At 66.5% G+C, this 53,943-nt stretch carries 60 protein-coding genes and 1 pseudogene (2 of these 61 running past the window's edge); 34 read left to right on the top strand and 27 right to left on the bottom strand.

All coding sequences use genetic code 11. The annotated features are described in order from the left end of the window. The 7 genes from IEW24_RS12815 to IEW24_RS12785 form a co-directional block, all read left to right on the top strand. On the top strand, window positions 1–659 hold the final stretch of the coding sequence (locus tag IEW24_RS12815; protein WP_188579133.1) for a response regulator. Its footprint begins 1,948 nt before the window's first position; 659 of the gene's 2,607 nt are visible here — the last part of the coding sequence; its start codon lies off the left edge, out of view; the stop codon is at window positions 657–659. 1 nt (window position 660) lies between these two features. After that, window positions 661–1,038 carry a response regulator gene (locus IEW24_RS12810; protein WP_188579131.1) on the top strand — a complete coding sequence of 126 codons (378 nt, stop codon included), beginning with the start codon at window positions 661–663 and terminating at the stop codon, window positions 1,036–1,038. Window positions 1,039–1,265: 227 nt separating this feature from the next. Next, the gene (locus tag IEW24_RS12805; protein WP_188579130.1) at window positions 1,266–2,198 is read left to right on the top strand and encodes a sugar phosphate isomerase/epimerase family protein; all 933 of its coding nucleotides are present in this window, start codon (window positions 1,266–1,268) and stop codon (window positions 2,196–2,198) included. Window positions 2,199–2,428: 230 nt separating this feature from the next. Continuing rightward, window positions 2,429–4,078, top strand: coding sequence for an FMN-binding glutamate synthase family protein (locus tag IEW24_RS12800; protein WP_188579128.1), 1,650 nt, complete (start codon window positions 2,429–2,431; stop codon window positions 4,076–4,078). 213 nt (window positions 4,079–4,291) lie between these two features. Further along, window positions 4,292–4,720, top strand: coding sequence for an Hsp20 family protein (locus IEW24_RS12795; protein ID WP_188579124.1), 429 nt, complete (start codon window positions 4,292–4,294; stop codon window positions 4,718–4,720). Window positions 4,721–4,760: 40 nt separating this feature from the next. After that, the gene (locus IEW24_RS12790) at window positions 4,761–5,027 is read left to right on the top strand and encodes a BQ00720 family protein (protein ID WP_188579122.1); all 267 of its coding nucleotides are present in this window, start codon (window positions 4,761–4,763) and stop codon (window positions 5,025–5,027) included. Between the two features lie 256 nt (window positions 5,028–5,283). Then, entirely contained in the window at window positions 5,284–5,694 is a 411-nt protein-coding gene (locus IEW24_RS12785; protein ID WP_188579121.1) for a cupin domain-containing protein, read from the top strand. Window positions 5,695–5,748: 54 nt separating this feature from the next. Here IEW24_RS12785 and ptsN read toward each other — a convergent pair whose 3' ends face one another. Next, window positions 5,749–6,213 carry a PTS IIA-like nitrogen regulatory protein PtsN gene (gene ptsN, locus IEW24_RS12780; RefSeq protein WP_188579119.1) on the bottom strand — a complete coding sequence of 155 codons (465 nt, stop codon included), beginning with the start codon at window positions 6,211–6,213 and terminating at the stop codon, window positions 5,749–5,751. A gap of 75 nt (window positions 6,214–6,288) precedes the next feature. After that, window positions 6,289–6,888, bottom strand: coding sequence for a ribosome hibernation-promoting factor, HPF/YfiA family (hpf, locus tag IEW24_RS12775; protein WP_188579117.1), 600 nt, complete (start codon window positions 6,886–6,888; stop codon window positions 6,289–6,291). Window positions 6,889–7,302: 414 nt separating this feature from the next. Between hpf and IEW24_RS12770 the strand changes: the two genes are divergently transcribed. Next, window positions 7,303–7,638, top strand: a complete 336-nt coding sequence (locus IEW24_RS12770) for a TM2 domain-containing protein (protein ID WP_244644357.1) — start codon at window positions 7,303–7,305, stop codon at window positions 7,636–7,638. An 87-nt stretch (window positions 7,639–7,725) separates the two neighbouring features. Here IEW24_RS12770 and typA read toward each other — a convergent pair whose 3' ends face one another. Together typA and IEW24_RS12760 are read right to left on the bottom strand one after the other, a co-directional pair. Then, complete coding sequence (gene typA, locus IEW24_RS12765; RefSeq protein WP_188579115.1) at window positions 7,726–9,546, bottom strand: translational GTPase TypA; 1,821 nt, start codon at window positions 9,544–9,546, stop codon at window positions 7,726–7,728. A 183-nt stretch (window positions 9,547–9,729) separates the two neighbouring features. Then, window positions 9,730–9,969: a hypothetical protein gene (locus IEW24_RS12760; protein WP_188579113.1), complete on the bottom strand. Its 240-nt coding sequence runs from the start codon at window positions 9,967–9,969 to the stop codon at window positions 9,730–9,732. A gap of 219 nt (window positions 9,970–10,188) precedes the next feature. Here IEW24_RS12760 and IEW24_RS12755 point away from each other — a divergent pair, with 219 nt between their 5' ends. After that, entirely contained in the window at window positions 10,189–10,674 is a 486-nt protein-coding gene (locus IEW24_RS12755) for a potassium channel family protein (RefSeq protein ID WP_188579111.1), read from the top strand. On the opposite strand, the gene IEW24_RS12750 is transcribed toward IEW24_RS12755, so the two are convergent. After that, on the bottom strand, window positions 10,657–11,481 hold the full coding sequence (locus IEW24_RS12750; protein WP_188579109.1) for a DUF72 domain-containing protein: 825 nt from the start codon (window positions 11,479–11,481) through the stop codon (window positions 10,657–10,659). The genes IEW24_RS12755 and IEW24_RS12750 overlap by 18 nt on opposite strands. A 163-nt stretch (window positions 11,482–11,644) precedes the next feature. On the opposite strand from IEW24_RS12750, the gene IEW24_RS12745 reads away from it, so the two are divergent. Beyond that, window positions 11,645–11,974 (top strand): SMR family transporter, encoded by a 330-nt coding sequence (locus tag IEW24_RS12745; RefSeq protein WP_188579107.1) that lies wholly within the window; start codon window positions 11,645–11,647, stop codon window positions 11,972–11,974. 71 nt (window positions 11,975–12,045) lie between these two features. On the opposite strand, the gene IEW24_RS12740 is transcribed toward IEW24_RS12745, so the two are convergent. The 3 genes from IEW24_RS12740 to IEW24_RS12730 all read right to left on the bottom strand — a co-directional run bounded on the left by IEW24_RS12740 (window position 12,046) and on the right by IEW24_RS12730 (window position 15,128). Then, window positions 12,046–12,642: a GNAT family N-acetyltransferase gene (locus tag IEW24_RS12740; protein ID WP_188579106.1), complete on the bottom strand. Its 597-nt coding sequence runs from the start codon at window positions 12,640–12,642 to the stop codon at window positions 12,046–12,048. Window positions 12,643–12,878: 236 nt separating this feature from the next. Then, entirely contained in the window at window positions 12,879–14,123 is a 1,245-nt protein-coding gene (locus IEW24_RS12735; RefSeq protein ID WP_188579104.1) for a glycerate kinase type-2 family protein, read from the bottom strand. A 75-nt stretch (window positions 14,124–14,198) separates the two neighbouring features. Continuing rightward, window positions 14,199–15,128, bottom strand: coding sequence for a LysR family transcriptional regulator (locus IEW24_RS12730; protein WP_188579102.1), 930 nt, complete (start codon window positions 15,126–15,128; stop codon window positions 14,199–14,201). Between the two features lie 165 nt (window positions 15,129–15,293). On the opposite strand from IEW24_RS12730, the gene IEW24_RS12725 reads away from it, so the two are divergent. Genes IEW24_RS12725 through IEW24_RS12715 form a run of 3 tightly spaced genes read left to right on the top strand, consistent with a single transcriptional unit; the run spans window position 15,294 to window position 18,031 of the window. Beyond that, on the top strand, window positions 15,294–16,664 hold the full coding sequence (locus tag IEW24_RS12725) for an acyclic terpene utilization AtuA family protein (RefSeq protein WP_188579100.1): 1,371 nt from the start codon (window positions 15,294–15,296) through the stop codon (window positions 16,662–16,664). Next, the gene (locus tag IEW24_RS12720; RefSeq protein WP_188579098.1) at window positions 16,661–17,020 is read left to right on the top strand and encodes an AtuA-related protein; all 360 of its coding nucleotides are present in this window, start codon (window positions 16,661–16,663) and stop codon (window positions 17,018–17,020) included. The genes IEW24_RS12725 and IEW24_RS12720 overlap by 4 nt, the downstream gene beginning before the upstream one ends. A gap of 39 nt (window positions 17,021–17,059) precedes the next feature. Beyond that, window positions 17,060–18,031, top strand: a complete 972-nt coding sequence (locus IEW24_RS12715) for a Bug family tripartite tricarboxylate transporter substrate binding protein (RefSeq protein ID WP_188579095.1) — start codon at window positions 17,060–17,062, stop codon at window positions 18,029–18,031. 93 nt (window positions 18,032–18,124) lie between these two features. On the opposite strand, the gene IEW24_RS12710 is transcribed toward IEW24_RS12715, so the two are convergent. Beyond that, window positions 18,125–19,516 carry an NAD-dependent succinate-semialdehyde dehydrogenase gene (locus IEW24_RS12710; RefSeq protein WP_188579093.1) on the bottom strand — a complete coding sequence of 464 codons (1,392 nt, stop codon included), beginning with the start codon at window positions 19,514–19,516 and terminating at the stop codon, window positions 18,125–18,127. A 334-nt stretch (window positions 19,517–19,850) separates the two neighbouring features. On the opposite strand from IEW24_RS12710, the gene IEW24_RS12705 reads away from it, so the two are divergent. From IEW24_RS12705 to IEW24_RS12695, 3 genes are all read left to right on the top strand, one after another. Further along, window positions 19,851–20,873, top strand: a complete 1,023-nt coding sequence (locus tag IEW24_RS12705) for a zinc-dependent alcohol dehydrogenase (protein WP_188579091.1) — start codon at window positions 19,851–19,853, stop codon at window positions 20,871–20,873. Between the two features lie 110 nt (window positions 20,874–20,983). Further along, window positions 20,984–21,889: a class I SAM-dependent methyltransferase gene (locus IEW24_RS12700; protein WP_188579089.1), complete on the top strand. Its 906-nt coding sequence runs from the start codon at window positions 20,984–20,986 to the stop codon at window positions 21,887–21,889. A gap of 228 nt (window positions 21,890–22,117) precedes the next feature. After that, the gene (locus IEW24_RS12695; protein WP_188579087.1) at window positions 22,118–22,828 is read left to right on the top strand and encodes an SH3 domain-containing protein; all 711 of its coding nucleotides are present in this window, start codon (window positions 22,118–22,120) and stop codon (window positions 22,826–22,828) included. A gap of 24 nt (window positions 22,829–22,852) precedes the next feature. On the opposite strand, the gene IEW24_RS12690 is transcribed toward IEW24_RS12695, so the two are convergent. Continuing rightward, complete coding sequence (locus tag IEW24_RS12690; protein WP_244644356.1) at window positions 22,853–23,383, bottom strand: PaaI family thioesterase; 531 nt, start codon at window positions 23,381–23,383, stop codon at window positions 22,853–22,855. Between the two features lie 178 nt (window positions 23,384–23,561). Between IEW24_RS12690 and IEW24_RS12685 the strand changes: the two genes are divergently transcribed. Together IEW24_RS12685 and IEW24_RS12680 are read left to right on the top strand one after the other, a co-directional pair. Then, window positions 23,562–24,722, top strand: a complete 1,161-nt coding sequence (locus IEW24_RS12685; protein WP_188579083.1) for an iron-containing alcohol dehydrogenase — start codon at window positions 23,562–23,564, stop codon at window positions 24,720–24,722. 77 nt (window positions 24,723–24,799) lie between these two features. Next, window positions 24,800–25,192 carry an acyl-CoA thioesterase gene (locus IEW24_RS12680; protein ID WP_244644410.1) on the top strand — a complete coding sequence of 131 codons (393 nt, stop codon included), beginning with the start codon at window positions 24,800–24,802 and terminating at the stop codon, window positions 25,190–25,192. Window positions 25,193–25,198: 6 nt separating this feature from the next. On the opposite strand, the gene IEW24_RS12675 is transcribed toward IEW24_RS12680, so the two are convergent. From IEW24_RS12675 to IEW24_RS12655, 5 genes are all read right to left on the bottom strand, one after another. Continuing rightward, window positions 25,199–25,399, bottom strand: a complete 201-nt coding sequence (locus IEW24_RS12675) for a hypothetical protein (RefSeq protein ID WP_188579078.1) — start codon at window positions 25,397–25,399, stop codon at window positions 25,199–25,201. A 154-nt stretch (window positions 25,400–25,553) separates the two neighbouring features. Then, complete coding sequence (locus IEW24_RS12670) at window positions 25,554–25,829, bottom strand: hypothetical protein (RefSeq protein ID WP_188579075.1); 276 nt, start codon at window positions 25,827–25,829, stop codon at window positions 25,554–25,556. A gap of 289 nt (window positions 25,830–26,118) precedes the next feature. Further along, a complete protein-coding gene (locus IEW24_RS12665) occupies window positions 26,119–26,523 on the bottom strand; it encodes a (deoxy)nucleoside triphosphate pyrophosphohydrolase (RefSeq protein WP_188579074.1) in 405 nt (134 codons plus the stop codon). Continuing rightward, window positions 26,520–27,761, bottom strand: coding sequence for a bifunctional glutamate N-acetyltransferase/amino-acid acetyltransferase ArgJ (argJ, locus tag IEW24_RS12660; RefSeq protein WP_188579072.1), 1,242 nt, complete (start codon window positions 27,759–27,761; stop codon window positions 26,520–26,522). Before argJ ends, IEW24_RS12665 begins: the two co-directional genes overlap by 4 nt. A gap of 123 nt (window positions 27,762–27,884) precedes the next feature. Beyond that, complete coding sequence (locus tag IEW24_RS12655) at window positions 27,885–28,136, bottom strand: putative antibiotic biosynthesis monooxygenase (RefSeq protein WP_188579070.1); 252 nt, start codon at window positions 28,134–28,136, stop codon at window positions 27,885–27,887. Window positions 28,137–28,254: 118 nt separating this feature from the next. On the opposite strand from IEW24_RS12655, the gene IEW24_RS12650 reads away from it, so the two are divergent. Continuing rightward, complete coding sequence (locus IEW24_RS12650) at window positions 28,255–28,896, top strand: TetR/AcrR family transcriptional regulator (RefSeq protein WP_188579068.1); 642 nt, start codon at window positions 28,255–28,257, stop codon at window positions 28,894–28,896. A gap of 82 nt (window positions 28,897–28,978) precedes the next feature. Here IEW24_RS12650 and IEW24_RS12645 read toward each other — a convergent pair whose 3' ends face one another. After that, entirely contained in the window at window positions 28,979–29,884 is a 906-nt protein-coding gene (locus IEW24_RS12645; protein ID WP_244644355.1) for a peptidylprolyl isomerase, read from the bottom strand. 369 nt (window positions 29,885–30,253) lie between these two features. Between IEW24_RS12645 and rpmF the strand changes: the two genes are divergently transcribed. The 3 genes from rpmF to IEW24_RS12630 all read left to right on the top strand — a co-directional run bounded on the left by rpmF (window position 30,254) and on the right by IEW24_RS12630 (window position 33,184). Next, entirely contained in the window at window positions 30,254–30,439 is a 186-nt protein-coding gene (gene rpmF / locus IEW24_RS12640) for a 50S ribosomal protein L32 (RefSeq protein WP_188579066.1), read from the top strand. A gap of 408 nt (window positions 30,440–30,847) precedes the next feature. After that, entirely contained in the window at window positions 30,848–31,252 is a 405-nt protein-coding gene (locus IEW24_RS12635; protein ID WP_188579064.1) for a hypothetical protein, read from the top strand. Between the two features lie 162 nt (window positions 31,253–31,414). Further along, entirely contained in the window at window positions 31,415–33,184 is a 1,770-nt protein-coding gene (locus IEW24_RS12630) for a GGDEF and EAL domain-containing protein (protein ID WP_188579062.1), read from the top strand. A 244-nt stretch (window positions 33,185–33,428) separates the two neighbouring features. Here the strand turns inward: IEW24_RS12630 and phaR are convergent. Next, window positions 33,429–34,018 (bottom strand): annotated as a pseudogene (phaR, locus tag IEW24_RS12625) (polyhydroxyalkanoate synthesis repressor PhaR). Window positions 34,019–34,229: 211 nt separating this feature from the next. Here phaR and IEW24_RS12620 point away from each other — a divergent pair. The 4 genes from IEW24_RS12620 (at window position 34,230) to leuB (ending at window position 38,721) form a co-directional block, all read left to right on the top strand. Beyond that, window positions 34,230–35,408 (top strand): acetyl-CoA C-acetyltransferase, encoded by a 1,179-nt coding sequence (locus IEW24_RS12620; protein ID WP_188579060.1) that lies wholly within the window; start codon window positions 34,230–34,232, stop codon window positions 35,406–35,408. Window positions 35,409–35,659: 251 nt separating this feature from the next. Beyond that, window positions 35,660–36,382 (top strand): acetoacetyl-CoA reductase, encoded by a 723-nt coding sequence (gene phbB / locus IEW24_RS12615; RefSeq protein WP_188579058.1) that lies wholly within the window; start codon window positions 35,660–35,662, stop codon window positions 36,380–36,382. A gap of 228 nt (window positions 36,383–36,610) precedes the next feature. Then, window positions 36,611–37,513, top strand: coding sequence for an aromatic amino acid exporter YddG (gene yddG / locus IEW24_RS12610; RefSeq protein WP_188579056.1), 903 nt, complete (start codon window positions 36,611–36,613; stop codon window positions 37,511–37,513). A gap of 95 nt (window positions 37,514–37,608) precedes the next feature. Beyond that, window positions 37,609–38,721 carry a 3-isopropylmalate dehydrogenase gene (leuB, locus tag IEW24_RS12605; protein ID WP_188579054.1) on the top strand — a complete coding sequence of 371 codons (1,113 nt, stop codon included), beginning with the start codon at window positions 37,609–37,611 and terminating at the stop codon, window positions 38,719–38,721. Between the two features lie 70 nt (window positions 38,722–38,791). On the opposite strand, the gene IEW24_RS12600 is transcribed toward leuB, so the two are convergent. The 3 genes from IEW24_RS12600 to acs all read right to left on the bottom strand — a co-directional run bounded on the left by IEW24_RS12600 (window position 38,792) and on the right by acs (window position 42,571). After that, window positions 38,792–39,145: a (2Fe-2S) ferredoxin domain-containing protein gene (locus tag IEW24_RS12600; RefSeq protein ID WP_188579053.1), complete on the bottom strand. Its 354-nt coding sequence runs from the start codon at window positions 39,143–39,145 to the stop codon at window positions 38,792–38,794. Window positions 39,146–39,361: 216 nt separating this feature from the next. Then, a complete protein-coding gene (locus IEW24_RS12595) occupies window positions 39,362–40,399 on the bottom strand; it encodes a sulfate ABC transporter substrate-binding protein (protein ID WP_373870068.1) in 1,038 nt (345 codons plus the stop codon). Between the two features lie 213 nt (window positions 40,400–40,612). Then, window positions 40,613–42,571 carry an acetate--CoA ligase gene (acs, locus tag IEW24_RS12590; protein WP_188579049.1) on the bottom strand — a complete coding sequence of 653 codons (1,959 nt, stop codon included), beginning with the start codon at window positions 42,569–42,571 and terminating at the stop codon, window positions 40,613–40,615. A gap of 306 nt (window positions 42,572–42,877) precedes the next feature. Between acs and IEW24_RS12585 the strand changes: the two genes are divergently transcribed. Then, a complete protein-coding gene (locus tag IEW24_RS12585; protein ID WP_188579047.1) occupies window positions 42,878–43,273 on the top strand; it encodes a DUF423 domain-containing protein in 396 nt (131 codons plus the stop codon). A gap of 58 nt (window positions 43,274–43,331) precedes the next feature. Here IEW24_RS12585 and IEW24_RS12580 read toward each other — a convergent pair whose 3' ends face one another. Next, a complete protein-coding gene (locus IEW24_RS12580; protein WP_188579045.1) occupies window positions 43,332–43,817 on the bottom strand; it encodes a pyridoxamine 5'-phosphate oxidase family protein in 486 nt (161 codons plus the stop codon). A 67-nt stretch (window positions 43,818–43,884) separates the two neighbouring features. Beyond that, window positions 43,885–44,583, bottom strand: coding sequence for a class I SAM-dependent methyltransferase (locus IEW24_RS12575; RefSeq protein WP_188579043.1), 699 nt, complete (start codon window positions 44,581–44,583; stop codon window positions 43,885–43,887). A gap of 170 nt (window positions 44,584–44,753) precedes the next feature. Between IEW24_RS12575 and IEW24_RS12570 the strand changes: the two genes are divergently transcribed. From IEW24_RS12570 to IEW24_RS12555, 4 genes are all read left to right on the top strand, one after another. Next, window positions 44,754–45,827: a DNA topoisomerase IB gene (locus IEW24_RS12570; RefSeq protein WP_188579041.1), complete on the top strand. Its 1,074-nt coding sequence runs from the start codon at window positions 44,754–44,756 to the stop codon at window positions 45,825–45,827. Between the two features lie 340 nt (window positions 45,828–46,167). After that, window positions 46,168–46,437 (top strand): hypothetical protein, encoded by a 270-nt coding sequence (locus IEW24_RS12565; RefSeq protein WP_188579039.1) that lies wholly within the window; start codon window positions 46,168–46,170, stop codon window positions 46,435–46,437. A 382-nt stretch (window positions 46,438–46,819) separates the two neighbouring features. After that, window positions 46,820–47,116, top strand: coding sequence for a hypothetical protein (locus IEW24_RS12560; protein WP_188579038.1), 297 nt, complete (start codon window positions 46,820–46,822; stop codon window positions 47,114–47,116). A gap of 350 nt (window positions 47,117–47,466) precedes the next feature. Next, entirely contained in the window at window positions 47,467–47,805 is a 339-nt protein-coding gene (locus IEW24_RS12555) for a hypothetical protein (protein WP_188579036.1), read from the top strand. Between the two features lie 443 nt (window positions 47,806–48,248). Here the strand turns inward: IEW24_RS12555 and IEW24_RS12550 are convergent, their stop codons facing one another. Beyond that, the gene (locus IEW24_RS12550; RefSeq protein WP_188579035.1) at window positions 48,249–49,265 is read right to left on the bottom strand and encodes a 1-aminocyclopropane-1-carboxylate deaminase; all 1,017 of its coding nucleotides are present in this window, start codon (window positions 49,263–49,265) and stop codon (window positions 48,249–48,251) included. Next, the gene (locus IEW24_RS12545) at window positions 49,262–49,429 is read right to left on the bottom strand and encodes a hypothetical protein (RefSeq protein ID WP_188579032.1); all 168 of its coding nucleotides are present in this window, start codon (window positions 49,427–49,429) and stop codon (window positions 49,262–49,264) included. The genes IEW24_RS12550 and IEW24_RS12545 overlap by 4 nt, the downstream gene beginning before the upstream one ends. Here IEW24_RS12545 and IEW24_RS12540 point away from each other — a divergent pair. Next, complete coding sequence (locus IEW24_RS12540) at window positions 49,428–49,892, top strand: Lrp/AsnC family transcriptional regulator (RefSeq protein ID WP_188579031.1); 465 nt, start codon at window positions 49,428–49,430, stop codon at window positions 49,890–49,892. The genes IEW24_RS12545 and IEW24_RS12540 overlap by 2 nt on opposite strands. 15 nt (window positions 49,893–49,907) lie before the next feature. On the opposite strand, the gene IEW24_RS12535 is transcribed toward IEW24_RS12540, so the two are convergent. Continuing rightward, window positions 49,908–50,321 (bottom strand): EVE domain-containing protein, encoded by a 414-nt coding sequence (locus IEW24_RS12535; RefSeq protein WP_188579029.1) that lies wholly within the window; start codon window positions 50,319–50,321, stop codon window positions 49,908–49,910. 235 nt (window positions 50,322–50,556) lie between these two features. Here IEW24_RS12535 and IEW24_RS12530 point away from each other — a divergent pair, with 235 nt between their 5' ends. After that, the gene (locus tag IEW24_RS12530) at window positions 50,557–50,856 is read left to right on the top strand and encodes an antibiotic biosynthesis monooxygenase family protein (protein ID WP_188579027.1); all 300 of its coding nucleotides are present in this window, start codon (window positions 50,557–50,559) and stop codon (window positions 50,854–50,856) included. Window positions 50,857–50,895: 39 nt separating this feature from the next. On the opposite strand, the gene IEW24_RS12525 is transcribed toward IEW24_RS12530, so the two are convergent. Together IEW24_RS12525 and tsaD are read right to left on the bottom strand one after the other, a co-directional pair. Continuing rightward, window positions 50,896–51,882 (bottom strand): NAD(P)H-dependent glycerol-3-phosphate dehydrogenase, encoded by a 987-nt coding sequence (locus IEW24_RS12525; RefSeq protein WP_188579025.1) that lies wholly within the window; start codon window positions 51,880–51,882, stop codon window positions 50,896–50,898. Window positions 51,883–51,910: 28 nt separating this feature from the next. Further along, window positions 51,911–52,972: a tRNA (adenosine(37)-N6)-threonylcarbamoyltransferase complex transferase subunit TsaD gene (gene tsaD / locus IEW24_RS12520; RefSeq protein WP_188579023.1), complete on the bottom strand. Its 1,062-nt coding sequence runs from the start codon at window positions 52,970–52,972 to the stop codon at window positions 51,911–51,913. Window positions 52,973–53,182: 210 nt separating this feature from the next. On the opposite strand from tsaD, the gene hemC reads away from it, so the two are divergent. Then, window positions 53,183–53,943: the 5' portion of a hydroxymethylbilane synthase gene (gene hemC, locus IEW24_RS12515; protein ID WP_188579022.1), read on the top strand. 181 nt of this gene lie beyond the right edge of the window; only the first 761 of its 942 coding nucleotides appear in the window; the start codon lies at window positions 53,183–53,185; its stop codon lies off the right edge, out of view.

Genomic DNA, 53,943 nt, shown 5'->3' with positions numbered 1-53,943 from the left:
CCGCTGCCGAGGCCGAGCAGAAAGCCCATGAGGCGCGTTACAAGGCCATTCTCGTGGACCTCGGCCTGCCCGACCGCGACGGCATTAGCCTCATCCGCTCGCTGCGCAAGGCGCATGGCACGCGGGCGGTGCCCATCCTCATCGTCTCGGCCCGCCGGGCGGAAGGCACGCTGACGCCCGGCGAGGCGGAAACCCTGCAGATCCTCGACTGGATCGAGAAGCCGGTGGACCCGGACCTCCTGTCCGCCGCCATCAAGCGGGCCGTGCCCACCGATGCGCCCGCCGCCATCCTGCATCTCGACGACGACCCGGGCGTGCGCGCCATCGTGCGCACCGCGCTGGCGCCGGAATTCGAGGTGGTGTCGGTTCCCAGCCTCGAGGAGGCGCGCGCGGCGCTGGAGAAGCGAGATTTCGCCGCCGCCATCGTCGATCTCGGCCTGCCGTCCGGCTCCGGCGGCGAACTGCTGCCGCTGCTGCGCCGGCGGGACGGGCAGAAGATGCCGGTGGTGATATTCTCGGCCCGCGATCAGGATCCCCAGTTCGCCCGTCAGGTGGACGCCATGCTCACCAAATCGCAGGTTTCGCTGGACCTGCTGGCGGAAACCGTGGGCCGGCTGGTGCAGCCGAAAGCGGGCGCGAACGCCCGGAAGGAGGGATGAGGTGCCCCTGCGCGTGCTCTATGTGGACGACGAGCCGGACATCCGCGAGATCGTCTCCCTGTCGCTCTCCCTCGATCCCGACATCGAAGCCGAAACCGCCCCCTCGGGCGCTGCCGCGCTGGAACGGGCGAAGACGGGCAATCTCGATCTCATTCTGCTCGATGTGATGATGCCGGAGATGGACGGGCCCACCACGCTCGGCCATCTGCGGGCGGAGCCGGGCACGGCGTCCATCCCCGTGGCCTTCGTCACCGCGCGCACGCAGCATCACGAAGTCGAGCACTTCCGTGGCCTCGGCGCCGTGGGCGTGGTGGCGAAACCCTTTGATCCCATGACTTTGGCCCAGACGGTGCGGAACCTTCACGCAACGGCAGGCTGATTCACTTTTGTGCAGCGCAAAATATTGGGGCAGGTCATTTCTGCCGCACCGTGCTAGAGGGTGCGTGCCGTCAGGCCCTGAATTCCCCAGCCATATGGCTTCCCCGGCGACGGAGCAGGCACGACAGACGCTGTCATGCTCCCGTCTCCAGAACAGTGCGAGACCCCTTCCACCGCCCGGCCAAGCTGCCGGTTCGGGGACCGGGCTCCAGCGTGAAGGAACATCAGATGGACGCGCTCACAAACCCGCCCGCCGTGCTCGGCGTCGGTTACTCCATCCGCGCCACCTCGCCCGATTTCGATGATCTCGGCGCCAAGCTCGACGAGGCCGAGCGCCTCGGCGTCGATTTCGTCGAACTGCCCACCTTCGCCTGGACGCTGGTGGTCGCCGGCCGCATCCTTCCCGAGCGCCTGAAGAAGCTGGTGGAAGTCACCCGCGACCGGCCCTTCGGCTATACGGTGCATGGCCCGCTGGCCATCAACCTCATGGAAGTGCCCGGCAAGCTGCCCCGCCATGAGGCTCTGCTCGCCGCCTCCATCGAGGTCGCCGGTGCGCTGGGCGCCGAGAATTACGTGATGCATGCCGGCGTAGTGCGTGAGCAGGAAGACGACATCGAGGTCGCCTATTCTCGTCAGCGCGAAGCCCTGCTGCGGGCCGGCGATCTTGCCGCCAAGCACAAGCTCACGGTCTGCGTGGAGAACGTGTTCCGCTTCGAGAAGATGCGCGAGACGCCCCTGCCCTCGCGCCTTGCCGCCGAGCTGGACGCCATCGACCACGACCACATCCGGGCCACCATGGACGTGAGCCACGCCTACCAGCACTGCTCGCCGCTGCGCATTCCGCTGCTGCCGGAGCTGGTGGCGCTGGCCCCGTTCGCCAAGCATGTGCATGTGCATGACAGCTTCGGCCTGCCTCTGGAGAGCTGGTCCATCGACGAAGGCGAGCGCGTCGGCCTCGGCGAGGGCGACCTGCATCTGCCGCTCGGCTGGGGCGATCTGCCCTGGAGCGAGATCGCCGCCGCCTGCACGCTGGCGCCGCGCGCCGTGGTCAATCTGGAGCTGCACCGCCGCTACTGGAGCGAGCTGCCGGGCCAGATCGAGGTGCTGCGTCGCCTCGGCGCCGACTTCGCCGCGCCTGCCGCGACCGCCGTCGCGGCCTGATCCTACGCCCCGTTTGAATATGAGCCGGCCGGGCACTGCCCGGCCGGCTTTCTTTTTGCCGGCACCACCGCACCGCCCCGAAATGCTTGTGCGGATGCAAGCCCCCGCCTAGCTTCTGTAGCCAAGAACGTCTCTAAACGTCACGGCCACGCTCAAGGCAGCGCATGGTCGCGTGCCGATGGGGCGCGGAAACGAAGGCCTCCACCGGCCGCGATGAGGGGGAAGCAACAATGTCCGGACTTCAACCCGGCACGAAGCTCTGGCTCGGCCGCTACAGCACCTTCTTCGTGATCGTCGCGCTGGCGCTGCTGGGGCTGCTGCTCTCCTTCACCGCGCATGCCGCATGGCTCTGGCTGTTCTGCGCCGCCATGCCCTTTGTCGCCATCGGCGTCTTCGACATGGTGCAGCCGCATCACTCCCTGCTGCGCAACTATCCCGTCATCGGCACCATGCGCTGGCTGTTCGAGGATCTGCGCCCCTATCTGCGCCAGTATATCGTGGAGGGCGACGAGGAAGGCCGGCCCTATGCCCGCGCCGACCGCAGCCTGATCTATGCCCGCGCCAAGAAGGAAGAAGACCGGCAGGCCTTCGGCACGGAGCTGGACACCTATTCCAGCGAATATGAATGGATGACCCATTCGCTGGCGCCCACGCCCGTGGCCAAGGAGCCGTTCCGGGTCACGGTGGGCGGCTCGGAATGCGCCAAGCCCTATTCGGCCGCCGTGCTCAACGTCTCAGCCATGAGCTTCGGTTCGCTGGGCCGCAACGCCATCGAGGCGCTTAATCTCGGTGCCAAGACCGGCGGCTTCTATCACGACACCGGCGAGGGCGGCCTTTCGCCCTATCACCGCATCCATGGCGGCGACATCGTGTGGGAGCTGGGCTCGGGCTATTTCGGCTGCCGCAACCGCGACGGCTCCTTCTCGCCGGAACGCTTCGCCGAGAAGGCGGCGGACGATCAGGTGAAGATGATCGAGATCAAGCTCTCGCAAGGCGCCAAGCCCGGCCATGGCGGCGTGCTGCCGGCCGCCAAGGTCACGCCCGAGATCGCCGAGATCCGCGGCATCGCGCTGGGCGAGGACTGCATCTCGCCCTCCCGCCATCCCGCCTTCGACACGCCGGCGCAGATGATGGAATTCGTCGCCCAGTTGCGTGAGCTCTCCGGCGGCAAGCCGGTGGGCATCAAGCTGTGCGTCGGCCATCCGTCCGAAACCTTCGCCATCATCAAGGGCATGCTGAAGACCGGCATCCGGCCCGACTTCGTGGTGGTGGACGGCTCGGAAGGCGGCACGGGCGCTGCCCCGCGTGAACTGGCCGACCATGTGGGCATGCCGCTGCGCGAGGGCCTCGTGCTCATGCGCAACGCGCTTGTGGGGGCGGGCCTGCGCCAGCAGGTGAAGCTTGCCGCCTCGGGCAAGGTCACGTCCGGCTTCTCCATGGCGGCGAACATGGCCATCGGCGCCGACTGGTGCAACGCGGCCCGCGCCTTCATGTTCTCGCTCGGCTGCGTGCAGTCCATGCGCTGCCACACCGGCCATTGCCCCACCGGCGTCACCACCAATGACGCGCGCCTCCAGCGCGGCCTCGTGGTGTCGGACAAGGCCCAGCGGGTGGCGCACTTCCAGCACCACACCGTGGAAGCGCTGGCCGAGCTGATCGCGGCTGCCGGCCTCGAACATCCGTCCGAGTTGCTGCCGCACCATCTGTGGCACCGCGTCAGCCCCATCGAGGTGCGCCCGCTGGATCGGCTCTACACCTTCCTCCCCGCCATGGCGCTGGTGGAAGGGGCGGACGAGACGCCCTATGCCGCCGAGTGGCACGCGGCCGACGCGGACAGCTTCGCACCCCGCCGGGACGTGGGGCCACGCCGGGCGGCGTGACCTCACCCTGCGCCGGCAGTGGTGCGGACAGCGGGAACTAAACCGTACATTGCAAGGAAACCTTCACGCAACGCTCGCCTGAGAGGCTTGCGGCATGGATGGTCTGTACCCATATGCCGAAGCGTCGGAGCGCCTTCACAGGGCTTCGATCGGCGGGGTCCAGACCGGGCAGCGCCGTGTACCCGCAAAGTCGCTTGATGAGGACTTTGGCACATGTCGCGACTCTCTTCGCTGTCGAGCCCGTTCCTGTTGGGTTTCGACGAGGTCGAGCGAACGCTCGATCGGGTGACTAAGGGCTCGGATGGATATCCTCCCTACAATGTGGAGAGGATTGAAGCCGAACCGGGCGCCCCGCTTCGCCTGCGCATCACGCTGGCGGTGGCAGGGTTCAGCCAGGAGCAGCTCGAGATCTCCCTCGAAGAGAAGGAACTGACCATCCGTGGCCGTCAGGCAGAGGATGGAGAGAACCGCATCTTCCTGCATCGGGGGATCGCGGCCCGTCAGTTCCAGCGCACCTTCGTTCTGGCCGAGGGCATGAATGTTCTCGGCGCCGAATTGCGCAACGGCCTCCTGTCCATCGACCTCGTGCGACCTGAACCAGTCAGGCTCGCGAAACGTATTGATATCGTTTCGCGTTCTTGAGGGTGAAGGAAGCAAGCTGCGGGAAGAGAGGGTTGCCATTATGAACACGCACAAGATCGAAGACACCACCGTCGACATCAGCCCCGAGGCCCTGGCCGGGCTCGGCGGCGGCGAGCTGGCCTATGTCCGCACCATCCGTTCCGAGGATGTGCAGCGCCTGTTTCCGCAGGCTCCCGACATCGCGCCGGGCCTGACGCTCTTCACCCTGCACGCCGCTGATGGCACGCCCATCATGCTCACCGACAGCCGTGAAGCAGCCCTCGCCAATGCCTCGCAGCACGAGCTGACGACGGTCAGCGTCCACTGACGCCCGGCGCGCCCCTGCGCGCCTGATACGTCCCCCGAGCCCGCCGGCTCGGGGCCGAGCGGGTGATCCGCCCCCGTCTGCGGACCTGAATTGCGCGTTTGACGCAGATGTGATGGTCGCCGGACAGCAGCGGCCGGCATCTGCCCACAGCAACAGCAAGCGCGCTTATCCCCTCACATTTTTGTTGCGCCGGCCTCCGGCATCGCTTGTCCTCGGGCGTGGCGTGAAACGCGCCTGACGCGACCGAGGATTCTTCATGCCGCCCGCCGCCCCTCTCACCGACGCCCCCATCCTCGATCCCAAGACGGGCAAGGCTCATCTGGAATTCTTCCCCATCGACGAGGCGGAAGGCTGGGTGGAGGTGGAGCCCGGCATCAGCGTGAAGGTGCTCGCCGGCAGCGTGGACGAGTCAAACCGCACCGGGCACCTGAACCGGCTGGTGCGCTGGGCGCCCCATGCCCGCATCGACGCGGTGAAGGTGCACGATTTCTATGAAGAGGTGCTGGTGGTGCGCGGCAGCCTGATCGTGGCCTCGCAGACACCGCCTCATGCGGAAGAGACCTTCCCTGCCCCCAGCTTCGCCTGCCGGCCGCCGGGCGCCAAGCACGGCCCGTTCCGCGCCGGCCCGGAAGGCTGCCTGCTGTTCGAGACGCAGTTCTTCCTCTGACCGGCAGGTCAGCGAATCAACGCACGTTGATCAACAGGGAGACAGGCGCCGCCATCAGGCGGCGTCGGATGCGCTCGTGGCGGTGAGCAGGGCGTGCATGGCCTCGGCATCGCGGGTGCCGCGCAGCTTGTCGGCGGTCGCCGGGTCGCGCAGCATGCGGGCGACGCGGGCGAGCGACTTCAGATGGTCCGCGCCGGCCGCCTCGGGGGCCAGCAGCAGGAAGACAAGGTCCACCGGCTCACCATCCAGCGCTTCGAAATCGATGGGCTTCTCAAGGCGCGCGAAAGCACCGAACAGCCGGTCGAGCTGGGGCAGCTTGCCGTGCGGGATGGCAATGCCATTGCCGACGCCCGTGGAGCCCAGACGCTCGCGTTGCAGCAGGGTCTCGAAGATTTCCCGCGCATCCCGCTCAAGCAGGGTGGCAGCGTGCTGGGCAAGCTCCTGGAGCGCCTGCTTCTTGCTGCTTGCCCTCAGCGAGGGGAAAACCGCGTCGCGGGCCAAGAGATCGGCAAGGGGCATCCATTAAATCCCTGCGGGGCCGTCAAAAGTGGGCTTGGGACGGCGGCGGACGCTAGTCCCAAGCCCGTGTGTCGGTCAATGGCTATCGTCGGCGGAAAATGCCGAAGGATCGATCCAGCCCACATGTCCGTCCGCGCGGCGATAGACAACGCTCACGCGGCCATGACCGGCATGCCGGAAGACCACAACCGGAGCTCCGGTGAGTTCCAGTTCCACCACAGCATCGCGCACCGAAAGCGTATGCAGGCGCGTTACCTGCTCCGCCACCACGGTGGGGCTCCAGCCGTCGAAATCGTCGTCCTCGGTTTCCTCAACAGGCGCCGAGTCGAGCACGTAGCTTTGAGCCGCATAGCTTTCCACACCACCATTGCTGGTGGAGGTGTGCCGATCCTTGAGGCGCTGCTTGTAGCGCCGCAGGCGCTTCTCGATCTTGTCCATCGCGGCATCGGCACAGGAATTCGGATCCTGCGCATTGCCCTGAGCCTGGAGATTGGCGCCGGAATCGAGATGGAGAAGCAGTTCGGAGCGGTATCCCGAGCCTTCGCGGCACACGGTGGCATGGCCAGACCATCCACCGTCGAAATACTTGCCGACAACCTCGGACACACGATCCGAAAGACGCTGTCTCAGCGCTTCTCCGACATCGAGGTTCTTACCCGAAACACGAAGAGCCATGCGATTTGATCCCTCTTGGGCGGGGGGACGAGAAACCCTGAAAACGGGACCCGGCACCCGCGCCTGTTCTTGCAAACCGGCCGGCCTATCAGTGGTAGGAGCGCTTCGGGGAACTGTCAACGGACGGATCAACCGCCTGCTGGCTTCCGGAAAGCGCCGTCTCAACTGAGACCGGACGGCGGCGAAGCTCAGTCTCGCTCCACGTTCCTCCCGTTACATTGCCTTGGCTCAAGATCGCCGACCGATGTCGGCGTCCCCAGCCCAAGACCTTGAGGCAGCATATGTTTCCGTCCCTCGCCTTCACGTTCCCGTGGGGTAAGGGTCCATCCACATGCTGTAGGGTCAGCTTGCCACAAATCCAGTGGAACGCCACAAGATACCGTCGTGCCGCACGTTCCGGTCAGGAAAAAACCGATGTCCGCCCCAACGCATCCCTTGGCCCTCGACACCGCCGAGCAGATCCTCATCGAGACGCGCCTGACGAATGAGGGGCCAAGCCTCGTGCTGGCCTATCTGTTCTGGTTCTTCCTCGGCATCGTCTCCGCGCACCGCTTCTATCTCGGCCGGCCGGTGACGGCGGTGATCCAGATCCTCACCTATTTCATCGGCATCGGCCTGATCTGGCTGGTGGTGGATGCCTTCCTCATTCCCGGCCTCGCCCGCGCCAAGCGGGACAGAATGCGCGAAGAGATGTCCGCCCGGCGCCTGGCCGAGCTCGGAGCCGTGCCACCGGCGCTGCCGGCACGCTGAGCCACGCCAGCCGGCGCACGCAGAGCCAAAAGAAAAGCCCCGGCCAGAGGCCGGGGCTTCGTATCACGTCTCTCGCGAAGGAAAGGCTCAGGCGACTTCGACCTTGCCCTTCATGCGCTTGCGCTCGTTCGGGTCCAGATAGCGCTTGCGCAGGCGGATGGACTTGGGCGTCACCTCCACCAGCTCGTCGTCCTGGATCCAGGCCAGCGAACGCTCCAGCGTCATGCGGATCGGCGGCGTCAGGCGCACCGCCTCGTCCTTCGACGTGGTGCGGATGTTGGTGAGCTTCTTGCCCTTCAGCACGTTCACTTCCAGGTCGTTATCCCGGTTGTGGATGCCGATGAGCATGCCCTGATAGACCTTCCAGCCCGGCTCGATGATCATCGGGCCGCGATCTTCCAGGTTCCACAGCGCGTAGGCCACGGCCTCGCCCTGCTCGTTGGCGATCAGCACGCCGTTGATGCGGCCCGCGATCTCGCCCTTGAACGGCTGGTAGGAGTGGAACAGGCGGTTCATGATCGCCGTGCCACGGGTGTCGGTCAGCAGCTCCGACTGGTAGCCGATGAGGCCACGGGTCGGGGCGTGGAACAGCAGGCGCTGGCGGTTGCCGCCGGAGGGCCGCATCTCGATCATCTCGGCGCGGCGCTCGGACATCTTCTGCACCACGGTGCCGGAATATTCCTCGTCCACGTCGATGACGACTTCCTCGATCGGCTCCAGCGTCTCGCCATTCTCGTCCTGCGAGAACACGACGCGGGGACGCGACACGGCGAGCTCGAAGCCCTCGCGGCGCATGGTCTCGATCAGGATGGCCAGCTGCAGTTCGCCGCGGCCGGAGACGAAGAACGAATCCTTGTCCTGCGACTCCTCGATCTTCAGCGTGACGTTGCCCTCGGCCTCCTTGAACAGGCGGTCGCGGATCATGCGGCTCGTCACCTTGTCGCCTTCGGTGCCCGCCAGCGGGCTGTCGTTGACGATGAAGGACATGGTGACGGTCGGCGGATCGATCGGCTGCGCCTGGATCGGCGTATCCACGGAGGGATCGCAGAAGGTGTCGGCCACCGAGCCCTTCACGAGGCCGGCGATGGAGACGATGTCACCGGCTTCACCGATATCGATAGGCGCGCGCTCGATGCCGCGGAAGGCGAGGATCTTGGAGACGCGGCCGGTCTCGACCAGCTTGCCCTCACGGTCGATGACCTTGATGGACTGGTTCGGCTTCACCGTGCCGGACGCGATGCGGCCGGTGATGATGCGGCCGAGGAAGGGGTTGGCTTCCAGCAGCGTGCCCAGCATGCTGAACGCGCCCTCTTCGGTCTTCGCCGGCGGCACGTGCTTGACCACGAGGTCGAACAGCGGGGCGAGGCCCTGATCCTTCGGGCCTTCCGGGGTCAGCGCCATCCAGCCATCGCGGCCGGAGCCGTAGAGGATCGGGAAGTCGAGCTGCTCGTCATTGGCGTCGAGCGCCGCGAACAGGTCGAACACCTCGTTGATGACTTCCTGCGGGCGGCCGTCGGGACGGTCCACCTTGTTGATGGCGACGATGGGCTTGAGGCCGATCTTCAGCGCCTTGCCGACCACGAACTTGGTCTGCGGCATGGGGCCTTCCGCCGCGTCGACGAGCACGATAGCGCCGTCCACCATGGAGAGGATGCGCTCCACCTCGCCGCCGAAGTCGGCATGGCCGGGGGTGTCGACGATGTTGATCCGGATGTCGTTCCACACCACCGACGTCGCCTTGGCGAGAATGGTGATGCCACGTTCCTTTTCGAGATCGTTGGAATCCATCACGCGCTCGGCCACGCGCTGGTTGTCACGGAACGAGCCGGACTGCTGGAGGAGCTTGTCCACCAGCGTGGTCTTTCCGTGGTCGACGTGGGCGATAATCGCGATGTTGCGAAGCTGCATGGGGTCCCTAAACACCAAAACGCGGGCCCGAATAGCTCGAACCCGCTTGCCACAATTTTGCGGCGCAAAATACACGACGGCGCGCGAAGATCAACGCCGCGGGGTTAATTCAGGCCACGGCGTGCCGGACAGGGGCAGTGCCCCGCCGGCACGCCTGCGGCGCTGACGCGAACCCGCTGCGGGTCAGGTCCGGCGCAGCGACCAGCGACGGTAAATCTGCTCAGGCTTGAGAACCTCGCCGCTTTCCGTTCGCAGCCAGGCGAGTTCCCGATTGGCCGGTGACTGCGTCATGGCGAACGCGACCGCGTCCTCCACGCTGTCGAAGCCATAGGGTTCGGGCCAGGCATCGGGTGAATCCACCGTATGGGAGCTTGACCAGTACTGTAGCTTGACCGGCTTGGTGCTGGATGTTTCCGGCGTCATGGCAATCTCCATGCTCTCGAATAAACATCACGGCGTCAGCCTCGCGGTTCACGCCCGCAAGTGCCGCACGCCAATCAGACAAAACCACAGGGCTGGCCGCCGGTTCCCGCCGCGCCGGAATTTTTTGCCGTAGCCCAGTGCCGATACCTACCCGGCGCCTTGTCAGGACCGTGTTTGGCCGCCATGAGCAGGAAGACGAGCGGTGAAACGGGGCGCGCGATGCCGGCCGAACTCCTGTACGGGATTGCCATCAGCCTCATCACCGTGGCCCTGCACGCCTTGGCCAGTGTGTTCCTGGTGAAGACCATGCTGGCGCTCGGCAGCCGTTTCCGCATCCGCCACCCGGTCCGCGCGCTGCTGCTGGGCATGATGTTCACCGGCGCCGTCCTCACCTTCGCCCATCTGCTGGAGGTGGGCATCTGGGCGCTGGCCTATGTCTGCGTCGATGGCGTGACCAACGATCACGACGCCTACTACCTCGCTTTCGTGAACTTCACGACGCTCGGCTATGGCGACCTCCTGCCCGCCCCGCACTGGCGCGTGCTCGGCCCGGTGACGGCGGCCAACGGCATGCTGCTGTTCGGCTGGTCCACGGCGCTCATCTTCGCGGTGCTGACGCGCCTGTCGGAGCTGCTGGGCGTGCACCGCGCCGGCCATCATCCGCCCCTGAACGTCGTCCCGCGCCGTTCAGACGAGCGTGAGTAACGCCTGCGCGGCCGCCGGCGCCCGCACCTTGGCGCCGTTGATCATGTAGACGAAGACATCGCGCTTCTTCTTGCCCTTCGCGCCCTTGTCTTTCGCCTCCTTGTCTTTCGCGCCCTTGGCCGCCTCGCCATAGGACGGCAGGTCGTCCGGCACGCCGCCGCCTTCCCAGACCTTCGCCCGCGCATGCCAGGTCTTCAGGGCCGCATCGCTATAGCCGTTCGGCTCCTCCTCCTTGGCACGCTGGAGGCGGGCATAGACGAAATCGGCGGTCACATCGGCAATGGCCGGGTAGTCGTCGTCATCGGCGAAGATCACCGCCACCTTGTGCTTGCGGGCGAGCGCAATGAAATCCGCCGTGCAGAAGGAGGCATGGCGCACCTCCACCGCATGGCGCAAGGCGACGCCGCCGGTCGTTTCCGGCAACAGAGCAAGGAAGGCGCCGAAATCCTCAGGGTCGAACTGTTTGGTGGGCGGGAATTGCCAGTTGATGGGGCCGAGCTTGTCGCCCAGCTCGGCAAGCCCGCTGTCCACGAAACGCGCGATGCTCTCGCCCGCCTCGGCCAGCACCCGGCGATTGGTGGCATAGCGCGGTGCTTTCAGGGAGAAGACGAAATCGTCCGGCACCTGCGCGGCCCAGCTGGCGAAGGTCTTCGGGGTCTGGCTGCGGTAGAAGGTGCCGTTGACCTCGATGGACGTGACCTGCCGGCTGGCGTGCTCCAGCTCGCGGGCATGGGGCAGGCCCTTGGGAAAGAAGGTGCCCCGCCAGGGCTCGAAGGTCCAGCCGCCGATGCCGACACGTATGGTCATGGATCACCTCCCGATAAGCGCCGCCACAGGATAGGGCCGGATCGGGCGCGCTTGAAGCCGGTCCCGGCGGCTTTGCCCGTCCGTCACAGGACGCGCCACCCGCTTTCGCCCCGACAGGGCGCGCGAGATTGACCGGAGCTGACGTTGCCCGCTACGAGCAGGCATGCCCTACGTTCTGCTGGCCATTGCCATTGTCGCCGAGGTGATCGCCACCTCCATGCTGAAATCAGCCGAGGGCTTCACCCGATTGGTGCCGAGCGTCATCGTGGTGGCGGGTTACGGAATCGCCTTTGCCCTGCTGTCGCTGACGCTGAAGACGATTCCCGTGGGGATCGCGTATGCCACGTGGTCGGGGGCGGGCATCGTGCTGGTGGCCGGCATCGCCTGGGCGTTTTACGGCCAGAAGCTGGATCTGGCCGGCGTCGTGGGCATGGGCCTGATCATCGCCGGCGTGCTGATCGTCAATCTGCTGTCGAAGACCGCCGTGCACTAGGGCCGGATCGGATCCGTATGATCCGTGAATCCGCCTCTCACGGGCATTGACGCGGCGGTGTCCCGCATCCCTCAAGCGGCGGCGGGCAGCATCAGGTTCAGCATGCGCTGGCCGGCGCTCCACTGGGCCTGGAACATCGCCCCCACCACGCCCTGCGCCTCTTCTGTCGCCTCGCGGGCCATGGATACCAGCGTGGGGTACGGCGCCTTGAGCTGGGCGATCACCTCGTCACTCTCCACCGTGAGGTCGGCGTCGAACTTGCGGGCGATCTGCTGCATGCGCCGGTTCCGGGCGAGGCAGTTCATGTGCAGGGTGCGGATGCCGCGATTGCGGGCGGTGAGCACGGTGCGGCCCATGAGAACGGTGCCGAGGCCGAGATTCTGGTAGGCTTGCTCGACGCTGAAGGCCGCTTCGCCCTCGGTCGCCAGCACTTCCGAGAAGGGATAGAGCTCGGCCGCCGCGCGCAGCACGCCTTCCACGAAGCAGCCGTGCACCACGGCGCCGGAGCGGAACACGCGCTCGGAATAATGGGTGATGAAGTCGTCGCTGACGGCCGAGCCGAAGCGGCTGCGGCGCGTCTCCTGATCGAGACGCAGAAGATGGTCGCGGAAGACCTGAACCTCACCCGGCCAAAGCTTGCGGATGATGCCCGGAGCGTGCTCGCTCATGCTGGTACTCCCACTCTTCGCCACACCGCCCCCCGATTGCATTGCATCCTTAATTGGATGCAACGCAATAAAGGTCAAGCATGCTGTCGTGTCGGAGAGAAGGCGAGCAGTGCCAACATCTTGCCATGTACATGGCAAGCGATTGAGAGCGTGGGACTTTTGCGCGCGTCATGCGAATGACGCGCATCTGCTGCGCCGCACAATCATGCGCAGCGCGGCAGAGCGAGGCCGATGCCTCAGCGGATGAGGATGGCGCGGAAGTCGTTGACGTTGGTGAGCGTCGGCCCCGTCACCACCAGTCGGTCCAGCGCCGAGAAGAAGCTGTAGCCGTCATTGTTGGCCAGATGGTCGTCTGCCGAGATACCCTTGGCCTTGGCATCCGTCAGCACGGCCTCGTCGAACCAGGCGCCCGCATTGTCCTCGGTGCCGTCCACCCCGTCCGTATCGCAGGCGATGGCGCTGATGCCCTTTTCGCCCTTCAGTGCCACGGCCAGCGCCAGCAGGAACTCCACATTGCGCCCACCGCGCCCCTTGCCGCGCACAGTCACCGTGGTCTCTCCGCCCGACAGCAGCACGCAAGGCGCGCCCGCCGGCAGGCCATGGGTGGCCGCGGAGCGCGCGATGCCGGCGAACACGGTAGCCGCCTCGCGTGCCTCGCCCTCGATGGCATCGCCGAGAATGAGCGTGGCGAGACCGAATTCCTTCGCCTTCGCCTCGGCCGCCTGCAGCGCCATGAGCGGGGTGGCGATCATGTGCACCTCCTGCCCCGGCAGCGGATCGCCCGAGACGACGTTGGTGCGGATCACCTGCTCCAGTTGCGGCGTCACCTCGATGCCATAGGCCCGCATCAGGCGAAGCACCTCGTCGGGGTCCGACGCCTCGGGGATGGTGGGGCCGGAGCCGATGGCGCCGGGATCATCGCCCGGAACGTCGGAAATGAGATACGTCACCGCCCGCGCCGGGGCGATGGCGGCGGCGAGCCGCCCGCCCTTGATGGCGGACATGGACTTGCGCACCTTGTTCATGATGCCAATGGGCGCGCCGGACTTGAGCAACTGCTGGTTCAGCGCCTGTTTGTCGGCAAGCGTCAGCCCCTCGGCCGGCTGGGTCAGCAGCGCGGAAGCGCCGCCGGACATGAGGCAGACGACGAGATCATCCGGCCCCGCCGAGCGGGCGAGTTCCAGAATGCGCCGGGCGGCATCGAAGCCGGCCTGATCCGGCACCGGATGGGAGGCCTCGACGATCTCCACATACTGCGTCTCGCAGCCATGGCCGTAGCGGGTCACGATCAGCCCCTCGCAAGGACGGCCCCATTCCTTTTCGAAGGCGCGCGCCATGCGGGCGGAGGCCTTGCCGGCGCCGATGACGATGGTGCGCCCCTTGGGCGGCTCGGGCAGGCGGCCCTCGAACTTGCCTTCCGGCACGGCGGCGTTCAGCGCGACATCGAACAGGGCGAGCAGGATCTCACGATCAGACGGCATGGCGTTTCCTCGAAGCTCCTCAAAGTGGGAACACAGCACCCCTTGCGGGCGCATCCGGCTCTAAGGGCTCGGTTCTTAGCCTTGCTGAGTAGCCGCCCTGCCCCCGCCGATCAATGGCCTATAGCTCGCAAAGGCCGCCCGAAGCCCCCGCGCCAGCGCCTCCGCCACCGGCGACAAGGGCCGCTCCGCCCGTGTGATGAGACCGAAGGCGCGGGCCACCGCCGGCTTGTCCAGCAGGCGCGTCACCACGCCGGTGCGCGGGATCATGGCGAAGGTGAGTTCCGGCAGGGCTGTCACGCCGAGCCCCGCCGCCACCAGCGCGTAAGCAGAGGGGATCTGCTCCACCTCGAAACGAGGCACCACCGCCACATCGGCGGCAGCGAGCCCGCTTTCCACCAGCTTGCGCACCGAGGTGGTGCGGGCGAGCGCCACGAAATCATGCCCGGTGAGTACAGCCCAGGGCAGCGGCCCGCGACCAGCCAGCGGATGGCCTGCGCGCATGAGCAGATGCACCCGGTCGGAGCCCAGGGGCTCATAGGCCAGAAGCTCGCTCGCCGGGCGCATGGTAACGGCGAGATCGGCGATGCCATCCTCCACCATGGCCACTGCCCGCTCGTGCAGAACGTCGCAGACGGTGAGCTCCACATCGGGAAAATCCTGCCGCAAGGCATCCGCCGCCTTCGGCAGCAAAGCGGCGGCGATGGAGGGCAGCAGGGCCACCGTGACGCGCGGACGCCGGCCGCCGCGTGCGGCGATGTCCTGCAGGCCGGCGCGCACATCCCGCGCCACCTCCTCCGCCAGCCCCACCAGCGCCCGCCCCTCGCGGGTAAGGCTGAGCTTGCGGGTTGTGCGATCAAACAGGCGCAGCCCCAGCTCGCTTTCCATGCGCCTTATGCTCTCCGACAAAGCCGGCTGCGAGATGCCGAGCTGCGCCGCCGCCTGCGTGAAACTCATGGCCCGTGCAGCGCAGGCGAAGACTTCCAGTTGGCGGACGGTGATATTCATCGCTCAAGCCTATGAGTTCATATTTTCACATTATTTGACGTAATGAATTGACGCCTGCAACCTCCCCTTCAACCCGCGCAGACGGGAAGGATCAAAGTTTTAGAGACGGATTCACGCTTCCAGATGAATTCCATCTGAAGCGATCCGGCTCCGGGAGGAAACAAGATGGCGGACCTTGTTCGCATCGGTTCGGGCGCGGGCTTTGCTGGCGACCGCACGGACGCCGCCGTGCCCGTGGTGGCGGCGCTGGCGCGCATGGAGGGGCCGCGCTTCCTCATGTTCGAAACGCTGGCGGAGCGCACGCTTGCTTTGTGCCAGTTGGCCCGGAAGTCCGATCCCTCCAAGGGCTACAGCCCGGCATTGGAGAAACTGCTGGCGCCTGTGCTCGCCGACTGCCTGGCCTCCGGCATCCGCATCATCGGCAATTTCGGCGCCGCCAATCCGCAGGCGGCAGCGGAGCGCATCGCGCAGATGGCCCGCGACCTCGGCCATGCGCCGCGCATCGGCATCGTCACCGGCTCGGAGATCGACGACCGCCTCTCGGTCAGCGAGCTTGCCGCCCGCGAGACCGGCGGAACGCTATTGAAGGGCCGCAGCGCCATCACGTCCGCCGACGTCTATCTCGGTGCCGCGCCCATCGCAGAAGCGCTGGCGCTGGGCGCCGATATCGTGGTGACGGGGCGCGTGGCCGATCCGGCGCTTGCCCTCGGCCCGCTGCTGCATGTGTTCGGCTGGGCCGAGGACGACTGGGACCGGCTCGCCGCCGGCACGCTGGCCGGCCATCTGCTGGAATGTGGCAGTCAGGTCTCCGGCGGCTATTTCGCCGATCCCGGCGTGAAGGACGTGCCCGGCCTCGACGACGTGGGCTTTCCCATTCTGGAGATCGGCCGCGACGGCGGCATCCTCGTCACTAAGCCGGAAGGCACGGGCGGGCGCATCGACCGCTTCACCGTGATTGAGCAGATGCTCTATGAGATCCACGACCCGGCCGCCTATCTCACCCCCGACGTGGTGCTGGACATCACCGACACTCGCGTGGAGGAGGTCGGCTCCGACCGCGTGCGGGTGAGCGGCGCGCGCGGAAAGCCGCGCCCGGATACCCTGAAGGCCACCGTCTGCTTCGAGGCCGGCCAACTGGCAGAAGCGGAAATCTCCTATGCCGGCCCCAATGCCAGCGCCCGCGCCCGCCTCGCGGCAGAGGTGGTGCGCACCCGCCTCGCCCGCCGCGCGCCCGGGCTCAAGCTGCGTGTGGATGCCATCGGCCTCACCTCCGTCTTCAACGATACCGGCGGCGCGACCCTCGCCCCCCTCTTTGAGACCGAGCGGGAGGATGTGCGCCTGCGCTTCTCCGCCCAATCCACTGACAAGGCCGAGCTGGAGATGCTGCTGGATGAAGTGGAGGGCCTCTATTGTGCCGGCCCCGCAGGCGGCGCCGGCGTGCGCAAGCACATGACGCCCCGGCTCTCCAGCGCCTCCTGCCTTATTGAGCGGGGGATGACATCTCCCAAGGCCACGCTGCTGGGAGCACAGCCATGAACGCCCCCCTGCTGCTGCATCGCCTCGCCCACGCCCGTGCCGGCGACAAGGGCAACCGCCTCAACCTCGCGCTCGTCTGCCGCGTGCCGGAAGCCTATGCGCCGCTCGCCGCGCAGGTGACGCCGGAGGCGGTGGCGGCGCTATTTTCCGCGCGCCATCCTTCCAAGGTTGTGCGCTACGACCTGCCGAACCTCGGCGCCTTCAATTTCGTGCTGGACGATGTGCTGGAAGGCGGGGTGAACGCCTCGCTCGGCCTCGACGGACACGGCAAGAGCCTCTCCTTCCGCCTGCTGGAACTGGAGCTGGAACCCACCGAAGACGTGCTGCGGGCCCTGCGCGTTATCGAAGACCGATAAGGCCCCCAAACAAGACCAAACCCTCAAGAGGAAACGCCAATGTCCTTCACCCTGACGCGCCGGGCTGCCCTTGCCGGCCTTGCCTTGTGTCTCACCGCCGCGCCGGCAATGGCTGACACCTACCCCTCAAAGAACATCCGCTTCGTGGTGCCCTTCGCCGCCGGCAGCGCCACCGATACGCTGGCGCGCGTGCTGGGGCAGAGCGTCTCCGCCCAGCTCGGCCAGACCGTGGTGGTGGAGAACGTGCCCGGCGCCAACGGCCAGATCGCCGCCACGCAGGTCGCCCGCGCGGCGCCGGACGGCTACACGGTGCTCATCACCTCCAACTCCACCCACGCCTCCAATCAGGCGCTGGTGAAGAAGCTCTCCTACGATCACGTCAAGGATTTCGCGCCCATCACCCGGCTCGGTGGCATCACGCTGGCGCTGGTGGTGAACCCCTCCGTGCCTGCCAACACCACGCAGGAGCTGATCGCCTACGCCAAGGCCAATCCCGGCAAGCTCTCCTTCGGCGCCGGCTCCACCTCCTCCCGTCTTGCGGTGGAGATGCTGAAGTCGTCCACCGGCGTGGACATCCTCTACGTGCCCTACAAGTCCAACCCGCAGGCGGTCACGGACCTGCTCGGCGGGCAGGTGCAGCTGATGTTCGCCGACATCTCCACCACGCTGCCCTCGGCCCGCGCCGGCAAGCTGAAGGCGCTGGGCGTGTCGAGCGCCGAGCGCTCGCCTCTGGCGAAGGACCTGCCCACCATGCGTGAGGCAGGCATCAAGGATTATGAGCTGACCGCCTGGTTCGCCGCCTTCGCCCCCGCCAAGACGCCGAAGGATGTCATCGACAAGCTCAACGCCGCCATGGTGAAGGCCATGGGCGACAAGAGCGTGCAGGACACGCTGGTGGGCGCCGGCATCGAACCGTCCTCCTCCACGCCCGCCGAGCTGGCGAGCTTCGTGGATTCGGAGACGAAGAAGTGGGCAGAGATCACCAAGGCCGCAGGCATCGAGCCGGAATGACCGCCGTCGGAGAAAAAATGATCATCCGATCATGATTAGGCGACATCCCCCGCGCGAAGGGGAGAGCACGCGGGGGATGTCGCAGCCACAGGCTCAGAACGGGGCGTCGATATCGACCACGTCGATGAGCTTGTGGTTGACGAACTCCTTGATGCCCAGGCCCAGCAGCTCGCGCCCGTAGCCCGAGCGGCGGATGCCGCCGAAGGGCAGGTCCGCCTTCACCATGGTGGGGTGGTTCACGAACACCATGCCGGTGGAGATGCGCTTGGCCACCTCGGCCCCGTGCTTCACATCGGAGGTGAAGACCGAGCCGCCGAGACCGAAGGGCGAGTCGTTGGCGATGCGCACCGCATCGTCCTCGTCTTTGGCGCGGAACAGCATGGACACCGGCCCGAAGAACTCCCAGTAGCGGGCGGGGTTGTCGTCACCGAGATCGGTGAGGATGGTCGGCTGCACGAAGGCGCCCTGATTGGGCACAGCCGGCCCGACTTCCGTGGCCGTGGCGCCATGGCCCACCGCCTCGCGGATCTTCTCCTTCACCTCGTCCGCAGCGCCCTGCGAGGAGAGTGGGGCGAGCGTGGTTTCGGGATCGAGCGGATCGCCCGCGCGCAGCGCAGCGACACCCGCCTTATACTTCTCCAGGAAGGCATCGTAGAGCTGATCCACGATGATCATGCGCTTGGACGAGACGCAGACCTGACCGCCGTTCCAGTGGCGGCCGAACACCGCCCATTTGACGGTCTTCTCCAGATCCGCATCCGCCAGCACCACGAAGGCGTCGGCACCACCCAGTTCCATGGTGGATTTCTTCAGTGCCTTGCCCGCCTGTGCGGCAATGGTGGCGCCCGCGCCTTCGGAGCCGGTCAACGCCACACCATGCACGCGGGGGTCATTGAGGATCATCTCGATCTGGGAGCGGGTGGCATACAGGTTCTGGAAGGCGCCGGCCGGAAGGCCGGCTTCCAGCATCAGGGCCTCGAACAGTGCCGCGCTCTGCGGCACGTTGGAGGCGTGCTTCAGCAGCATGGTGTTTCCCGCAGAGAGCTGCGGGGCGATGATGCGGGCGATCTGGTAATAGGGGAAGTTCCAGGGCTCGATCGCGAGCAGCACGCCGAGCGGCTCGCACACCAGCACCGCCTCGCCCTCCGCAGGATCCGCCACCGGCAGTTTCTCGGGCGCCAGCAGGGCTTCCGCCTTCTGCGCATAATATTCGAAGATGCGGGCCGACAGCTCCACCTCGGCCTTCGCCTCGCCCAGCAGCTTGCCCATCTCCAGCGTCAGCAGGCGGGCGCAGGACTCTTCATTCCTGCGCAGAAGATCAGCAGCTTTCTGCATCACCTGCGCGCGCTGCGCGAACGAGGTCTCGCGCCAGCCGAGGAATGCCACATGCGCCTTTTCGATGGCCGAGGCCACGTCCGCGTCGGTGGCATCCGGGAAGGTTTTCACCACTTCGCCGGTATAGGGATTGGTCGTCGCATAGGCCATGGTCGTCTTCCCTTGATGAGCACCGGCGTTTCACCGCGCCGCGCGACCGAACGCGCCCTATTTCCATGCGCGGCAATCCCCGGAGCCGTGGGGCGGATAGCTTCCGCAACGTCATGAAACATGACGTTGTTCTAATGGCTTGGAAGGATCGACGGCGGCGGTTCAGCTGACGTTGATCAAGGTCAAGACCACGTCCGCTCCACCTCACAATGGCGTGTTACGCCCCCTGCCCATCGCCCCGAACGCGCGGCAATACAGCGTGCCGTCCCTTGATGCGGATCAAGGTGACTGCGCGCTCATTGCAGTGTGCTCGACGGAACAAGGAGTTCGCAGCATGACCAAGATGATGAAGGCAGCTGTCGCCCATGCATTCGGCAAGCCGCTGGTGATCGAGCAGGTGCCGGTGCCCGAGCCCGGCCCGGAACAGATCCTCGTCCGCATCGCTGCCACCGGCGTCTGCCATACCGACCTTCACGCCGTGAACGGCGACTGGCCGGTGAAGCCCAATCCGCCCTTCATTCCCGGCCACGAGGGCGTCGGCACGGTGGTCGGCGTCGGCCGCTCCGTGAAGCGGGTGAAGGAAGGCGACCGCGTCGGCATTCCGTGGCTGCACACCGCCTGCGGCTATTGCCCCCATTGCCGCACCGGCTGGGAGACGCTGTGCGCCGACCAGCAGAATACCGGCTATTCGGTCAACGGCAGTTTCGCCGAATATGCGCTCGCCGATCCCAATTACGTCGGCCGCCTCCCGGACAATCTGGATTGGGGCCCGGCCGCGCCCGTGCTGTGCGCCGGCGTCACCGTCTACAAGGGCCTGAAGGAAACCGAGGTGAAGCCCGGCGAATGGGTCGCCATCTCCGGCATCGGCGGCCTCGGCCACATGGCGGTCCAGTACGCCAAGGCCATGGGCATGCATGTGGCCGCCATCGACGTGCATAAGGACAAGCTGGCGCTCGCCACCGCGCTCGGCGCGGAAATCGTCATCAATGCCCGTGAGACCGATCCCGGCGCCGCGTTGCAGAAGGCCATCGGCGGCGTGCATGGCGTGCTCGTCACCGCCGTCTCGCCCAAGGCGTTCGAGCAGGCATTCGCCATGCTGCGCTCGCACGGCACCATGGCGCTGTGCGGCCTGCCTCCGGGCATGTTCGCCATGCCCATCTTCGATACGGTGCTGAAGCGCATCACCGTGCGCGGCTCCATCGTGGGCACGCGGCAGGATCTGGAAGAGGCGCTTGAGTTCGCCGGCAACGGTCAGGTGGCCGCCCATTATTCGTGGGATACGCTGGACAACATCAACGACATCTTCGCGCGCATGGAAAAGGGCGGCATCGACGGCCGCATCGTCCTGCGCATGTGAACCATCGGCGCCGGTCATCCGAAGCGGAGGCAAGGCCCCGCCTCGGGAAATCGGTGTCCCGGTCCCGGAGGGTGGATGCGCCGCCCTTCGGGACCGATTATATGCGGGACATGAGCCAGCCAGACGTCTTCGATCGTGCCCTGCTCCGCCGCCGCCAGGCCCGTGCCGCCCGCCTCGGGCCGGAGCCCTTCCTGCTGGAACGGGCGGCGGAAGATCTGGCCGATCGCCTCGCCACCGTGAAGCGGCGGTTCGACAAGGCCGTGGACCTCGGCACGCCCACGGATGCCCTCTCCCGGGCGCTGGCCGGCCATCCCGGCATCGGCACCCTGTTTACCGCCGCACCGCTGCCCGAGGGGCTCGCAGGCCGCGCACCCGCCGTGGTGGCGGATGAGGAAGCCCTGCCCTTCGGCAATGGCGCGCTCGATCTCGTCGTGTCCGCTTTGTCCCTGCAACTGGTCAACGATCTGCCCGGCACGTTCGCGCAGGTGCGCCGGGCGCTGCGACCGGACGGCCTGTTCCTCGCCGCCTTCATCGGCGGCGCCAGCCTGTCCGAACTGCGCGAGGCGTTCACGGTGGCCGAGACGGAGACCACCGGCGGCCTCTCGCCACGCGTGGCCCCGTTCGCCGATGTGCGCGATCTCGGCGGTCTGCTGCAGCGCGCCGGCTTCGCCTTGCCGGTCACGGACGTGGACCGGGTGGTGGTGCGCTATTCCTCGCCCTTCGGCCTGATGTCGGACCTGCGCCGCATGGGCGCCGGCAACGTGCTGCTGGAGCGCCGCCGCACGCCGCTGCGCCGGGCGACCCTGCTGCGGGCGGCTGAGGTCTATGCCGAGCGCTTCTCCGATCCCGACGGGCGGGTGCGGGCAACGTTCGAGATCGTGTGGCTGTCCGGCTGGGCGCCGGACGAGAGCCAGCAGAAGCCGCTGCGCCCCGGCTCCGCCAAGATGCGTCTCGCCGATGCGCTCAATACCCGTGAACTGGGGCCAGACACGGCGGGGGATCAGGGCACCTCCTGAGGCGATCTCGCCCTCAACCGCTAACGTGTTGTTTCATCGCAATTCCTTGCGCAGGACCGCGCACACTTCTGCGGGATTGCTCTATCGACCGTCACAGATCATCCGGTAATGTCCTTCCCGCTTGCGGCAATGGAGGACGACACGGTGCGAAGGGACGAACGAGGCAACAGCGCCATTGAGGCGCTCGGGCGTCAACGCACCCGGCCATGGCAGGCGGCGTCTTACGCCATGATGGCACTCACCCTTCTGCTTGTTGCCTTCATCGCACCCGCATCCGCACAGCCGGCCGGCGGGACGCCCTTCGCCGGGCGCTGGTCGGCGCACTTCGTGGACAATTTCGGCCAGCAGCACAGTTGCACCGTGGACCTGCAATCGGCGGGCAGCATCATGGGCGGGCAACTGGCAAGCGCGGCCGGATGCGAATTTCCGCTCGCCGCCCTGTCGCGCTGGCGCAGCGAGCGGGGGCGCCTCCTTCTTCTGGACACGAGCGGCAACATCTTCGCCACCCTGCGCGGTGACTATGGGCGCCTCAGCGGCGGCACCACAAAGGGACAGGCCATCTCGCTGACCCGCGCCGGCGCACCGGCACAGGCCGGGCAGGCAGGACAGGCGCCGCAGAGATGCATCGTCTATTATGGCCAGTCCGAACGCTGCGCCGCGGGCGAGGACATCTCGGCCCCGAGCCTCATGCCGGGGCAGACCCAGAGCGTGCGCGTCGTCTATCCGGCCAACCTGCGGCGGGCGCCCTCCCTGCGCTCGTCCATCGAGACGCAGATCGCGCCGAACCAGTGCGTCACGGCCATCAGTTGCGGCCAGCAGGGAGATGGGCAGGAGTGGTGCCAGGTCCGCTATGGCGGGCGGACCGGCTATCTGGTGAAACAGTTCGAACGTGCCGGCCGCCGCCAGATCCTGTTCTCGAACAGTTGCTCGGGCGGGTAAGGCGCTCCCCGCCCAACGCCTGCCTCAGCCTCCCGAATCCGACGTCCCGATATCGAACACCAGACAGGTGGTGGTGGCGTGGGCGAGGAGGCGCCCTTTCGCATCAGTCAGCGAACCCTCCGCCGTCGCCGTGCGGCGTCCCGCAGCCAGCACCCGGCCCTCAGCGGTAACGGGGCCGGTGCGGTCCGTCATCGGGCGCAGGAAGCTCACCTTGAATTCAAGCGTGGTGTAGCCGCGCCCCTTCTCCAGCGTGGAATGCACCGCGCATCCCATGCAGGAATCGAGCACGGTGGCCGCATAGCCGCCATGGACGCTGCCGAGCGGATTGTAGTGGCGCTGATCCGGCGTACCGGTAAACACCACCCGCCCGCGCTCCAGTGCCCCGAACCCGAAGCCGAACAGGGCGAAGATGGGCGGCTGGGGAAAGCGGCCCTCGACGATGCCGGACAGGAAATCCAGCCCGCTCACCGACGCCAGCACCTCCGGCGTCACGAAGCCGAAGGCGGGCGATACCGTGGTGGGTGGCGCCTCCTCGGACATGGATGTATCGGTCATTTTGCCCTCCCGGTTTCTCAGGCTTGCCAGAGTGCCGGATCGGCATCCGCCGGTCCCGCACAATCTTGGCCATCGGCTCAAACATCGCGGGCTTGAACGGCAACGCAAACATGGTCAGCATCCGGGACAAGGCCGCGCGGACGGCCACCCGCGCCAGCGGATCATGCGAGGAGATGCCATGCCCGGGTTCGTGTTCAACACCACCCCCTCCATCGTCTGCGCCGCCGGGGCGGCCACGCGGGTGGCCGATCTGTTCGCCCTGCGGGGCGTTTCCCGCGTCCTCATCGTCACCGATCCCGGCATCCTGAAAGCCGGCCTGCTGGCCCCGGCGCTGGAGGTGCTGCGCGCCGCCGGTATCGCCCACCGCATCTTCGACAAGGTGGAGGCCGATCCGCCCGAGGAGATCGTGCTGGCCGCCGCCGCCGAGGCGGTGGACATGGGCGCGCAGGGGGTGCTGGGGCTCGGAGGTGGCTCCTCGCTGGACGTGGCGAAGCTCGCCGCGCTGCTGGCCAAAGGCGAGGAATCGCTGGCCGACATCTATGGCGTCGGCCTCGCGCGCGGGCCGCGTCTGCCGCTGATCCTCGTGCCCACCACTGCCGGCACCGGCTCGGAGGTGACGCCCATCTCCATCGTCACCACCGGGCACAATGAGAAGAAAGGCGTGGTTTCCGCCTGCCTCATTCCCGATGTGGCGCTGCTCGATCCGGACCTCACCCTCGGCCTGCCGCCGGCCGTGACCGCCGCCACCGGCGTGGACGCCATGGTGCATGCAATCGAGGCCTATGCCTCCGCCAGCCCCAACAACAACCCCGTCTCGCGGGCGCTGGCGCAGGAGGCGCTGCGGCTGCTCGGCGCCAACATCCGCACCGCCGTGCATCACGGCCAGGACCGGGAGGCGCGCAAGGCCATGCTGCTGGGCTCGCTGCTGGCCGGACAGGCCTTCGCCAACTCGCCGGTGGCGGCGGTGCACGCCCTCGCCTATCCGCTGGGCGGCCATTATCACCTGCCGCACGGGCTCACCAATGCGCTGGTGCTGCCGCACGTGCTGCGCTTCAACCTGCCGGCCGCCGCCGAGGCCTATGCGGCCCTTGCCCCGTGTGTGTTTCCGGATTTGAAGGCGGGATCGCCGCAGACGGTGGCCGAGCTTTTCGTGGAGCGGCTGGCGGCGCTGAGCCTCGATCTCGGCCTGCCGCGCACCCTGCGCGAGGTGAACGTGCCGCAGCATCACCTGCCGCAACTGGCCGCCGACGCCATGAAGCAGACCCGGCTTCTGGTGAACAATCCACGTCCGCTGAAGCAGGCGGATGCGCTCGCCATCTATGAGGCCGCCTGGGCATGAGCGACGCCACTCCCGACACCGCCAATCCGCCCAAGAGTGAGCGCGAAGTCGCTCTGGCGCGGGGCAGCTTCCCCCACATGCTCACCATCACCACCCGCTGGGCGGACATGGATATCTACGGCCACGTGAACAACGTGGTCTATTATTCCTACTTCGACACGGTGGTGAACGAGTATCTGATGCGTCGCGGCGTGCTCGATCCCGAGCGCAGTCCCGTGATCGGGCTGGTGGTGGAGACGCGCTGCTCCTATTTCCGCAGCCTCACCTTTCCGCAATCGGTGGAGGCGGGCTTGCGGGTGGCCCGGCTCGGCGGCTCGTCGGTGCGCTACGAGATCGGCCTGTTCGGCGACGGTGAGGCGACCGCCGCCGCGCAGGGCCATTTCGTCCATGTCTATGTGGATCGCGAGACCCGCAGGCCGGTTCCGCTACCCGAGCCGCTGCGGGCCGTGCTCGCGCCGCTGGCGGTGTGAGCCGACCTATCCGACCGCACGCACACGCGGCGCCAGCTTCCAGGCCAGCGGAACGGACAGTGCGGCGGTGGCGAGTGTAACCAGCGGAATGAGCGTGAACGCCTGCTGGGACAGAGGCGTCGCAAGGATGGCGATCAGGCCGACGCCGAACAGCACCGCCTGGATCATCAGATACAGCATCGCCGAGATCTGCAGTCGAACGGGCATTGGAGCAACCTTTCGAAGTTCCGGTATGCCCAAGGCAACCGCCCCCGACAGGCTCCGGTTCCGCATCCTCCCGCGCGCAGCCGGAAGCGCTGCGGATCAGGACTGAACCTTGACCAGCCTTCCGGTGGATAGAGCCTCTCTGCGGCAGACGACTTCAGAGCCGGGCGTAAACCCAGGAGCCCTCATCCAGATAGAAGCGGCCCGGACGCTTCAGGGGCGTGCCGTCGAGGGTCATCTCGAAATAGCAGACGAAGCCGGGCTTGGGCTTTGAGTCGGAGGCAGGAACGCAGTCGATCTTCCTCAGCGCCGCAACGACCGGATAAGGCCGTTCCGCATATCGGGCGCGTTGGCTCTTCTCGTTTTCAGCCTTGATGCGCGCGTTGTAGGTATCCGTTTCCTGACGAAACAGACGATCCACCGCTCCACGCATATCCGTCTCTCCGGGAGCGGAGGCACAGGACGCAAGGCACAGAGCAGTCAAGACTATAGCAACGAGCCGAAAAATCCCCATTCCAAGCCCCAGACGCCGAATACGAAGACTATAAATTGCACAACCTAAAAATACCTTCAAGACCATCAATCTATGCTTACAAGCGAGGCCCTTGGCCTGCAACCAGCATTGTCCCCCTCGACGCACAAGCATCATTTTGGGGGACGCCTTGAAGGGGTAGTCACGCACCCACCCAAACGGCGGTGCGCTCCAAGTCTGCGGGTGACGCTCAGGCGCCGAGAAGATCGATGAGCGGCGGAATCAGCGGCTCATCGGCGGGGGGCATGGGCATGTCGCGCAGCTTGCCGGCGCGCAGCCACTTCAGCGCCGTATGCTCGCGGGCGATCACCTGCCCCTCCCAACGGCGGCAGACCCACAGCGGCATCAGCAGATGGAACTCGGGATAGCCGAAGCTGGCGAAGGTGAGGGGTGCCAGGCACTCCTCCTTCACGGTGATGCCCAGTTCCTCGTCCAACTCGCGGATGAGCGTCTGCTCGGGACGCTCTCCGGGCTCCATCTTCCCGCCGGGAAACTCCCAGAGGCCGGCCAGCGCCTTGCCTTCCGGGCGCTGGGCCACCAGCACCCGGTTGTCCGCATCCACCAATGCGCAGGCGACGACGAGCGTGATCTTCACGACCGGTAATCGCCGTTGATGGCCACGTATTCCTTGGTGAGGTCGCAGGTCAGCACCCGGTCGCTACCCTTGCCGAGGCCGAGGTCCACGCGAATGTCGATGACATCGCCCTTCATGTAGTCGGAGACGACGCCCTCGTCATAGGACGGGTCGCGCGCGCCCTCGGCAGCGACGCGGATGTCGCCGAAGGAGATGGCGAGGCGATCGCGGTCGGCAGGCTCGCCGGCCTTCCCGACGGCCATCACCACGCGGCCCCAGTTGGCATCCTCGCCGGCCACCGCCGTCTTCACCAGCGGCGAATTGGCGATGGAGAAGGCGATGCGGCGGGCGGACTTCTTGGACACCGCGCCCGACACATGCACGCGTACCAGCTTGCGGGCGCCCTCGCCGTCGCGGGCCACCTGCTCGGCCAGATTGTTGAGCACCTCCTTCAGCGCCTTCCGGAACGGGCGCAGCACCGGGTCGGCGTCATCCTTCACCTGCGGCGCGCCCACATCCTTGGCGGCACCGGTGGCGAACATGAGCAGCGTGTCGGAGGTGGAGGTGTCGCCGTCGATGGTCACGGCGTTAAAGCTGTTCACCACCAGCTTATCGAGCAGCTTCTGCAGCACCGGTGCGGCAATGGGCGCATCGGTGAAGACGAAGGACAGCATGGTCGCCATGTCGGGGGCGATCATGCCCGCGCCCTTGGCGATGCCCGCGATGGTCACGGTGGTCTTGCCGAACGGCACCTGCGCGGTGGCGAGCTTGGGGAAGGTGTCCGTGGTCATGATGGCGCGGGCCGGCGCCTCCCAGGGGCCGGCTTCGAGCCGGCCGGCCATCTCGCCCATCACGCCTTCGAACCTGGTGGCATCCAGCGGCTCGCCGATGACGCCGGTGGAGGCGAGGAAGATCTCGCCCGGCTTGCAGCCCAGCGTGCGGGCGGCGATCTCGGCGGTGAGCGTGGTGGATTCACGGCCCTTCTGGCCGGTGAAGGCATTGGCATTACCGGAATTCACCACAAGACCGCGTGCCTTGCCCTTCTTCAGCGCCTCGCGGCACCACTCGACGGGCGCGGAGGGGCAGAGCGAGCGGGTGGTCACGCCGGCGACGGTGGTGCCCTTGGCGAAGGCCATCAGAAGCGCGTCGGTGCGGCCCTTGTAGCGGATACCCGCCTCGGCTGTAGCGAAGGACACGCCCGGAACGGGCGGCACTTCGGGCAGGGACTTGGGCGCAAGCGGAGAAATGGACGCGGACATAAGGCCTCCCGGGGAGTTGGCCCGAGCGGTGTGCCGCACCTTCATGTCATAGGCAAGGGGTCGAATGCGACACGCCACACCTCGTGGTTGCGGGCACGTCCAGTCGCTCCGAGGCGACGGCGATCACGAGCGCAGGGAGCGCCGTATCCAGCGGCCGCCCACCTTGTGCACGCCGGGAATGATGGCGAACACCATGCAGGGAACCATCAGCGGAACGATGGCCAACGTCTTCTGCCAGACTGCCATGTCCCCCGCCACTTCCGCGAGGCCGTACAGGATGCCGGTGATGACCGGATAGGCGCCGAGGGAGGCCCCCACCGAAAGACGGATGCGGCAGACCGGCGCGGGTGCAGGCGTGGTGGCAGGCTCGGACATGGTGCGACCTGAGTGTTTCTGGAGGGTAGTTTTTAGAAACGATACGTTTCGTTTCATTATTGAGCTACAGACCGGCTTCCTTTATGTCAACGCTTGTCGCAGCCGGGCGGGACGGAAGATGGGCGAACACAGCGCAGACGTTGCCCCGAAGGGGAAAGCCGCACCGCGACGCACCTCCATCGGCGGCCGCCGGAACCCGGCCAGCGCCAGCGCCATCCTCGAAGCTGCCGAGGCTATCCTCTCGGAGACAGGCCTTGCCGGCTTCAGCATCGAGGCCGTGGCGCGGCGGGCCGGCGCGGGCAAGCCCACCATCTATCGCTGGTGGCCCAACCGCTCCGCCCTTCTGATGGACGTCTATGCCAGGCAGAAGGAAACCGTGCTGCGGGTGGATACGGGCACACTGGAAGGCGATCTCGTTGAGCTCCTGACCCGCCTCTTTGCCTTCTGGCGGGACACGCCGGCCGGCGCGACCTTCCGCTCCATTATCGCCGAAGCCCAGTCGGATCCGGCATCCCTCGCCGCCCTGCAGAGCTTTCTCGCCGATCGGCGCGCCTATGTGGGCGAGGTGGTGGCGCGGGGCATCGCCCGTGGCGACCTTCCACCCAAGGCGGACCTGCCCTCGCTGGTGGAACTGATCTTCGGCTTTGCCTGGATGCGCCTGCTCACCGGGGATATCGCCGCACCGGATGCCGACCACGTTCCGGATGCCCTCCCCGCACGGGTCCGCCTGCTTCTGCGCGGCGCGGCCGCAACCGCCTGAAACGCAAACGGCCCAGCTATCAGGGATAGCCGGGCCGCAGGATGCCTGCGGCGGGCGCGAGGCCCGCCGCTTATACTTCAGCTCAGTTCTTCGGCGCGGGCGCGGCCGGAGCCGGCGTCGCAGCCGGGGCAGCGGAGGTCTTCTCCACTTTGCCGTCGGCGCGCAGCTTGGTCACGAGGTCGGACTGGGCCTTGCGGATCAGATACTGGTCGATCTGGTCGGACACCTGCTCGAAAGTCGGCACCGGCTTCTGACGCTTGTCCTCGACCTTGATGACGTGCCAGCCGAACTGGGTCTTCACCGGGTCGGAAACCTGGCCCTTGTTCAGCTTGAACGCGGCTTCCGCGAACTCCGGTACCATCTGGTCCTTGGTGAAGTAGCCCAGATCGCCGCCGTCGGCCGCGCTGTCCTTGGAGTTTTCCTTGGCAAGCGCCGCGAAGTCGCCGCCGGCCTTCGCCTTGGCGGCGATTTCCTTGGCCTTGGCCTCGCTGTCCACCAGGATATGGCGGGCGTGCACTTCCTCTTCCGGCTTCGTCTGCTTGACGAACTCGTCATAGGTCTTGCGCTTGGCGTCCTCGGTGACGGCCTTCTTGGCCTCCTCGGCCATCAGCGTCTCCATCAGCGCCTTGGTGCGCAGATAGTTCATCTTGGCGGTGAACTCGGGGGTCTGGTCGAGCTTCTGCGCCTGAGCCTGCTGGGCCAGCAGGGTCATGTCGGTGAGGAAGGACAGGATATATTCCTGACGGGCGGCACCCTGCACCTGCGGCAGGCCGGCGCCGATATCCTCTTCCGCGAGCGCGAGATCGCTGCCGCGCACGGGCTGTCCGTTCACCGTCTCCAGCACCGTGTCGGCCTTGGGAGCAGGCGCGGGCGCAGCGGCGGCGGGCGGGGTGGCACCGGGCGCTGCCGTCTGGGCGGACGCCGGGCCGCTGAAGGCGAAAGCGGTGAGAGCGACCGCCAGAGCGGCGGTGGAAGCGGTACGCATCATGGGATCTAATGTCCTTCGCATTACGGTTCGCCGTAGCGGGCGGCACCCTTGCGCAGCTTGAATCCGCTGGCAAGGGGGCTTTCTTGAGGCAACACAAGGATTCGTGGATGACGGCCGGCGCCGCTGGGTCAGCTTTTCATCTGCGCTTTCATTGGGATAGCAAAAGCGCATTAAATCTTGGAAAGATCGGCCGGCGCCGCTGCGGTGCCCCTGCCCTCAAGGTTGCGTCCATTTCCCACGCGGGGGGCCTTCCGCTTCTGCCCGCAACGCTGTATAAGGCGCGCCTCTCAGACATGAGATGAAGGTTTCGCATGCCTGCGCGAACCGCCGCAGCAGGCATTGGCATTTGGACGTTTTGGAGTTTGGACGATGGCTGTCCCGAAAAGAAAGACCTCGCCGTCCCGTCGCGGCATGCGCCGTTCGGCCGACGCGCTGAAGCAGCCCACCTATGTGGAAGACAAGGATTCGGGTGAGCTGCGTCGTCCGCACCACCTCGACCTGAAGACCGGCATGTATCGCGGTCGTCAGATCCTCAAGGTCAAGACCGAAGCCTGAGCCCTTGGCGGCCCTGCGGGGCCGTTGAGCAGGTCGATGGACCGGGCGGCATGCCGCCCGGATTCCCGCATGGCAAAGCGCCATTGCGAGTCGCGGGAGCGCAGAATCGGCTCCCCGCAGGTCTCTGCCGCGTAACGGCTGGCGATCATCGCCGGATTCTTCGACGGCATGTCCGGCTACGATGCCTGACCGACGCGATTCCGCCGCGGATCGCCCGCAAACCATCAAAGGCCAGCACCTGCGCCCTGGAGGACGACCACCGTCCCCCGGCCGCTTATGCACGCCCGGCCGGATGAACCGTCAGGTGCCATGACTTCTTAACCGGCATATGTGACCCATTGCGCTCACCGCCGCATGGCCGGGCGCTTCGTTGCCTGCCGTGCGCGGCGTCCGCCCGAGGAGCCCGCCATGCTGACCCCGATCCCGCTGCTGATCGTCCCCTTCGCCATCTACAACATCCTGTCCTTCATCACGCCCGGACTGGACTGGCGGGGCACGCTCGGCACATTCACGCTGCCCTCCGGCAGCACGTGGACCCTGGAGCTCGGCGCGGCCTTCATCGCCTTTTCCCTGCTGGTGCTGTTCTTCGAGCTCATCAAGGCCACCAAGATTTCCTCGCGCTCCATTATCGACCACATGCTGTCCCTGCTGCTGCTGATCGCCGGCGTGGTGGAATTCCTGATGGTGCCGCAGGCGGCCAGCAGCGTTTTCGCCTTGCTCGTCTGCATCATGCTGCTGGACGTGATGACCGGCTTTTCCGTTTCCATCCGGGTGGCTCAACGTGATGTCGCCATTACGCCGCCCCAGGCCTGAGATGACCCATTCCCGACCACAAGCGATACAGAGCGCGTTCCGCGCCAACGCTTGCGCATGTGGGAACCGTTACGGGACACATCTTTGCAGTTCCTTCAACTCGGGTAGAATGGCAGTCTCCTTGATCGACCTCGTAGAGGTGACCGCGGCAGAGGTGGCGGCGTGATTGGACGCAGAACCGAGCCGCAGGCGGCGCCCCATGCGCACGACGGCAGCGCATCCCCGGCCCCGGCCCCCTCGGCGCGCCAGAGTCACGGATCCGGGCTTCCGGCCGCGGCCGGCCAGCTCGATACGCTCGATTCCCTGCTCGCCGCCCTCGGCTCGGCCCGCTGTGCCGTCTACAGCTGGGATCTGCGCTCCGATCGCATGACCTGGAGCCCCAATGCCGAGGCGCTGTTCGGGCCGCAAGCCATGGCGCGGATGGCCACCGGCACCGGCTTTCTCGCCATCAGCGGCGCCGCCGACGCCGGCTCCTCCCATCACGGCTTCAAGACGCAGACGGGCGAACCCGGCAGCAGCGACGGCACCTCCTATGTGTCGGCCCTCAGGCTGTCCCTGTCGGCGGACGGCGACGTGGACTGGGCCATCGACCAGGGCCGCTGGTTCGCGGGGGCCGATGGCCGCCCGGCTGTCGCCACGGGCACGGTGCACATCCTGGCCCGACAGGTGGGGGCCATGTCGGGCAACACGTTCGACCCGCTCACCGGCGCGCCGACGCGCCGCCACCTGTCCGCCACCCTCGCCTCCCTGCCCCAGACGGAGGATGCCCGCTGGGCAGTGATGCTGCTGGGCCTCGACGACCTCGGCCGCATCAACGACCGATTCGGCTTCGAGGCGGCGGACCGCGTGCTGGTGGCGCTGGCCGAGCATCTGCGCCAGCAGATGAAGCCCGGCGACCTGCTGGTCCGCTTTTCGGGCAACAAGTTCGCCATTGTGCTGATGCAGGTGGACGACACCGGCCTGGTCGCCACTGGCGAAGCGCTCATCGAAAGCATCCGCCGGACCCTGCTGCCGATCGGCGACGGCCAGATTCCCGTCAGCGCCACCATCGGCGCCATCACGGCCCCCACGTCGCCCACCCATCCCGACAAGATCATCGCCCGCCTCCAGCAGGCCCATGAACTGGCCAAGCGCCGCGGGCGCGGCCGCTTCTTCCTGGATGGCCGCACCGACCGGGACGATGTGCGCCGACGCATCAATGTGCAGATGGCGGATGAGATCATCCAGGCCATCGAGCACGATCAGATCGCGGCCGCCTTCCAGCCGGTGGTCCATGCCGGCGACCGCAGCCTCGCCTTCTGCGAGGCGCTGGCCCGCATCGCGCCGGACCGGCAGGGGCACCGCTATTCCGGCTATCGTCTGGTGGCCGCCGCGGAAGCGCTGGGCCTGATGGGAAGCCTTGACCGGCGGGTGCTGGAAAAGGTCGTCGCCGCCATGGAGCAGGATCCCGGCCTCAACGTGTCGATCAATGTCTCGGCGACTTCGGTGTCCGACGACGCCTGGATGCGCCAGTTCCAGCGCCTGGTCACACCCGAGATCGGTCAGAGGCTGATTCTGGAGCTGACGGAGACCATCGCGGTGGATCACCTGCCCGCGGCCCGCCAGTTCATCCTCAAGGTGCGCAAGGCCGGCTGCCGCATCGCCATGGACGATTTCGGCGCAGGCGCCACGTCGTTCCGCAACCTGCGCAAGCTGGACGTGGATCTGGTGAAGATCGACGGCAGCTTCGTGCGCAACATGATGCAGTCGGAGGACGACCAGACCTTCGTGAAGGCGCTGCTGATGCTCGCCCGCCAGCTTGGCATCCAGACGGTCGCGGAATGGGTGCAGAACGAGACCGTCGCGGAATTGCTGCGCGACTGGGGCTGCGACTATCTTCAGGGCTCCCTGAGCGGTCTCGCCCGTCCGCTTCCCGAACCCCAGGCGTCCTGACATCGGCGCCACAGCCGCTGGCTGCATGTCCGGCTTTGATTGCTTCGCAATCCAAGCGACAAGACATTTTCTATCAATGAGTTGGAGTGTTCTGTGTTTCCATGAAACACGGAAACGCTCCAGCGATCACACAGCCGGCTATGGACCGTCTGTTGTGTAGAGAGCATCGGCAGAACAGTGATCAATGCAGCGCCGGCCCGGAACGGGAGAACGTCCCGCGAGCCGGCGCTGCATCAATAGGAACTTACTGGCCGCTGCCTTCCGGCTTCGACACCAGCTTCTCCAGTTTCTGCTGCATGTCGGCCATCTGCCGCTTCAGGGCATCCAGCTCGTCGCCGGAGGAGGGCTGCGGCGCAGCCGGTGCCGGCGGCGGCTCGGCCGCTGCATCGCCCTGCGGATTGAAGGGCATGAACATGTTGAAGGCGCGTTCAAACACCTCCATGTTCCGCCGCACCTGATCCTCGAAACCACCAAAGGGCGTGCCCGTCACCGTCTTGCTGACGTGATCGCGCATCTTGCCCTGTTCCTTGGTGAAACTCTCGATGGACATCTCCAGGAAGCGTGGAACCATCATCTGCATGCTGTCGCCGTAAAAGCGAATGATCTGCCGCAGGAAGGCGATGGGGAGAAGGTTCTGCCCCTTGTTTTCCTGATCTGCGTCAGCACGGAATGCGTAATGTCGTCACCATTCTTGGCATCATAGACAACGAAATCTTCGCCCTCTTTCACCATGTTGGCGAGGTCTTCGAGCGTCACATAGGTGCTCGTGCCGGTGTTATAGAGGCGGCGATTTGCGTATTTCTTGATGGTGACTGGCTCTTGCGTCTTGGCCATTGTCCGGTCATCCGTTTTTCCCTTGGGCGTCACCACGTTAGAACCTTTCCTGCCACACGGCTACCACTTTATGTGCGGTGCAGAGGTCCTGTTGATGCGCTGCGCCCTGCCTGTGCGGAATGATCTCGATCATTGACAGGCGGCAAGCCGCACAACCACCATGCGGCGCATTCGACGCGGCGCACCAAGAGCCGCCCCAGGAGTGAAGCCCATGACCGACGACGTCGTCATCGTCAGCGCCGCCCGGACCCCCGTGGGGTCCTTTAACGGTGCCCTGTCCTCCCTTCCTGCGCACCAGCTGGGTGCCATCGCCATCAAGGCCGCGCTGGAGCGCGCCGGCGTGCCGGCGGAAGAGGTCAGCGAAGTGATTCTCGGGCAGGTGCTCACCGCCGCTCAGGGTCAGAACCCCGCCCGGCAGGCCTCCATCGCCGCCGGTGTGCCCATCGGCAGCCCGGCGTGGGAGGTGAACATGGTGTGCGGCTCCGGCCTGCGCACCGTTGCGCTGGCCGCCCAGGCCATCAAGACCGGCGACAGCGACATCGTCGTGGCCGGCGGTCAGGAGTCCATGAGCCAGTCCGCCCACGCCGCGCACCTGCGCAACGGCACCCGCATGGGCTCGCTCGATCTCGTTGATACGATGATCAAGGACGGCCTGTGGGACGCCTTCAACGGCTACCACATGGGCAACACGGCGGAGAACGTCGCCACCGAGTTCCAGATCACCCGTGTGGAGCAGGACGAGTTCGCCGTCGGCTCCCAGAACAAGGCCGAGGCCGCGCAGAAGGCCGGCAAGTTCAAGGAAGAGATCGTCCCCGTCACCATCGCTTCCCGCAAGGGCGACGTGGTGGTGGACACCGACGAATATCCGCGCCACGGCGCCACGCTGGAAGCCATGCAGAAGCTGAAACCCGCCTTCGTGAAGGATGGCACGGTGACGGCCGGCAACGCCTCCGGCATCAATGACGGCGCCGCCGCCGTGGTGCTCATGAGCGCCGAACGCGCCAAGAAGGAAGGCAAGACCCCGCTCGCCCGCATCGTGTCGTGGGCGCAGGCCGGCGTCGATCCGTCCGTCATGGGCACCGGCCCCATCCCCGCCTCCAAGGCGGCGCTTGAGAAGGCCGGCTGGAGCGTGGACGACCTCGACCTCGTGGAGGCCAATGAAGCCTTCGCGGCGCAGGCCATCGCGGTCAACAAGGGCCTCGGCTGGGACACCGCCAAGGTGAATGTGAACGGCGGCGCCATCGCCATCGGCCACCCCATCGGCGCCTCCGGCACCCGCATCCTCGTGACCCTGCTGCACGAAATGCAGAAGCGCGACGCCAAGAAGGGCCTCGCCACGCTCTGCATCGGCGGCGGCATGGGCATCGCCATGTGCCTCGAGCGCGACTAGAACACGTGCTCCGCACGGGACCAGGGCCGGCTTCACCCGGATGGCGTAGCCGGCTCTAGTTCCTGCGCACGCGATCAGGTGCGCCTACCCTGTATCGTGAGCACGATTACACCAAAATGCGGAGCGGCCGCCTCTCGCGGCCCTCTTTCCCAAATGACATCATTGCTTTGCTAGAACCCCGACACGTCAAACGTGTCGTGAATGGGCAGTCCGAGGCTGCCAAGGGGCCCCAGAGGGAGAGGGAGGCAAAAATGGCACGCGTTGCTGTGGTGACGGGGGGTACGCGCGGGATTGGCGAAGCCATCTCGATCGCGCTGAAAGACAAGGGGTACAGCGTCGCCGCCAATTACGCTGGCAACGACGCCGCGGCCGAGGCCTTCAAGGAGAAGACCGGCATCGCCACCTACAAGTGGGACGTGTCAGACTTCGAGGCCTGCAAGGCCGGCCTCGCCAAGGTGGAAGCCGAGCTCGGGCCGGTTGAGATTCTCGTCAACAATGCCGGCATCACGCGGGACGCCACGCTGCACCGCATGAGCCTTGAGCAGTGGAACGCGGTCATCAACACCAATCTGAACTCCGCCTTCAACATGTGCCGGAACGTGATCGAGGGCATGCGGGCGCGCAAGTTCGGCCGCATCGTCTGCATCTCGTCCATCAACGGCCAGAAGGGCCAGTTCGGCCAGACCAACTATTCCGCCGCCAAGGCCGGCGAGATCGGCTTCGTGAAGGCTCTGGCGCAGGAAAGCGCGGCGCTCGGCATCACGGTCAATGCCATCGCCCCCGGTTATGTCGCCACCGAAATGGTGAAGGCGGTGCCCGAGGACGTGCTGAAGAAGATCATCTCCACCATCCCCGTCGGCCGCCTCGGCGAGCCGGAGGACATCGCACGCTGCGTCGCCTTCCTGGTGGCGGACGAGGCCGGCTTCATCACCGGCTCGACGCTGACCGCCAACGGCGCGCAATACATCACCTGACCGGCTCAGCCCCGCGCGGCGTGCGGCATCGCGAACGGATGCCGCACGCCGCTTTTCCTTGACCCGGTGTTTCCCGGCCGCCATTGCTCGGCCTTCCGCTGGCGCACGCGCATGGGACCGGCCTCCGGCCGAACCTCTTCGCACCCGGCTCCACGCGTGCCAGCCGTCTTCCCCTTTTCCGGTTCGCGAACCTGATGGGACGGCGCCGGAGAGACGGCTTTTCGTCCCATGCCAGACGCATCCCGCGCGGTTTCCGAGGCCACCCTGTCCCATTCCGGAGCCACACGCGTCGGGCTTCTCGCGGTGCTGCTATGGGCAAGCCTCGCCCTTCTGACCGCCGCCACCGGCAATGTGCCGCCCCTCCTGCTCACCGCCCTCACCTTCGCCATCGGTGGCAGCGTCGGCCTTCTGGCGGCGCTGAGAGGACCGGGCCTGCGGGTGTTGTGCCAGCGTCCCGCCGCGTGGCTGCACGGCGTGGGCGGCCTCGCCGGCTATCACCTCGCCTATTTCAGCGCTCTGAAATGGGCGCCGCCGGCCGATGCCAGCCTGCTCAACTATCTCTGGCCCCTGCTCATCGTTCTGCTCTCTGCCCGCCTCCCCGGCATGCGACTGCGGCCGGCCCATGTGGTGGCAGCCCTCATGGGGCTGGCCGGTACCGCCGTCCTGCTGCTGGGCAAGGGTGGCCTCTCCGGTTTCGAATGGCCGTATCTGCCGGGCTATCTGCTGGCCTTCGCCAGCGCCATCATCTGGTCGATCTATTCCGTCACCGCCCGCGCCTTCGCCGACGTACCCACCGAGGCCGTCAGCGGCTTCTGCCTCGCCACCGCCCTTCTGGCCCTGATCTGCCATCTGGCGGTGGAGCCCACCATCTGGCCGCAGGGCGCGCTGGAATGGGGCGCGGTGCTGGCGCTCGGCATCGGCCCCGTGGGCCTCTCCTTCTATGCCTGGGACATCGGCATGAAACGGGGCGATGTGCGCCTGCTGGGTATTGCCGGCTATGGGGCTCCCATCCTCTCCACGCTGCTGCTGGTGGCGGGCGGCTTTGCCCCTGCCACATGGGCCCTGGCGGCGGCCTGTGCGCTCATCGTCGGCGGCGCCGCGCTTGCCACTCTGGCCGGCCGCTCTCGCTGACCCTGCGGCCGGACGCGATGCGGCTTGTCATGTGCGGCCCAAGCCTTTAGCACTCCGCGCCAAACAACGAACCAAACCCCGAGGAACCTTTCCCCATGGCGACCCACAAGCTCCTGCTCCTGGCCGGCGACGGCATCGGCCCCGAAGTGACGGCAGAGGTGAAGCGCGTCATCAGCTGGCTCGATGCGCAGGGCATCGCCTCCTTCGCCGTGGAAGAGGATCTGGTGGGCGGCTGCGCCTATGACGCGCACGGCGTTCCGGTCTCGGATGCCGCCATGGAGCGCGCCAAGGCGGCCGACGCCATCCTGCTCGGCGCCGTGGGCGGCCCGAAATGGGCCGGCGTGCCCTATGAGCACCGTCCGGAAGCCGGCCTGCTGCGCCTGCGCAAGGATCTCTCGCTGTTCGCCAACCTGCGCCCGGCCTTGTGCTATCCGGCGCTGGCGGACGCCTCCTCGCTCAAGCGCGAAGTGGTCGAGGGCCTCGACATCCTGATCGTGCGCGAGCTGACCGGCGGCGTCTATTTCGGTGAGCCGAAGACCATCCTCGACCTCGGCAACGGCCAGAAGCGCGCCATCGACACGCAGGTGTACGACACCTACGAGATTGACCGCATCGCGGCCGTGGCCTTCGAGCTGGCCCGCACCCGCCGCAACAAGGTGACGTCTGCCGAGAAGCACAATGTGATGCGCTCCGGCGTGCTCTGGAAGGACACCGTCACCGCGCTGCACGCCAAGGATTACAAGGACGTGGAGCTGGAGCACCAGCTCGCCGATTCGCTGGCCATGCAGCTCGTGCGCTGGCCCAAGCAGTTCGATGTGATCGTCACCGACAATCTGTTCGGCGACATCCTCTCCGACATCGCCTCCATGCTCACCGGCTCGCTGGGCATGCTGCCCTCCGCCTCGCTGGGCGCGGTGGACGCCACCACCGGCAAGCGCGCGGCCATGTATGAGCCCGTGCACGGCTCGGCACCGGACATCGCCGGCCGCGGCATCGCCAACCCCATCGCGATGATCGGCTCGCTGGGTATGGCGCTGCGCTATTCCTTCGGCCTCGGCGACGTGGCGGACAAGATCGAGGCGGCCATCGCCGGCGTTCTGGCCGCCGGCCTGCGCACGGCGGACATCCGCGCCCCGGGCGGCCCGATCATCGGCACGGCGGACATGGGCGAGGCCATCGTGGCCGAACTGGCCAAGCAGACCGCTTGATCTCACCAGTCTTCACGGAAAAGCCGGGCATCGTGCCCGGCTTTTTTGTTGGCACGGGCGGGCATGCCCGTCAGATGTGCGGCACGATCACCAGCCGCTCCACCAGTTCGCCCCCCAGCAGATGGGTCCTGACGATCTCGTCCACGTCTTCCGGCGTCTTGGGCTGGTACCAGACACCCTCGGGATAGACCACCATGATCGGCCCGGCCTGACAGAAGCCCATGCAGCCGGTGGCAGTCATGACGATGTCGCGCTGGCCCGACGCCTCCAGTTGCTTGCCGAGCCGTTCCCACAAGGGCTGCGCACCCGAGGCACCGCAACTGCCGCGCGGATGCATGGGCGGGCGCTGCTGGAAGCAGGCGAAGACATGCCGCTTGTAGACCTGCGGAACTTCGGAAAGGGCGAGCGTGGCCGTCTCGTTCATGATTTAGAACTCTTTCAGACAAGGTGCGGCGCCTCATTCAAGGAGCATGCCTGATCACCACTGCTGACCTACGCCTTTGCCCTGACAGCCTTTTCTCCTTCCACACCTCCGGCTTGCCGCATCACAGGGCGGAAACCCGACACGTCTCTTGTCGTGGACCGCCCAGCAAAAAGGGCGCCCGAAGGCGCCCTTTCGCATGAGAGGATGAAGCGCCGCTCAGCGCGCGCCGAACACCTGATCGAGCTTGGCGCCGGATGCGAAATGGTCGGTGTTGGCCTTGTCCCAGCCACCGAACACGTCTTCCACCTTCACGAGGCGCACGGGCGGGAACTGATCCTTGAACTTCTCCTCCACGCCCTTGTCCACCACGCGGTGATAGGCCTTGGCGGCCACCGTCTGGCCGGCGGGGGAATACAGGAACTCCAGATAGTTCTGGGCGGCGACGCGCGAGCCGCGCTTGTCCACCACCTTGTCCACCACGGCCACCGGGAACTCCGCAAGCACGCTCACCGAGGGCACGATGGTGGAGAGCTTCTTGTCCTTGTAGACGTCTGCGATGGCGCGGGTCTCGGCCTCGAAGCTCACCAGCACGTCACCGGTTTCGCGCTCCACGAAGGTGGTGGTGGCGCCGCGTCCGCCGGTGTCGAACACCGGCACGTTGGCCAGCAGCTTCTTCACGAAGGCATCGGCCTTGGCGGTGTCGCCCTTGTTCTGCTCCAGCGCATAGGCGTAGGCGGCGAGATACGTATAGCGCGCGTTGCCCGAGGTCTTCGGGTTCGGGAAGATGACCTTCACGTCATCGCGGACGAGGTCGTTCCAGTCCTTGATGTTCTTCGGGTTGCCGTCGCGCACCAGGAAGGCAGGGAAGGAATAATAAGGCGAAGCATTGTTGGGGAACTTCGCCTGCCAGTCCTTGGCCACGAAGCCTGCCTTCACCAACTGCTGCACGTCCAGCACCTGATTGAACGTCACCACGTCCGCCTCGAGCCCCTCGATGATGGCGCGGGCCTGACGGGAGGAGCCGGCATGGCTCTGGTTGACGGTGATGGCCTTGCCCGTCTTCTCCTTCCAGAAGGGGACGAACTCGGCATTCTCGGCCGTGAACAGCTCGCGGGCGATGTCATAGGAGACATTCAGCAGGGTGTCCGGGCCGCTGTAGGCAAGAGCCTGCGCGCGGGCAGCCGAGAGGCTGCCAAGGCTGGCACCGGCGGCGAGGCCAGCAAGCGCGAGGGAAAGAACGGAACGGCGGCTCAGCATCGGGACACTCCGGGCATTTCTCATATGTTTTGCGTGGATTTTTATTTCACGCTTGTGAAATGCGTAGCATAGCCATTTCCCGTTTGGAATACGGATTACGTGCGGAACCCCATACTTCCGCGCATGTGTGATCGCCTTAAGCTGCGGGGCATGGCCCGAAACGCAAACGCCCCGCCGAAGCGGGGCGTCTGTTTCAGCGAGAAGCCGGCCTCAGGCGGCCGCGTGGCGCTTGTTCTGGCGGTTGCTCACCAGATCCTCCACCACGCCGGGATCGGCCAGCGTGGACGTGTCGCCCAGATTCTCGAACTGGTCCTCGGCGATCTTGCGCAGGATGCGGCGCATGATCTTGCCGGAGCGGGTCTTGGGCAGGCCGGGGGCGAACTGGATCAGGTCCGGCGAAGCGATGGGGCCGATCTCCCGGCGCACCCAGGCCACCAGTTCCTTGCGCAGTTCCTCGGTCGGGGTCACGCCGGCCATCAGGGTCACATAGGCATAGATGCCCTGCCCCTTGATATCGTGCGGGAAGCCCACCACCGCCGCCTCGGACACCTTCTCATGGGCGACGAGGGCGCTCTCCACCTCCGCCGTGCCCATGCGATGGCCGGAGACGTTGATCACGTCATCCACGCGGCCGGTGATCCAGTAATAGCCATCCGCATCGCGCCGACACCCGTCGCCGGTGAAATACTTGCCGGGATAGGTGGAGAAATAGGTCTGCTCGAAGCGCTCATGGTCGCCATAGACCGTACGCATCTGGCCCGGCCAGCTCTCGGCGATGACGAGATTACCCTCGGCCGCGCCCTCAATGACCTTGCCTTCCGCATCCACAAGCTGCGGCACGATGCCGAAGAAGGGCTTCGTGGCCGACCCCGGCTTGAGATCGATGGCCCCCGGCAGTGGGGTGATGAGGATGCCGCCGGTCTCCGTCTGCCACCACGTATCCACGATGGGGCAGCGGCTCTCGCCCACCACGCGGTGATACCAGGTCCAAGCCTCGGGATTGATCGGCTCGCCCACCGAACCCAGCAGGCGCAGGGAGGCGCGGCTGGTCTTCTTCACCGGCTCCTCGCCCGCCTGCATCAGCGCGCGAATGGCGGTGGGGGCGGTGTAGAAGATGTTGACCTTGTGCTTGTCGATCACCTCCCAGAAGCGGGAGTTGGACGGATAATTGGGCACGCCCTCGAACATCAACGTGGTGGCACCGTTCGCGAGTGGGCCGTAGACGATGTAGGAATGGCCCGTCACCCAGCCCACGTCGGCCGTGCACCAGTAGATGTCACCCTCGTGATAATCGAAGACATACTGGTGAGTCATGGAAGCATAGACGAGATAGCCGGCCGTGGTGTGCAGCACACCCTTCGGCTTTCCGGTGGAACCGGACGTATAGAGGATGAACAGCGGGTCTTCCGCGTTCACATGCTCCACCGGGCACTCGTCCGTGACCATCTCGGCCGCCTCGTGATACCAGACGTCCCGGCCGGGCTCCATGTCCACAGGCGCGCCGGTGCGGCGCACCACCACCACATGGTCCAGTCCGCCGTCGAGGCGGGCAATGGCGGCATCCACATTGGCTTTGAGCGGCACCTTGCGGCCGCCGCGCAGGCCCTCGTCGGCGGTGATCACGATCTTGGAGCCACAGTCCGAGATGCGGCCCGCGAGGCTGTCCGGCGAGAAGCCGGCGAACACGATGGAATGCACCGCTCCCAGCCGCGCGCAGGCCAGCATGGCGTAGGCGGCCTCGGGGATCATGGGCAGATAGATGGTGACGCGATCGCCCTTCTGCACATCGCGATTGCGCAGCACATTGGCGAACTTGTTCACCTCGGAGGCAAGTTCACGATAGGTGATCTTGCGGCTTTCGGACGGATCATCGCCTTCCCAGATGATCGCCACCTGATCGCCGCGCTTTTCCAGATGCCGGTCCACGCAATTGTAGGCGACATTGGTGATGCCGTCCTCGAACCACTTGATGGAGACGGAGCCGGGCTCGAACGAGCAATTCTTCACCTTGGTGAAGGGCGTGAACCAGTCGATGCGCTTGCCGTGCTCGGCCCAGAAAGCTTCGGGATCGTTCACCGAGGCGGCATACATAGCCGCGTATTTCCCGGCATCCACGAGAGCGCGGGAGGCCCATTCGGCGGGCACGGGAAAGAGTTCGTTGTCGGACATGGGCTTGCCTCCCGGTTGCGGGCGCGGCCCGCTTGTTTCGCTTGAGCGTGGCCGCAATTGATTGCGATCCACCGCCCGCCTTTTGTCAGGATTATGGTGGCGCCTCCCGGTCGCCACAAGCCAAGCGCGCTTGAGACTTTGGGCTGAGACACGACGCCGCGCCCCGCATGCCGCAACGTTTGCAGCCATCGTGCCGCGTCGGTGCAGGCTGCCGCCAAGTGCTTGACTGGGCTATAGAAGGAGCCTCTTCGCGCGGAATTGACCGCAATCCTGACGCCGCCGCCCTTTCTCCACAGGACCATGCGCATGCCCTCCTCTTTGCCTCGCCCCATCACCCTCTGGCCCCGCCTGCTGCTTGTGGCGGGGGGTCTGTTCGGGGCAGCCGGCGTGGCGCTGGCGGCAGTGGCGGCGCATATCACCGGTGGGTCGCTGGCCACAGGCGCCGACTTCCTGCTGTTCCATGCGGCAGCGCTGGTGGGACTGGCGCTTTTCGCCATCCAGCTGACGCGCGGGCGGGCTCCATTGCTGGTGGGAGCAACGGCCATCCTTCTGGGAACATTGCTGTTTTCGGGAGACCTGACGGCACGGGCGCTGATGGAGATGAAGCTGTTCGGCGGCAGCGCGCCTTTTGGTGGCACGCTGATGATCGCGGGCTGGCTGATGGTGGCCTTCGCGGCGCTCCGGGCACGGACCACGGACTGAACCGCCCGGCCGGACACCGGGCGGAACACCTTGATATCATGTATTTTTCCAGCAGCGCCTACAGGCGCATCTTGGCATGGGTACCAAGATCGGGCTTGCGCTCCCCGAGGATGGCGGCGGCCATCTTGAAGCCTGTCACCAGCGTGCTGTCGCCCTGCCAGCATTCGGCCTGTTCGGGCGTCACGCGCAGCAGCAAGGCATTGGGATCATTGGGCCCGCCGGGGAAATAGGCTTCCATGGGCGTGGTCCAGATTTCCTTCAGCTTGGCGATGTCGCGCACCACCTCCGCCCGGCCGGAAACGGACAGGAAGAAGTGGTCGTCCTCGTCCGAAAAAGCGAGGCAGACCTGAGGGTTGGCCTGTATTTCGTCATCCTTGGCGGCATTGACGTCGGTGACGAACCAGATCGCCCCCTCCTCCTCCCGCGCCACCGGGGCCATGGGCCGTGCGCGCAGGCGGCCGCCGTCTTGATCGATCAGCATGCAGGCATGGCGATCGGCCATCTCCTGCCAGATGTCGTGAATGCTCATCTCATTGGTATTCATGGGGATTTCCCTCCTCCGGCGCAGCCGGTCTCGGGACACCAACGGCATGCGGCGGCGGGGGTTCCCTTTACGCCCCGGCTCCCGGCCGGGGTCGCCAGACGCCGGTGCGCTTGATCTCCAGATCCTCCAGTTCGCGCGTCACCGGAACCTCGTATTCATCAAGTTTTTCAAGCTGTTCGCGCGGCAGATAGGTGCGGCCGGGATCGCCCATCAGGACCGTGGCGCCGCGCGCCTGAAGCTGCTTCAGCCAGCCGAACACCTCGGCCGCCAGATCGCGCTCATAGCAGATGTCCCCCGCCAGAACGGTATCCCAGCCCGCATCTGACCCAAGGACATTGTCCGATGGCACATGGATGGCCCCGTTTTGGACAGGGACAGCAGCGGCATTAACCCCATGATTCAGCACGATCGCCGCACGGGCAAAGGAATCGATGTCCGCGCATGTCACACTGGCCGCCCCCGCCCGCAGCGCCGCCAGCCCGACGAGCCCCGATCCGGAGGCGAAGTCGAGTACATTCTTACCAGCAACCGTCTCGGGATGATCGAGCACGTAGCGGGCGAGCGCCTGCCCCCCGGCCCACGCGAAGGCCCAGAAGGGCGGCGGGAGGCCCATGGCACCCAGTTCCTCCTCGGTGCGCTGCCAGAGTGGCACTGCCTCGTCGGCCACATGCAGGCTGATCTCCGGCACCAGCGGCACCGGCCGCAGGCGCGTCTCGGCGCGGATGAAGGCAATGGGGTCGAGGGGGGTGGCAACGGTCTGGCTCATGGTCGCGGACAGTGGGGCAGGACGCGGCGCGTGTACAGCCGGACGGGCGCTTCAGGCGATATAATGAGCGTTCGCATATTAATCCGGGACCGCGCTCCCCCGGAACCGCCGCGCCTCCCCAATCATTCCCCTCTCCACCGGCGTACCGCACGGTGGAGAGGAAATACGTCATGCCCTCCGCCGCCCTCACCCGCCTTGCCAGGAAGTGCGATCTCGTCCTCGTCACACCGGAAGACCTCACATGGGCACGGCGCAAGGCGGGTAAGGGCTTCTCCTATCGCAACGACAAGGGCCGCCCCATCAAGGACGCTGCCATCGTCCAACGCCTCGCCTCGCTGGCCGTGCCGCCGGCCTATGGCGACGTGCGTTATGCCCCCGATCCCCGCGCGCATCTTCAGGCGGTGGGCCGGGATGCGGCGGGGCGGCTGCAATATCGCTACCACCCCGATTGGGAGAAGGTGCGCGAATGGCGCAAGGCGAAGCGCCTCGCCAAGCTCGCCGCGGCACTGCCGAAGATCCGGCGTACCCTCTCCCGCCATCTGGCGACAGAGGAGGTGAGCAAGGATTTTGCCCTCGCCGCCGTGGTGGAACTGGTGGCGCTCACCGCCATCCGCGCCGGCAGTGAGACTTACGCGAAGGAGCACGGCACGCGCGGCGCCACCACGCTGCTGAAGTCCCATGTGCGCATCGAGGATGAGGCGAAAGCCGTGCTCGCCTTCACCGCCAAGGGCGGCGTGAGGGTGGAGAAGGAGGTGTGCATGCCGCGCTTCGTCGCCGTGCTGCAACGGCTCAAAGCCCTGCCGGGACGGCGGCTGTTCCAGTATCGCGGCGCCGATGGCGCTCTCCACCCGGTGCGGGCGGGCGAGGTGAATGCCTTTCTCAAGGAGATGTCCGGCGCGCCGATCTCGCTGAAGGATTTTCGCACGCTGGTGGCCTCGGCAGGCGTGCTGGAGACGCTGGCGCAGACCATCCCCGCCGGCAGCGCGCGGGCGCGGCGGGCGCAGGTGCTGGAAGCGGTGCGCACGGCGGCGGAAGAACTCGCCAACACACCCACGGTCTGCCGGAAATCCTATGTCCATGCCACCGTGGTCACGGCCTTCGAGGAGGGCACGCTGGAGCGCTTCGCGCGCCTGCTGAAGGGCTGCCGCTCGCCACAGAAGCGGGCCGAGGTGCTGGCGCAGATCGTCGCCCGCACCAGACTGGAGGCAGCGGACGCCGCAGGGGTGGCCACGCAGGCCGCCTGAGGCTGCACTTATCCACATACCGCAGGGTACGCTCACCCTATCAAACCGGGCCGCATGCAGTTGTCCGGTGCGACCTTGATGCCGTGAATCCGGTCAGCCCCAGGATTGAGTTCCCAGATAAAATCTCTCATATTCAATGCGTTGTACCGCACCACAGCGTTCACTCCGGCGCCGCGCAAACGCAGGCCCGGCCGTGAGGTTCCCGTCGGATTAATGCTGAAAACGGGATAACTCTTGTCGAAATCTCGCTATTATCCCTGACCGGCAACGGGACTATCTCTCCTTCATCGAAACGGGGCGCCCCCCAGAACGACGCCCCGCCGAATAATGGAGACATCCCATGCGTAACCTCTCTTATGCCGCCCTCGCCCTTGTTGCCGGTCTTGCCGTCTCGGGTGCTGCCAGCGCGGATGAGTATCTGTCCCAGGCCAATCGCGAGCAGGTCGCGGTGAGCGCGCAGGGCTTCCTGCCCGGCGCTTCCGCCAGCGAAGCCCTGCTGCCCGCCAATGCGCTCCCCACCGCCAAGGGCCTCCAGCTGCACAGCGCCGGCGCGCTGGTGTCCGGTCCCTTCGCGGATACGGATGCCCACTCCGGCCCCGCGCACAACTGAGGCTTGCGGCCCGCCTTCGGGCGGGCCGTCCGGAGCCTGGATCCGGCTCTGGCGGTTTCTGGCCGTGCGTCTTTCGGCTTGGATTGCAAAGCCATTCAATCCGGGCATGCGCAGGAGGCTCCGGCTTCCGCTGGATCGGGGACTGAGCATACGGTAAATTAAAGTTGCTTTGCGTTTGTGCTGACGGAAGAGCCGTTCGCACATGGCGCCGCTGCCCAATGGGTGGCCCCGCCCGGTCCTCCCCGGCCGCGCCCGGAAGACCGATATCGCGGGACGATGAACCGTCCCGTTCCGCCCTCGGCGCGGCACCGATATTCCCCAATCTTGTGCCGGCCCGGCGGGTGGGCCTTCGATCCCCCGCCGGCCCAACAGGACAATGACCATGCATACCTTTTCCCATGCCGCCATCGCTCTGATGGCCGGCCTTGCCCTCTCGGGTGCCCCCAGCACAGGAGATCGCCTCTCCCAAGGCTATTCTGTACAGGCGCCGGTCGGCATGCAGGTTCCCGGACCTGCCGGAAATGACGAAGCCCTGCTGCCCGCAAATGCCACGACCCTCGTGCGCATGGGTGGACTTCAGGCCATCGACTGGCACGCCGCTACGGTGCAGGTATCGCCCGTATCCAGCGCCGACGCCCATGACGAGCCGGTGCAGGAGGGCATGCCCTCCCGCCTGTAGGGCGGCCCGGATCCGCACAGTCCCTTTCTGACACGTCACGCGAACGGACAAACCGTTCGCGGGATGCCCCCTTCCAGCGCACGGACAAGCCGTTCACGGGCCCCCCCCTTTCCAGTGAACGGACAAGCCGCTCGCGTGCTTCACGCTTCTGGCGAACGGACAAGCCGTTCGCTTTGGCGCCGCCGCCCGATGGACGGCTCCGCCCGGTTTTCCCCTGCCGCGCCCGGAGAACCGATGACGCGGGACGATGAGACGTCCCGTTCCGCCCCGGCGCGGCGTCGATCAATCACCTGCTCAGCAGGCGGCTGTGCCATGCGCGCCGCGTCGGGCAGAACTCAAGGACAAAGACCATGCGTAATCTCTCTTATGCCGCACTCGCCCTCGTCGCCGGCCTCTCCCTTTCGGGCGCCGCCTCCGCCGACGAGTATGAATCCCAGGCCAACCGGGACAATTATGCAGTGAGCGCGCAAGGCCACTTCCCCGGCTTCCAGTCGCCGGCCTTCGCGACCCAGAACTTCGGCAACCAGAGCCTGCTGCCCACCGCAGCGCAGGCCACTTCCAACACCGGTCGCCTCACGACGTACCAGCAATTCCAGGCCGTGAACCCGCACGACGAGATCGTCGGCCCGTTCTCCGACCAGGATCCCCATTCGGGTCCCTCGCACAGCGGAATTCCCTCCCGCCTGTGAGGGCAGCGGGAAACCCGGCCCGCTGACCGGGGCTGGATCAGACCGGGGCAACCTGCCCCCCGCTCCGGACTGATCCACCCCTCACCAGCGGGCCGGTTCGCCCACGGCGGCGGATGGCCCCGGCCGTCCGCCGTCGCTGCCATCTCCGGGCGCAGCACGCCCGTGTTGAATTCCCCCGGTGGAATTCCGAACCAAACTGCCTTTGGGCCACATGGCCCTCCGCCCCCTGCATGGGGCAACTTCGAGCGGACCCCTGACCGGTGTCCGCTCCTCTTTCGATTTCCCGCCCCGCTTCAACCCGGCCAGCCTGCGCTCGGCCGGGTTTGGCTCGTTCCGGCGCGCGGACGCTGATCCGACGGTCAGCTTCGCCAGAACGCAAAACGGCGGGATGGAGACCATCCCGCCGTGCGCCCTGACCGGAAACTCTTCAGATAAGCGTGTGCTCAGCCATTGCGGAACGCATAAGCGTAGCCGTTCAGCGCCGGGGCGCCGCCGAGATGGGCGTAGAGCACCTTCGAGCCCTCCGGGAAATAGCCCTTCTTCACCAGATCCACCATGCCCTGCATGGACTTGCCCTCATAGACCGGGTCCGTGATCATGCCTTCCAGCTGGGCCGAGAGACGGATAGCGTCCTTGGTCTCTTCCGAGGGGACGCCGTAGGCCGGATAGGCATAGTCCTCGATCAGGACCACGTCGTCTTCCACCAGTTCCTGCCCCAGCTCCACCAGATCGGCGGTCCGGCGGGCGATCTCCAGCACCTGCGCCTTGGTCTGCGCCGGGGTGAAGGAGGCGTCGATGCCGATCACCTTGCGGGCGCGACCGTCCGCAGCGAAGCCAACGAGCATGCCGGCATGGGTGGAGCCGGTCACGGTGCAGACCACGATGTAATCGAACTTGAAGCCCAGCTCGGCCTCCTGCTGGCGCACTTCCTCCGCAAAGCCCACATAGCCGAGGCCGCCGAACTTGTGCACCGAGGCGCCGGCCGGAATGGCGTAGGGCTTGCCGCCCTTGGCCTTCACGTCGGCGATAGCGTCTTCCCAGCTCTTGCGGATGCCGATGTCGAAACCTTCGTCGCACATCTGCACGTCCGCACCCATGATGCGCGAGAGCATGATGTTGCCCACACGGTCATAGACCGCATCCTCATGCGGCACCCAGGCTTCCTGCACCAGACGGCACTTGAAGCCGATCTTCGCCGCCACCGCCGCGATCATGCGGGTGTGGTTGGACTGCACGCCGCCGATGGACACCAGCGTGTCGGCATTGGAGGCGATCGCATCCGGCACGATATATTCGAGCTTGCGCAGCTTGTTGCCGCCATAGGCGAGGCCGGAATTGCAGTCCTCGCGCTTGGCATAAAGCTCCACCTTGCCGCCGAGATGATCGGTGAGGCGCGAGAGCTTCTCGATATGGGTGGGGCCGAAGGTGAGCGGATAGCGCTCGAATTTTTTCAGGTTCATGGCAGGCCGTCCGGAAGGTTTTTTTCGATGCTTCGGATGCTAGCAAAGGCCCGATGGAAGGTGCTTTCGAATTTTGATCGTCCGATATGGATCATCGCGATGATCGATTGACTTTTTCGCTTCTCTCTTCCGTTTTTGATATCATCAACGGAAGAAGCTTCCATGTCCGATGAACTCGATCGCATCGACCTGAAAATCCTGCGCCTGCTGCAGGCGGACGGCCGCCTCACCAATGCGGATCTGGCGCAACAGGTGGCGGTGAGCCCGGCCACCTGCCACCGCCGCACCCAGCGCCTGTTCGAGCAGGGGTATCTGTCGGGCGTGCGCGCGCAGGTGAACCCGCACAAGGTGGAGCGGGGCACGCTGGTGATGGTGGGGGTGGTGCTGGACCGCTCCACGCCGGAGAGCTTCGGCACCTTCGAACAGGCGGTGGCGAAGCTGAAATTCGTGCTCGACTGCCATCTGGTGGCGGGCGACTTCGACTATTTCCTGAAGATCCGCGTCGGCGACATGGCCGACTTCAACCGCCTGCACGGAGAGAAGCTGATCGCACTGCCCGGCGTGCGCCAGACCCGCACCTTCTTCGTCATGAAGGAGGTGGTGGACAATGCGCCGCTGGAGTTTTGAGAACGGCCTAAGCCCTCACCCCTGCGCCAGCGACAGCACGATGTCCCACTCTTCATCCGTCACCGGCTGGACGGAAAGGCGGGAGAACTTGATCAGCGCCATGTTCTCAAGGCGCGGCTCGGCCTTGATGGTGGCAAGCGTCACGGGGTTTTTAAGCGGCTTCACCGCCTTGATGTCCACCATGCCGAACTTGCCCGTGGCGTCGGAGGGATCGGGGTAGAATTCGCGGATCACCTCCACGATGCCCACGATCTCCTTGCCCTCGTTGGAATGGTAGAAGAAGCCGGTGTCGCCCAGCTTCATGGCCTGCAACTGCTGCTTGGCGAGGTGGTTGCGCACGCCGTCCCAATGGGTACCCTTGGCGCCGGCCTTCACCTGCTGGTCCCAGGACCATTTGAAAGGTTCGGACTTGTAGAGCCAATGGGCCATGGGCGGCGTCTCCAGACAAATGCTCCCCCGCTCTACCCGCGCCGGCGCAGGCTTGGCAAGGAAAGCCTCGCGGACGCACACCCCGCCTTCCCCTACAGTCGCCCGATAAAATGCGGACACCGCATCCCGCCGCGCTTCCGCCCCGCGCACCCGCCCTTTATGGTCGCGCCCATTCGACATGCGGCCCCGCCCGGAACGGGGCGCGGTGGCCGCCCGCGTAACGAGGAGACGTCCCATGGTTTATGAGCTGGCGGTTATCCGCATCCATGACGGCAAGCAGGCCGAGTTCGAGGCTGCCGCGAAACAGGCCATCCCGCTGTTCCAGCGCGCCAAGGGCTGCTCGGGCATGGAGATCCGCCATTCCGTGGAGACCCCGACCGAGTACCACCTGATCGTGAAGTGGGCGACGCTGGAGAACCACACGGTGGATTTCCGCGAGTCGGAAGACTTCCAGACCTGGCGCGGCCTCGTCGGCCCCTTCTTCGCGCAGCCGCCGGCCGTGCAGCACCTCGACACGCTGTTCGTCGGCTTCTGAGCGACGATCAATAGCCGCCACGCACGCGTGGCGGCGCCTTCACGCCTCCGCGCGCTGCGGGCGGGCCATCAGGGCCTCGATAGCCCCTTCCACCGAGAGCTTGCCCGCCAGCACCGCGTCCACCGCCGCGCAGATGGGCATCTCCACCTCCCGCTCCGCCGCCATGGCGACGAGCGCGCTCGCCGTGAACGCCCCTTCCGCCAGCTTGCCGCCCGCAGGGGCCTTGCCGGTTTCGCCCAGCGCGAGCCCGAAGGCGAAGTTGCGCGACTGCGGGCCGGACGTGGTGAGAATGAGATCGCCCAGCCCCGACAGGCCGGTCAGCGTATCCGGCAGCGCGCCGAACGCCCGGCCGAAACGGGCCAGCTCCGCAAAGCCGCGCGCGGTGAGCGCCGCGCCCGCGCTGGCACCGAGCCGCCGGCCGGCGACGATGCCGGAGGCGATGGCGAGCACGTTCTTCGCCGCCCCGCCGATCTCCACGCCCCGCACGTCGGTGGAGTGATAAAGCCGGAAGGTGGAGGAGCCCAGCGCCGCGGCCAGATCCTCCGCCATGCCGCCATCCGCGCCCGCCAGCGTCACGGCAGTGGGCAGGCCGCGCGCCACATCGTCGGCGAAGCTGGGGCCGGAGAGCACCATGGGCGTGACCTCGGGCGCGGCGGCGGCAATCGCATCGGTCATGAAGGCCAGCGTGCCGCGCTCGATGCCCTTGGCGCAGGACACCAGCGGCGTGCGATGGGCCATCAGCGGCTTGAGCTCGCCGGCCACCTTGCGGCACACCTGCGCGGGAACCACGAGCAGCACCGCATCGCAGGCGGCCGCATCGGCCAGTTGCTCCACCGGGATGACGCCGGGTTCCAGCGGCACGCCGGGCAGGCCGCGCACATTCTCGTGCCGGGCCACCATGTCGGCCACATGGTCAGCATTGCGCGCCCACAGGCGCACGTTGCGGCCGGCGCGGGCGGCGGCATTGGCCAGCGCCGTGCCCCACGCCCCCGCGCCGACGACGCCGATATGCTCGAACGCGCTCATGCGGCCCCCCGTCGCGAGGTGAGAGCGCTCATGCGCGGGCCGTGAGTGGCGTCGGGTCGAGGGGCCAGCGGGCCTTGGGAGACAGATGCAGCGGATCGGTGAGCCCGCGCGACAGGCGCTCGGCTCCCGCCCAGGCGATCATGGCGCCATTGTCCGTGCACAGCTGGGGCGGCGGCACGGCGAGGCGCGTGCCCGCATCAATGCTCAGTTTCTGCAAGGCGGTGCGGATGGCGCCATTGGCCGCCACGCCGCCCGCCACCACGAGGGCGGTGGGCGCGGTGCCCAGCTTCTCGCGGAAGACCCGGCCGCCCGCACGCACCCGGTCGATGATCACATCCACCACTGCCGCCTGGAAGCTGGCGCACAGGTCCGCCACGTCCTGATCGGACAAAGGCGCGAGGCGATCGGCCTCCAGCCGCACGGCGGTCTTGAGGCCGGAGAGGGAGAAGTCCGGCTCACGGCGGTTGAGCATGGGGCGCGGGAAGGCGAAGCGCTCGGGATCGCCCTGTAGCGCCTGCTTCTCCACCTCGGGGCCGCCCGGATAAGGCAGGCTCAGCATCTTGGCGACCTTGTCGAAGGCCTCCCCGATGGCGTCATCCAGCGTGGTGCCGAGGCGGCGATAGCGCCCCACGTCTTCCACCGCCAGCAACTGGGTGTGGCCGCCGGAGACGAGCAGCAGCAGATAAGGAAAGGCCACGCCGTCGGTGAGGCGGGCGGTGAGCGCGTGCGCCTCCAGATGGTTCACCGCCACCAGCGGGCGATGGGCAGCAAGCGCGATGGCCTTGGCGGTGGTCAGGCCCACGATGACGCCGCCGATGAGGCCGGGGCCGGCAGCGGTGGCGACCGCGGAGAGATCGGAGAAGCCGATGCCGGCGTCCGCCATGGCCTGCGCGATCACATGGTCGAGGATTTCCACATGGGCGCGGGCGGCGATCTCGGGCACCACGCCGCCATAGGGCGCGTGCTCCTCGATCTGGGAGCGCACCACGTTGGAGCGGATGTCGCCGGCCCCGGAGGGCGAGCGCGCCACCACCGCCGCGGCGGTTTCATCGCACGTGGTCTCGATGCCGAGCACCAGAAGATCCGCCACCGCTTGTTGCCTCCTTCACCGGAGCCGCCAGCTCCATGCGGGCAGTCACCTCCGTCACCACCCGGACTGGACCGGCCGGACGACGGGCTTTACATGGTCAGCTGAACCTCAGCGCACAACTGAACCTGCGCCGGAACCTCGCCCTATGCCATTGCGATTCCGGCTATCATTGTATGTGCCCCTCACACAAGACGCGATGCCCCACCCCTGATGCCTGAAACTATCCCCTCCTCCACCCCGCGCCTCGCCATCGGCACCCGCGGCAGCCCCCTCGCCTTGTGGCAGGCCCATGCCGTGCGCGATGCGCTGGCCGCCGCCCATGGCCGGCCGGTGGAGAGCATCACCATCGAGATCATCAAGACCTCCGGCGATGCCATTCAGGATCGGTCCCTGTCGCTGGCCGGCGGCAAGGGCCTGTTCACCAAGGAAATCGAGGAAGCGCTGCTGAGCGGGCGCATCGACCTCGCGGTGCATTCGGCCAAAGACATGGCGACCGCACTGCCGGACGGCCTGTTCCTCTCCGGCTATCTGCCCCGCGCCGATGTGCGTGATGCGCTGATCCTGCGCGAGGGATCGGGCCTCGACGATCTGGCGCCCGGCGCCCGCGTCGGCACCGCATCGCTGCGTCGGGAAGCCCAGTTGCGCCGCATCCGGCCCGATCTCGATGTGCAGCTGCTGCGCGGCAATGTGCAGACCCGGCTCGACAAGGTGAAGGGCGGCACGTTCGACGCCACCTTGCTGGCGCTGGCCGGTCTCACCCGGCTCGGCCTTGCCCATGAGGCGAGCGCCATCCTCGACACCACCCATTTCCTGCCCGCCGTGGGTCAGGGCGCCGTGGCGATCGAGAGCCGCGAGGGCGATGCGGCCACCAATGCCGCCATCGCCGCCATCGCCTGCCGGAACACCGGCATCGCGCTGGCCGCCGAACGCGCCCTGCTGACCGCGCTGGACGGCTCCTGCCGCACTCCTAT

Origin of the sequence: Azorhizobium oxalatiphilum (assembly GCF_014635325.1) — a bacterium.
In the GTDB taxonomy this organism is placed as follows: Bacteria; Pseudomonadota; Alphaproteobacteria; order Rhizobiales; family Xanthobacteraceae; genus Azorhizobium; species Azorhizobium oxalatiphilum.
This window is presented reverse-complemented; position numbering and strand designations above follow the sequence as displayed.

Coding starts and splice junctions, on each gene's coding strand:
- IEW24_RS12535 (WP_188579029.1), bottom strand. CDS start 50,321: ATGGCCCATTGGCTCTACAAGTCCGAACCTTTCAAATGGTCCTGGGAC.
- IEW24_RS12675 (WP_188579078.1), bottom strand. CDS start 25,399: ATGCCCGTTCGACTGCAGATCTCGGCGATGCTGTATCTGATGATCCAG.
- IEW24_RS12560 (WP_188579038.1), top strand. CDS start 46,820: ATGCATACCTTTTCCCATGCCGCCATCGCTCTGATGGCCGGCCTTGCC.
- IEW24_RS12585 (WP_188579047.1), top strand. CDS start 42,878: ATGCCCTCCTCTTTGCCTCGCCCCATCACCCTCTGGCCCCGCCTGCTG.
- IEW24_RS12805 (WP_188579130.1), top strand. CDS start 1,266: ATGGACGCGCTCACAAACCCGCCCGCCGTGCTCGGCGTCGGTTACTCC.
- IEW24_RS12680 (WP_244644410.1), top strand. CDS start 24,800: ATGCTCACCATCACCACCCGCTGGGCGGACATGGATATCTACGGCCAC.
- IEW24_RS12785 (WP_188579121.1), top strand. CDS start 5,284: ATGCCGCCCGCCGCCCCTCTCACCGACGCCCCCATCCTCGATCCCAAG.
- IEW24_RS12690 (WP_244644356.1), bottom strand. CDS start 23,383: ATGACCGATACATCCATGTCCGAGGAGGCGCCACCCACCACGGTATCG.
- IEW24_RS12670 (WP_188579075.1), bottom strand. CDS start 25,829: ATGCGTGGAGCGGTGGATCGTCTGTTTCGTCAGGAAACGGATACCTAC.
- IEW24_RS12745 (WP_188579107.1), top strand. CDS start 11,645: ATGCCCTACGTTCTGCTGGCCATTGCCATTGTCGCCGAGGTGATCGCC.
- IEW24_RS12580 (WP_188579045.1), bottom strand. CDS start 43,817: ATGAATACCAATGAGATGAGCATTCACGACATCTGGCAGGAGATGGCC.
- ptsN (WP_188579119.1), bottom strand. CDS start 6,213: ATGCCCCTTGCCGATCTCTTGGCCCGCGACGCGGTTTTCCCCTCGCTG.
- rpmF (WP_188579066.1), top strand. CDS start 30,254: ATGGCTGTCCCGAAAAGAAAGACCTCGCCGTCCCGTCGCGGCATGCGC.
- leuB (WP_188579054.1), top strand. CDS start 37,609: ATGGCGACCCACAAGCTCCTGCTCCTGGCCGGCGACGGCATCGGCCCC.
- IEW24_RS12725 (WP_188579100.1), top strand. CDS start 15,294: ATGGCGGACCTTGTTCGCATCGGTTCGGGCGCGGGCTTTGCTGGCGAC.
- IEW24_RS12650 (WP_188579068.1), top strand. CDS start 28,255: ATGGGCGAACACAGCGCAGACGTTGCCCCGAAGGGGAAAGCCGCACCG.
- IEW24_RS12760 (WP_188579113.1), bottom strand. CDS start 9,969: ATGACGCCGGAAACATCCAGCACCAAGCCGGTCAAGCTACAGTACTGG.
- IEW24_RS12525 (WP_188579025.1), bottom strand. CDS start 51,882: ATGAGCGCGTTCGAGCATATCGGCGTCGTCGGCGCGGGGGCGTGGGGC.
- IEW24_RS12555 (WP_188579036.1), top strand. CDS start 47,467: ATGCGTAATCTCTCTTATGCCGCACTCGCCCTCGTCGCCGGCCTCTCC.
- IEW24_RS12620 (WP_188579060.1), top strand. CDS start 34,230: ATGACCGACGACGTCGTCATCGTCAGCGCCGCCCGGACCCCCGTGGGG.
- acs (WP_188579049.1), bottom strand. CDS start 42,571: ATGTCCGACAACGAACTCTTTCCCGTGCCCGCCGAATGGGCCTCCCGC.
- IEW24_RS12750 (WP_188579109.1), bottom strand. CDS start 11,481: ATGACCATACGTGTCGGCATCGGCGGCTGGACCTTCGAGCCCTGGCGG.
- IEW24_RS12530 (WP_188579027.1), top strand. CDS start 50,557: ATGGTTTATGAGCTGGCGGTTATCCGCATCCATGACGGCAAGCAGGCC.
- IEW24_RS12540 (WP_188579031.1), top strand. CDS start 49,428: ATGTCCGATGAACTCGATCGCATCGACCTGAAAATCCTGCGCCTGCTG.
- IEW24_RS12645 (WP_244644355.1), bottom strand. CDS start 29,884: ATGATGCGTACCGCTTCCACCGCCGCTCTGGCGGTCGCTCTCACCGCT.
- IEW24_RS12655 (WP_188579070.1), bottom strand. CDS start 28,136: ATGTCCGAGCCTGCCACCACGCCTGCACCCGCGCCGGTCTGCCGCATC.
- IEW24_RS12600 (WP_188579053.1), bottom strand. CDS start 39,145: ATGAACGAGACGGCCACGCTCGCCCTTTCCGAAGTTCCGCAGGTCTAC.
- yddG (WP_188579056.1), top strand. CDS start 36,611: ATGCCAGACGCATCCCGCGCGGTTTCCGAGGCCACCCTGTCCCATTCC.
- hpf (WP_188579117.1), bottom strand. CDS start 6,888: ATGGCTCTTCGTGTTTCGGGTAAGAACCTCGATGTCGGAGAAGCGCTG.
- IEW24_RS12715 (WP_188579095.1), top strand. CDS start 17,060: ATGTCCTTCACCCTGACGCGCCGGGCTGCCCTTGCCGGCCTTGCCTTG.
- IEW24_RS12795 (WP_188579124.1), top strand. CDS start 4,292: ATGTCGCGACTCTCTTCGCTGTCGAGCCCGTTCCTGTTGGGTTTCGAC.
- IEW24_RS12800 (WP_188579128.1), top strand. CDS start 2,429: ATGTCCGGACTTCAACCCGGCACGAAGCTCTGGCTCGGCCGCTACAGC.
- IEW24_RS12565 (WP_188579039.1), top strand. CDS start 46,168: ATGCGTAACCTCTCTTATGCCGCCCTCGCCCTTGTTGCCGGTCTTGCC.
- IEW24_RS12735 (WP_188579104.1), bottom strand. CDS start 14,123: ATGCCGTCTGATCGTGAGATCCTGCTCGCCCTGTTCGATGTCGCGCTG.
- IEW24_RS12545 (WP_188579032.1), bottom strand. CDS start 49,429: ATGGAAGCTTCTTCCGTTGATGATATCAAAAACGGAAGAGAGAAGCGA.
- IEW24_RS12575 (WP_188579043.1), bottom strand. CDS start 44,583: ATGAGCCAGACCGTTGCCACCCCCCTCGACCCCATTGCCTTCATCCGC.
- typA (WP_188579115.1), bottom strand. CDS start 9,546: ATGCAGCTTCGCAACATCGCGATTATCGCCCACGTCGACCACGGAAAG.
- IEW24_RS12755 (WP_188579111.1), top strand. CDS start 10,189: ATGCCGGCCGAACTCCTGTACGGGATTGCCATCAGCCTCATCACCGTG.
- IEW24_RS12695 (WP_188579087.1), top strand. CDS start 22,118: ATGATGGCACTCACCCTTCTGCTTGTTGCCTTCATCGCACCCGCATCC.
- IEW24_RS12700 (WP_188579089.1), top strand. CDS start 20,984: ATGAGCCAGCCAGACGTCTTCGATCGTGCCCTGCTCCGCCGCCGCCAG.
- argJ (WP_188579072.1), bottom strand. CDS start 27,761: ATGTCCGCGTCCATTTCTCCGCTTGCGCCCAAGTCCCTGCCCGAAGTG.
- IEW24_RS12550 (WP_188579035.1), bottom strand. CDS start 49,265: ATGAACCTGAAAAAATTCGAGCGCTATCCGCTCACCTTCGGCCCCACC.
- IEW24_RS12710 (WP_188579093.1), bottom strand. CDS start 19,516: ATGGCCTATGCGACGACCAATCCCTATACCGGCGAAGTGGTGAAAACC.
- IEW24_RS12770 (WP_244644357.1), top strand. CDS start 7,303: ATGTCCGCCCCAACGCATCCCTTGGCCCTCGACACCGCCGAGCAGATC.
- IEW24_RS12790 (WP_188579122.1), top strand. CDS start 4,761: ATGAACACGCACAAGATCGAAGACACCACCGTCGACATCAGCCCCGAG.
- IEW24_RS12720 (WP_188579098.1), top strand. CDS start 16,661: ATGAACGCCCCCCTGCTGCTGCATCGCCTCGCCCACGCCCGTGCCGGC.
- phbB (WP_188579058.1), top strand. CDS start 35,660: ATGGCACGCGTTGCTGTGGTGACGGGGGGTACGCGCGGGATTGGCGAA.
- IEW24_RS12635 (WP_188579064.1), top strand. CDS start 30,848: ATGCTGACCCCGATCCCGCTGCTGATCGTCCCCTTCGCCATCTACAAC.
- IEW24_RS12730 (WP_188579102.1), bottom strand. CDS start 15,128: ATGAATATCACCGTCCGCCAACTGGAAGTCTTCGCCTGCGCTGCACGG.
- IEW24_RS12570 (WP_188579041.1), top strand. CDS start 44,754: ATGCCCTCCGCCGCCCTCACCCGCCTTGCCAGGAAGTGCGATCTCGTC.
- IEW24_RS12685 (WP_188579083.1), top strand. CDS start 23,562: ATGCCCGGGTTCGTGTTCAACACCACCCCCTCCATCGTCTGCGCCGCC.
- IEW24_RS12705 (WP_188579091.1), top strand. CDS start 19,851: ATGACCAAGATGATGAAGGCAGCTGTCGCCCATGCATTCGGCAAGCCG.
- IEW24_RS12740 (WP_188579106.1), bottom strand. CDS start 12,642: ATGAGCGAGCACGCTCCGGGCATCATCCGCAAGCTTTGGCCGGGTGAG.